Source organism: Microbulbifer maximicatervae (SeqCode) (assembly GCF_056231245.1).
In genome coordinates this window covers 2,786,698-2,844,368 of the sequence record NZ_CP174334.1, presented here as the reverse complement: position 1 = coordinate 2,844,368, position 57,671 = coordinate 2,786,698, and the positions used below count along the sequence as shown (strand labels likewise).

At 46.1% G+C, this 57,671-nt stretch carries 54 protein-coding genes and 2 pseudogenes (2 of these 56 only partly in view); 44 read left to right on the top strand and 12 right to left on the bottom strand.

Annotated elements, in window-relative coordinates:
• The 9 genes in view from ACJJIS_RS12280 to ACJJIS_RS12240 are tightly spaced (at most 19 nt apart) and all read left to right on the top strand, a layout consistent with a single transcriptional unit that may run on beyond the window.
• Positions 1-798: the 3' portion of an alpha/beta fold hydrolase gene (locus ACJJIS_RS12280; RefSeq protein ID WP_444959618.1), read on the top strand. It extends 117 nt beyond the left edge of the window; 798 of the gene's 915 nt are visible here — the last part of the coding sequence; its start codon lies beyond the left edge, outside the window; the stop codon is at positions 796-798.
• Complete coding sequence (locus tag ACJJIS_RS12275; RefSeq protein ID WP_475708226.1) at positions 795-1,925, top strand: hypothetical protein; 1,131 nt, start codon at positions 795-797, stop codon at positions 1,923-1,925. The genes ACJJIS_RS12280 and ACJJIS_RS12275 overlap by 4 nt, the downstream gene beginning before the upstream one ends.
• 2 nt (positions 1,926-1,927) lie before the next feature.
• A complete protein-coding gene (locus tag ACJJIS_RS12270; RefSeq protein WP_282933202.1) occupies positions 1,928-2,182 on the top strand; it encodes an acyl carrier protein in 255 nt (84 codons plus the stop codon).
• A gap of 19 nt (positions 2,183-2,201) precedes the next feature.
• Positions 2,202-2,936, top strand: a complete 735-nt coding sequence (locus tag ACJJIS_RS12265; protein ID WP_108732868.1) for a tetratricopeptide repeat protein — start codon at positions 2,202-2,204, stop codon at positions 2,934-2,936.
• Positions 2,936-3,640 (top strand): ABC transporter ATP-binding protein, encoded by a 705-nt coding sequence (locus ACJJIS_RS12260; RefSeq protein WP_475708225.1) that lies wholly within the window; start codon positions 2,936-2,938, stop codon positions 3,638-3,640. The genes ACJJIS_RS12265 and ACJJIS_RS12260 overlap by 1 nt, the downstream gene beginning before the upstream one ends.
• Complete coding sequence (locus ACJJIS_RS12255; protein WP_475708224.1) at positions 3,637-4,356, top strand: hypothetical protein; 720 nt, start codon at positions 3,637-3,639, stop codon at positions 4,354-4,356. The genes ACJJIS_RS12260 and ACJJIS_RS12255 overlap by 4 nt, the downstream gene beginning before the upstream one ends.
• A 2-nt stretch (positions 4,357-4,358) precedes the next feature.
• On the top strand, positions 4,359-5,588 hold the full coding sequence (locus ACJJIS_RS12250; protein WP_444932922.1) for an ABC transporter permease: 1,230 nt from the start codon (positions 4,359-4,361) through the stop codon (positions 5,586-5,588).
• A 12-nt stretch (positions 5,589-5,600) separates the two neighbouring features.
• On the top strand, positions 5,601-6,353 hold the full coding sequence (locus ACJJIS_RS12245) for an outer membrane lipoprotein-sorting protein (RefSeq protein WP_444905588.1): 753 nt from the start codon (positions 5,601-5,603) through the stop codon (positions 6,351-6,353).
• A 12-nt stretch (positions 6,354-6,365) separates the two neighbouring features.
• Positions 6,366-7,709, top strand: coding sequence for a hypothetical protein (locus ACJJIS_RS12240; protein WP_475708223.1), 1,344 nt, complete (start codon positions 6,366-6,368; stop codon positions 7,707-7,709).
• On the opposite strand, the gene ACJJIS_RS12235 is transcribed toward ACJJIS_RS12240, so the two are convergent.
• Positions 7,706-9,970, bottom strand: coding sequence for a tetratricopeptide repeat protein (locus ACJJIS_RS12235; protein WP_475708222.1), 2,265 nt, complete (start codon positions 9,968-9,970; stop codon positions 7,706-7,708). The genes ACJJIS_RS12240 and ACJJIS_RS12235 overlap by 4 nt on opposite strands.
• A 106-nt stretch (positions 9,971-10,076) precedes the next feature.
• Between ACJJIS_RS12235 and ACJJIS_RS12230 the strand changes: the two genes are divergently transcribed.
• Genes ACJJIS_RS12230 through ACJJIS_RS12220 form a run of 3 tightly spaced genes read left to right on the top strand, consistent with a single transcriptional unit; the run spans position 10,077 to position 13,100 of the window.
• Complete coding sequence (locus ACJJIS_RS12230) at positions 10,077-11,126, top strand: HAD family hydrolase (protein ID WP_475708221.1); 1,050 nt, start codon at positions 10,077-10,079, stop codon at positions 11,124-11,126.
• 42 nt (positions 11,127-11,168) lie between these two features.
• On the top strand, positions 11,169-12,731 hold the full coding sequence (locus tag ACJJIS_RS12225) for an arylsulfatase (protein WP_475708220.1): 1,563 nt from the start codon (positions 11,169-11,171) through the stop codon (positions 12,729-12,731).
• A 42-nt stretch (positions 12,732-12,773) separates the two neighbouring features.
• The gene (locus ACJJIS_RS12220) at positions 12,774-13,100 is read left to right on the top strand and encodes a VOC family protein (RefSeq protein WP_444905583.1); all 327 of its coding nucleotides are present in this window, start codon (positions 12,774-12,776) and stop codon (positions 13,098-13,100) included.
• A gap of 17 nt (positions 13,101-13,117) precedes the next feature.
• On the opposite strand, the gene ACJJIS_RS12215 is transcribed toward ACJJIS_RS12220, so the two are convergent.
• Positions 13,118-14,053 carry an integron integrase gene (locus tag ACJJIS_RS12215; RefSeq protein WP_475710355.1) on the bottom strand — a complete coding sequence of 312 codons (936 nt, stop codon included), beginning with the start codon at positions 14,051-14,053 and terminating at the stop codon, positions 13,118-13,120.
• 428 nt (positions 14,054-14,481) lie between these two features.
• On the opposite strand from ACJJIS_RS12215, the gene ACJJIS_RS12210 reads away from it, so the two are divergent.
• From ACJJIS_RS12210 to ACJJIS_RS12185, 6 genes are all read left to right on the top strand, one after another.
• Entirely contained in the window at positions 14,482-14,886 is a 405-nt protein-coding gene (locus tag ACJJIS_RS12210) for a hypothetical protein (protein ID WP_475708219.1), read from the top strand.
• Positions 14,887-15,422: 536 nt separating this feature from the next.
• Complete coding sequence (gene ltrA / locus ACJJIS_RS12205) at positions 15,423-16,604, top strand: group II intron reverse transcriptase/maturase (RefSeq protein ID WP_475708218.1); 1,182 nt, start codon at positions 15,423-15,425, stop codon at positions 16,602-16,604.
• 149 nt (positions 16,605-16,753) lie between these two features.
• Positions 16,754-16,981 (top strand): hypothetical protein, encoded by a 228-nt coding sequence (locus ACJJIS_RS12200; RefSeq protein ID WP_475708217.1) that lies wholly within the window; start codon positions 16,754-16,756, stop codon positions 16,979-16,981.
• 122 nt (positions 16,982-17,103) lie between these two features.
• Positions 17,104-17,577 carry a hypothetical protein gene (locus ACJJIS_RS12195; protein ID WP_475708216.1) on the top strand — a complete coding sequence of 158 codons (474 nt, stop codon included), beginning with the start codon at positions 17,104-17,106 and terminating at the stop codon, positions 17,575-17,577.
• A 109-nt stretch (positions 17,578-17,686) separates the two neighbouring features.
• Positions 17,687-17,920, top strand: coding sequence for a hypothetical protein (locus tag ACJJIS_RS12190; protein WP_444892212.1), 234 nt, complete (start codon positions 17,687-17,689; stop codon positions 17,918-17,920).
• Positions 17,907-18,386 carry a hypothetical protein gene (locus tag ACJJIS_RS12185; RefSeq protein WP_475708215.1) on the top strand — a complete coding sequence of 160 codons (480 nt, stop codon included), beginning with the start codon at positions 17,907-17,909 and terminating at the stop codon, positions 18,384-18,386. Before ACJJIS_RS12190 ends, ACJJIS_RS12185 begins: the two co-directional genes overlap by 14 nt.
• A gap of 49 nt (positions 18,387-18,435) precedes the next feature.
• Here the strand turns inward: ACJJIS_RS12185 and ACJJIS_RS12180 are convergent.
• Positions 18,436-19,376: pseudogene (locus ACJJIS_RS12180) on the bottom strand (IS110 family RNA-guided transposase).
• A 324-nt stretch (positions 19,377-19,700) separates the two neighbouring features.
• Here ACJJIS_RS12180 and ACJJIS_RS12175 point away from each other — a divergent pair.
• The 20 genes and pseudogenes from ACJJIS_RS12175 to ACJJIS_RS12080 all read left to right on the top strand — a co-directional run bounded on the left by ACJJIS_RS12175 (position 19,701) and on the right by ACJJIS_RS12080 (position 36,661).
• Positions 19,701-19,931 carry a hypothetical protein gene (locus tag ACJJIS_RS12175; protein ID WP_475708214.1) on the top strand — a complete coding sequence of 77 codons (231 nt, stop codon included), beginning with the start codon at positions 19,701-19,703 and terminating at the stop codon, positions 19,929-19,931.
• A 519-nt stretch (positions 19,932-20,450) separates the two neighbouring features.
• A complete protein-coding gene (locus tag ACJJIS_RS12170) occupies positions 20,451-20,729 on the top strand; it encodes a hypothetical protein (protein WP_475708213.1) in 279 nt (92 codons plus the stop codon).
• A 110-nt stretch (positions 20,730-20,839) separates the two neighbouring features.
• Entirely contained in the window at positions 20,840-21,352 is a 513-nt protein-coding gene (locus tag ACJJIS_RS12165; RefSeq protein WP_475708212.1) for a hypothetical protein, read from the top strand.
• 119 nt (positions 21,353-21,471) lie between these two features.
• Complete coding sequence (locus tag ACJJIS_RS12160) at positions 21,472-21,795, top strand: hypothetical protein (protein WP_444930257.1); 324 nt, start codon at positions 21,472-21,474, stop codon at positions 21,793-21,795.
• Positions 21,796-21,884: 89 nt separating this feature from the next.
• A complete protein-coding gene (locus ACJJIS_RS12155) occupies positions 21,885-22,295 on the top strand; it encodes a hypothetical protein (protein ID WP_475708211.1) in 411 nt (136 codons plus the stop codon).
• A gap of 97 nt (positions 22,296-22,392) precedes the next feature.
• Positions 22,393-22,704 carry a transthyretin-like family protein gene (locus ACJJIS_RS12150; RefSeq protein ID WP_444932880.1) on the top strand — a complete coding sequence of 104 codons (312 nt, stop codon included), beginning with the start codon at positions 22,393-22,395 and terminating at the stop codon, positions 22,702-22,704.
• 160 nt (positions 22,705-22,864) lie between these two features.
• Positions 22,865-24,229 carry an IS4 family transposase gene (locus tag ACJJIS_RS12145; protein ID WP_475708210.1) on the top strand — a complete coding sequence of 455 codons (1,365 nt, stop codon included), beginning with the start codon at positions 22,865-22,867 and terminating at the stop codon, positions 24,227-24,229.
• A 40-nt stretch (positions 24,230-24,269) separates the two neighbouring features.
• Positions 24,270-24,701: a hypothetical protein gene (locus ACJJIS_RS12140; protein WP_475708209.1), complete on the top strand. Its 432-nt coding sequence runs from the start codon at positions 24,270-24,272 to the stop codon at positions 24,699-24,701.
• A 534-nt stretch (positions 24,702-25,235) separates the two neighbouring features.
• The gene (locus tag ACJJIS_RS12135) at positions 25,236-25,544 is read left to right on the top strand and encodes a transposase (protein WP_475708208.1); all 309 of its coding nucleotides are present in this window, start codon (positions 25,236-25,238) and stop codon (positions 25,542-25,544) included.
• Between the two features lie 8 nt (positions 25,545-25,552).
• Positions 25,553-26,398 carry an IS3 family transposase gene (locus tag ACJJIS_RS12130; RefSeq protein WP_475708207.1) on the top strand — a complete coding sequence of 282 codons (846 nt, stop codon included), beginning with the start codon at positions 25,553-25,555 and terminating at the stop codon, positions 26,396-26,398.
• Between the two features lie 68 nt (positions 26,399-26,466).
• On the top strand, positions 26,467-26,997 hold the full coding sequence (locus ACJJIS_RS12125) for a DUF6714 family protein (protein WP_475708206.1): 531 nt from the start codon (positions 26,467-26,469) through the stop codon (positions 26,995-26,997).
• 99 nt (positions 26,998-27,096) lie between these two features.
• A complete protein-coding gene (locus tag ACJJIS_RS12120; protein WP_475708205.1) occupies positions 27,097-27,483 on the top strand; it encodes a hypothetical protein in 387 nt (128 codons plus the stop codon).
• Positions 27,467-27,712 (top strand): hypothetical protein, encoded by a 246-nt coding sequence (locus ACJJIS_RS12115; RefSeq protein WP_475708204.1) that lies wholly within the window; start codon positions 27,467-27,469, stop codon positions 27,710-27,712. The genes ACJJIS_RS12120 and ACJJIS_RS12115 overlap by 17 nt, the downstream gene beginning before the upstream one ends.
• 76 nt (positions 27,713-27,788) lie before the next feature.
• Positions 27,789-28,076, top strand: coding sequence for a transposase (locus ACJJIS_RS12110; protein ID WP_475708203.1), 288 nt, complete (start codon positions 27,789-27,791; stop codon positions 28,074-28,076).
• A gap of 24 nt (positions 28,077-28,100) precedes the next feature.
• Positions 28,101-28,205: pseudogene (locus tag ACJJIS_RS12105) on the top strand (IS4 family transposase); the annotation flags it as partial.
• Positions 28,206-28,456: 251 nt separating this feature from the next.
• Positions 28,457-29,107, top strand: a complete 651-nt coding sequence (locus ACJJIS_RS12100) for an ABC transporter ATP-binding protein (protein ID WP_475708202.1) — start codon at positions 28,457-28,459, stop codon at positions 29,105-29,107.
• Positions 29,101-31,572, top strand: coding sequence for an ABC transporter permease (locus ACJJIS_RS12095; protein ID WP_475708201.1), 2,472 nt, complete (start codon positions 29,101-29,103; stop codon positions 31,570-31,572). Before ACJJIS_RS12100 ends, ACJJIS_RS12095 begins: the two co-directional genes overlap by 7 nt.
• A gap of 390 nt (positions 31,573-31,962) precedes the next feature.
• Positions 31,963-32,121 (top strand): hypothetical protein, encoded by a 159-nt coding sequence (locus ACJJIS_RS12090; RefSeq protein WP_444932948.1) that lies wholly within the window; start codon positions 31,963-31,965, stop codon positions 32,119-32,121.
• Positions 32,122-33,265: 1,144 nt separating this feature from the next.
• On the top strand, positions 33,266-34,765 hold the full coding sequence (locus ACJJIS_RS12085) for a vanadium-dependent haloperoxidase (RefSeq protein WP_475708200.1): 1,500 nt from the start codon (positions 33,266-33,268) through the stop codon (positions 34,763-34,765).
• Positions 34,766-35,263: 498 nt separating this feature from the next.
• Entirely contained in the window at positions 35,264-36,661 is a 1,398-nt protein-coding gene (locus ACJJIS_RS12080; RefSeq protein WP_444932950.1) for a tryptophanase, read from the top strand.
• A 104-nt stretch (positions 36,662-36,765) separates the two neighbouring features.
• Here ACJJIS_RS12080 and ACJJIS_RS12075 read toward each other — a convergent pair whose 3' ends face one another.
• Positions 36,766-38,505, bottom strand: a complete 1,740-nt coding sequence (locus ACJJIS_RS12075) for a WD40/YVTN/BNR-like repeat-containing protein (RefSeq protein WP_475708199.1) — start codon at positions 38,503-38,505, stop codon at positions 36,766-36,768.
• A 110-nt stretch (positions 38,506-38,615) separates the two neighbouring features.
• On the opposite strand from ACJJIS_RS12075, the gene ACJJIS_RS12070 reads away from it, so the two are divergent.
• Entirely contained in the window at positions 38,616-39,278 is a 663-nt protein-coding gene (locus ACJJIS_RS12070; RefSeq protein ID WP_444905558.1) for a hypothetical protein, read from the top strand.
• Positions 39,275-41,245 (top strand): alpha/beta hydrolase family protein, encoded by a 1,971-nt coding sequence (locus tag ACJJIS_RS12065; protein ID WP_475708198.1) that lies wholly within the window; start codon positions 39,275-39,277, stop codon positions 41,243-41,245. Before ACJJIS_RS12070 ends, ACJJIS_RS12065 begins: the two co-directional genes overlap by 4 nt.
• Before the next feature lie 68 nt (positions 41,246-41,313).
• Here ACJJIS_RS12065 and ACJJIS_RS12060 read toward each other — a convergent pair whose 3' ends face one another.
• Together ACJJIS_RS12060 and ACJJIS_RS12055 are read right to left on the bottom strand one after the other, a co-directional pair.
• Positions 41,314-42,090 (bottom strand): LytR/AlgR family response regulator transcription factor, encoded by a 777-nt coding sequence (locus tag ACJJIS_RS12060; protein WP_444905556.1) that lies wholly within the window; start codon positions 42,088-42,090, stop codon positions 41,314-41,316.
• A gap of 7 nt (positions 42,091-42,097) precedes the next feature.
• Positions 42,098-43,123 carry a sensor histidine kinase gene (locus tag ACJJIS_RS12055; protein ID WP_475708197.1) on the bottom strand — a complete coding sequence of 342 codons (1,026 nt, stop codon included), beginning with the start codon at positions 43,121-43,123 and terminating at the stop codon, positions 42,098-42,100.
• A gap of 394 nt (positions 43,124-43,517) precedes the next feature.
• Between ACJJIS_RS12055 and ACJJIS_RS12050 the strand changes: the two genes are divergently transcribed.
• On the top strand, positions 43,518-45,335 hold the full coding sequence (locus tag ACJJIS_RS12050) for a haloalkane dehalogenase (protein WP_475708196.1): 1,818 nt from the start codon (positions 43,518-43,520) through the stop codon (positions 45,333-45,335).
• Positions 45,336-45,685: 350 nt separating this feature from the next.
• Positions 45,686-47,455: a DUF885 domain-containing protein gene (locus tag ACJJIS_RS12045; RefSeq protein ID WP_475708195.1), complete on the top strand. Its 1,770-nt coding sequence runs from the start codon at positions 45,686-45,688 to the stop codon at positions 47,453-47,455.
• Positions 47,456-48,038: 583 nt separating this feature from the next.
• Here the strand turns inward: ACJJIS_RS12045 and ACJJIS_RS12040 are convergent.
• The 6 genes from ACJJIS_RS12040 to ACJJIS_RS12015 form a co-directional block, all read right to left on the bottom strand.
• Positions 48,039-49,202 (bottom strand): acyl-CoA dehydrogenase family protein, encoded by a 1,164-nt coding sequence (locus ACJJIS_RS12040; RefSeq protein ID WP_444935660.1) that lies wholly within the window; start codon positions 49,200-49,202, stop codon positions 48,039-48,041.
• Positions 49,203-49,213: 11 nt separating this feature from the next.
• Positions 49,214-51,238 (bottom strand): acetyl/propionyl/methylcrotonyl-CoA carboxylase subunit alpha, encoded by a 2,025-nt coding sequence (locus tag ACJJIS_RS12035; protein WP_475708194.1) that lies wholly within the window; start codon positions 51,236-51,238, stop codon positions 49,214-49,216.
• Positions 51,238-52,041, bottom strand: coding sequence for an enoyl-CoA hydratase/isomerase family protein (locus ACJJIS_RS12030; protein WP_282933179.1), 804 nt, complete (start codon positions 52,039-52,041; stop codon positions 51,238-51,240). The genes ACJJIS_RS12035 and ACJJIS_RS12030 overlap by 1 nt, the downstream gene beginning before the upstream one ends.
• A 9-nt stretch (positions 52,042-52,050) precedes the next feature.
• Positions 52,051-53,217, bottom strand: a complete 1,167-nt coding sequence (locus tag ACJJIS_RS12025) for an acyl-CoA dehydrogenase family protein (protein WP_475708193.1) — start codon at positions 53,215-53,217, stop codon at positions 52,051-52,053.
• An 81-nt stretch (positions 53,218-53,298) separates the two neighbouring features.
• Entirely contained in the window at positions 53,299-54,906 is a 1,608-nt protein-coding gene (locus ACJJIS_RS12020) for an acyl-CoA carboxylase subunit beta (RefSeq protein WP_475708192.1), read from the bottom strand.
• Complete coding sequence (locus tag ACJJIS_RS12015) at positions 54,906-55,799, bottom strand: SDR family oxidoreductase (RefSeq protein ID WP_444894137.1); 894 nt, start codon at positions 55,797-55,799, stop codon at positions 54,906-54,908. The genes ACJJIS_RS12020 and ACJJIS_RS12015 overlap by 1 nt, the downstream gene beginning before the upstream one ends.
• A gap of 202 nt (positions 55,800-56,001) precedes the next feature.
• Between ACJJIS_RS12015 and ACJJIS_RS12010 the strand changes: the two genes are divergently transcribed.
• Together ACJJIS_RS12010 and ACJJIS_RS12005 are read left to right on the top strand one after the other, a co-directional pair.
• Positions 56,002-56,646 carry a TetR/AcrR family transcriptional regulator gene (locus ACJJIS_RS12010; protein WP_413665477.1) on the top strand — a complete coding sequence of 215 codons (645 nt, stop codon included), beginning with the start codon at positions 56,002-56,004 and terminating at the stop codon, positions 56,644-56,646.
• 183 nt (positions 56,647-56,829) lie between these two features.
• Positions 56,830-57,671, top strand: the beginning of a protein-coding gene (locus ACJJIS_RS12005) for a hypothetical protein (RefSeq protein WP_475708191.1). 1,702 nt of this gene lie beyond the right edge of the window; only the first 842 of its 2,544 coding nucleotides appear in the window; the start codon lies at positions 56,830-56,832; the stop codon falls past the right edge of the window.

Genomic DNA, 57,671 nt, shown 5'->3' with positions numbered 1-57,671 from the left:
TGGTATTTAATGTTTGGGCGGATGGTACACCGAAACGGTATTAGTGTGTGTCTGCCGGACTGGCGAGGCCATGGTAAGAGTGAAGGTGTTCCGGGGGATCTCGATTATTCCGACCAATTGCAAGACGATCTTGCCGATCTATTAAAACACCTCAAAAAAAGAGGGGCTAAGGCCTTTGTTCTTGGAGGGCACAGCGCGGGATCATTGGTTGCACTTAAATATCTGCACCTATATGGCAGTAAAGATATTGCAGGCTTTTTTGCGATAGCACCGCCTCTGACTCAGTCAGAGGAAACAAGAAAGTACGATATTCCCGCATCTGGCTTTGAGTATTACATTCGTTACGGAAGGAAGCGTCACTATACGCGGCCTAGGGCATCGGCTGGTGATCAGAATCTGCCAAAAATAAAAATGCTGAAATATTGGCTGGCACTTTTGTTCCCCCCATTGAGGAAGTTATCAGTGCTGAGCTTTCCCCCGGTGGGATCAGCAGCAGGGAATCAGGGGCGAGTTTTGGACTGTACGTTTAACTTGCTCAGCGCCTATAACGTAAAGAGATACGCAGATCTCTTTGCAAGTTTAAATGTACCCTGCCACTTTTTTGTTGGAGAGAAGGACGAAGTACTTGATACCCACGTGCTCCACTCCGTTTTGAGCTGGTATCTCTCTCCCAATATTAGGGCTGGACTCACCGAGCTGCCCAGAGCTACTCATATGTCAGCTATTTCTGCTTCGGCGAAGCCTATTTCCAGCTGGTTGACAACTTTGGTGCGGCAACCTGAGGGGGCTGTTGCATGAGACCTAGCAAAGGCAAAACTCCCCTGATGAGAGAAAAAATGTTGCCCGTCGGTGGAGAGGTTTCACTGAGTTCATTTTTAAATGATGCCGATTGGGGGGCAGGGCATGGCGAAAATTGGACATCTTTAGGAACTATAAAGAGAAGTGATAAAAACACTTTTCACTTGCAAGTTGGCAAGGCATTTCGATTTCCCCTTTATTATTACCTGAAGGACGATCGTCTATTTGTTGGTCAGGATTTATCACTGTTTCCTGCTGTTGGTGCCGATACGGTAGATTGCCACTACTTAATTGAAATTGAGTATTTTGGTTTCTCCATAGAAAGAAAGAGCCTTTTGCAGAATGTTAAAATGCTCTTTCCAGAAGATGATGTTGTTATATCAGCCAGAGAACTGATTTGGCTCTCAGCTGAACATCATCAATCTGGGTCATTTGATGCCGCTCTGGTAACTCCTGAAGAAGCTACCGATAAACTCTACAACAGTTTACCTGAAGTAACCTCTAAGCTTTTCTCGCCTGTTGATACCACTTTTTATGCTCATATTGCCAATCGTTTGGCGGAGTCAAGCGGCACCAAATTAAAAGTGGGTAGACAAAGCCTGCCTTTAACGGTTGGCTATAAGGAGAAGCGGGCAAAGATCTTTAATAAGGCTCATAAAAATAGAGTCGTAGAAGGGATCGATCTACAAAGTTACACCGTCATGGTGCAGGGAGAGTTGGATCGAGCCTGGCAGGACTCAGAATCAAGTCTCGATAGGGAACATTATACCTTCCAAACTTTCTATCTGCCTTTTGCCCAGTTTTTACTCAATATACTGGCAATGAATACCAGCAAGATGGTGGAGATTGTTGAAGGTTCGGGAGATGAGGGGGTAATTCCCCCGGCACTTTCAATAAGTGATAAACCTATCTGTAATATTTACGAATCTTTTCAGCGGGTGTTTTTTTATGGACACCATTGGCTTGCAAAAGTCTGGTTCTATATACCGCCCATGATCAGTTCTGCTGCCATAAAACAGCAGCAAAAATACTCAGAACGAGAGCAGCATGTTTGTGTTTTTACTTTAACATTGGACTACTTGCTGCGATTTAATAACTTAAAAATAGGAAATGTTACTGGAGAGTAATTATGTCTACAGCAGTTGTAGAGAACAAGGTACAAGAGCTTTGTGAGCAAATAGCTCTTATGCTGAATGTTGATGCTGTCGATGCAGATACACCCATTGCAGAACTCGGGGTGGATTCCCTGAATATTGTCGAGGTGATTCTAATTTGCGAGCAGTTATACCCGGGGGTGATGAGCCCTGAAAATCTTGTTTTCGACGAACACACCACCCTAAGGGAAATGGATGGTCAACTACTTGAAAACTCGGAAGAAGTCTAGCGTACTTCGGGAGCAGTCAATGTTTAAAAAAGTACTTACCATTCTTATCAGTAGTTTTTTTATTGGAAATGTTGTTGCCTGGTTTTCAGGTGCTGCTCCCATCGAGTTTGGCAAGATTGCCTATTCAGAAGGCGAGATGGAGCAGGTGGAGTTTCTCCAGCAGGAGATTGGTGAAAATAGTACAGATCCCGACTTGATGTTGGAGCTTGGGCAGTTATTTAGTCACCATAACGAGCTTGAAAAGGCTGCACACTTGCTGGAAGCCGCGTATCAACAGCGTCCAGACGATATGCTGATACGTGCAGCGTATTACTCCAATGAGGGCAAGCGCGCAGGTGCAATGTTTGATCCTGCAATGGGTCTTTACAAGCTCTATCGTCTGCGGCATGCGATGGATGAGGTGGATCAAGCGGGTCTCAGTGCCGATTCAGACTTTAATGTACGCCTGATACGGCTGATTACTTTTTCTTATGTAGGAGAGGTAAGCGGCCACTTTGAGCGGGTGTTCGAAGATGAAGCCTGGTTTAAGAATCTGATGGATTCAGATCCCGATCTATTGCCGGCTGCTATGCAGCAGGTGGTGTATTTGTCTTTGGCTAATGCCTACTGGGTGAAAGCTGGAGAGGGCACTGAGGATTTGGCAGTGGCCATGGATTACTACCAAAAAGCAATAGCAATGGCTCCTTGTCCTGCCACGATGCAAACCTCTTGTGAGCAACTGGGGCAAATGGCAGTCACCCTGGGTAAAAGTTAATGTTGGTTGAGCTAAAGCGTGTTTCAAAGCGCTATCGATTGGGCGATCTCTGGGTCGATGCCTTGCGGGATATAGATCTTGCTATCGATCGAGGTGAGTTTCTGGCTGTGAAAGGGCCCAGCGGTAGTGGTAAGAGCACATTATTGAACCTTCTATCCGCATTGGATCAGTGTGATTCCGGATCAGTTCATATTGATGGCGTTAATCTTGGGAGTTTGGGAGAGCATCAGCGCTCCCTGTTCCGAGGTCGTCATATTGGGATTGTTTTCCAGTCTTTTAACCTAATTCCCGTGCTTACAGCACTTGAGAATGTGATGTACCCGCTGACACTGAGGGGGGCTAACAATGCCAGGCAACTAGCATTAGACGCTCTGGAAGCAGTAGGGCTTGCCAAGTTGGTTAATCAGCGCCCTACCCAGCTTTCGGGGGGGCAGATGCAGCGAGTGGCGATTGCCAGGGCAATTGTCAGTAAGCCGGATCTGGTGCTTGCGGACGAACCCACAGCTAATCTGGATTCGCGCACGTCGGAGAGCATTATGAGCCTTATGAAGCAGCTCAACCGGGAGCAGGGTGTCACTTTTATCGTAGCCACCCATGATGATTATGTAACCAGCTTGGCATCTCGTGTTATCGCGGTACGAGATGGTCATTTGGTAGAGGATACAGCTTCGCCTCAAGGTATTGTTCAGGAGGCTTTTGCATGACAGCAATCATAAAAATGTTGCTGGCTAGGGGCCCGCTAACTAGAGCGGCTTTGGCTATTTCAGTTGCATTCTTAATTTCTGCACCAGCTTTGGCTGAAGACTTCGTCTTTCCAACTCCGATTCCATTCACCAATAGTGAAAGGGAAGCGCTGTTTGCTGCTGTCAGTGGAGAAACGACCAGTGAACAGAGAAAGCAGGCCTACTTGGCTCAGCTTGCGCGCCTTACGTCGATGGAAGATGCAGAGTTGCAGGATGTTGAGGAGTTAGAGGCTCTGATGCAGTCACTGGTGGAGAGTCTCCCGGATGACCCCGAACTCAATGCTGCATTGGGATCGACAACTTCCTTTAAATCCAGCTTCTACCTTGATCGATTGGCAAAACTATCGCTGTTCTCCAGACGAGGTAATCGCATGATGGATCGGGCTGTTAAACAATCTCCATTCAATCTGGGCGCCCGCCTTCAGCGGGGAATCAGCTGTGCCAATATGCCGGCCTTTCTAAAAAGAGCGCGCTACGCTGTTGAAGACCTGGAGCTGGTTAGGGAACAGGTGGGCAATCGGTTCGGTAAAGAATTTCTTGGCTTTGTAGAGTTCTACCTTGCCCAGGCTTACGAGCGCAATAAACAGCCCGATGATGCCCGGGTTCTTTGGGGAAAGGTGGCCGAGTCGGATACCGACTGGTCCGCTAAAGCCAAGCTGGCGCTTCGGAGTATTTAGTCATGGGCTTGGGTTGGAAAGTTGCACTGCTGAATATTATGCGTAACGGGCGCCGCAGCCTGATTACCTTGGCTGCGATCGTTTTCGGTTGTACCAGCCTGATTATTTTTGGCGGTTTTGTACAGTCGATGTATGAGGGGATGCGGGAGAGTATGATCCGCTCGCAGCTTGGTCATATACAAATCTATGCCAAAGGCTACAACCAGTTTGGCAAAGCGGAACCGGAAAAATACCTGATTGCTGATGGGGACCTTCAAAAGATTTCCGAGCTGGTAGAAAACGAAACCGATACACTGGTGGTAGCACCACGCCTTAATTTCAATGGCCTGCTTAGTGATGGCAAGCAATCGATAGCCATCACTGGAATTGGTATCGATGCGGAGAAAGAAGTGATGCTTTCCTCTGCAATTCAGATTGTTCAAGGGGACGATCTATTTCCAGAGGATATTTCTGCTGCCCACCTTGGAGAAGGCTTGTTCAATGCTCTGGATGTTCAGATTGGGGACTACTTGACCCTGTTGGCAAGCACCCAGGATGGGGCAATCAATGCTGTCGATGTACAGGTGATGGGGGTAATCACAACCGGTGTTAAGGAACTGGATGATCGCTTGCTCAGGGTGAATTTGCCTCTGGCCCAGGAATTACTCTATACGTCAGATATTACACGGCTAGTGGTTTTATTGGAGGAGACCGAACTTACATCTACCTCAATTGCGACTCTGGCCAGTGTCTTTGAGCAGAACAATTTGAACCTAGAAATAAAAAGCTGGGAAGAACTGGCGGGTTATTATCATCAGGTTGTTGGCCTGTTTAACGGAGTTTTTGGTTTTATTACCGTCATTGTGTTGGTAATCGTCGCGTTGAGTATTTCCAATACCATGTTGATGGCAGTAATGGAGCGCACCCGTGAGCTGGGTACTATTCGGGCCATGGGCGGCACTCCTCGCCAGGTTGTAAACCTGATTTTACTGGAATCGGTATTTCTCGGTTTAATCGGAAGTTTGCTGGGGCTACTGATTGGTGCACTGGCAGCCAAGGGAATTACCTATGCTGAATGGATGATGCCCCGGCCACCGGGCAGCACCCAGGACTATCCTATCCGTGTGTTTGTCGTGCCGGATATCTTATTGAAAACATTCCTGTTGGGTTTTTGTATTTCACTTGTTTCCAGCCTTTATCCAGCGATAAAAGCATCCCGGCTGCCGGTAGTAAAAGCACTTAGGTTTACTTGATTTGGGTCTTCTATGTATAAGTTGAATTCTTTTTATGGGTGGGTGTTGGCGATAGCCTGCTTGTTGTTTAGCTACTCAAGTTATGCATCGGTTTCGGCTGAGTCACTGGTTAATAAGCTGGATGATTTTCGCGGGTTCAGGGATCAGGGCTTTAGCTTTGATATCACCAATATCAGCTATAAAAAGGACAAGGAGCCCCGCACCAATAAGCTCAGTGTCAAAGTGTTTAATGAGCAATCACTGATCCAGTTTTTGGCACCCGCCCGGGAAAAGGGCAGGGCAATGCTAAAAGAGAGCGCCAATATGTGGCTCTATATTCCCGGCACGCGCAGGGTTATCCGGATTGCACCCTCACAGCGATTAATTGGTGAGACCAGTAACGGTGATGTAGTGGGGGCAAATTTCTCCAGGGATTACACCGCAGAGCTGCAAGGGCAGGAAACTGTTGATGGGGAAGATTACTGGGTGCTGTATTTATCGGCAAAATCCTCTGGCGTTGCCTATGACAAAGTAAAAATATGGATGGCACAGGCTGAGGGAAACCTGCCTTTAAAGGGGGAGTTTTATACCCGCTCCGGGCGCCTCCTTAAAACAGCGCACTATAAAGAGTTCAAGCAGTTTGAAGGCGAGCTGAAACTGCATAAATTACTCTTGGTGGATGCACTCATTGACGAGAGTTATACCTGGATGAAATTCGATGACTATCGTCTTGAGAGCCTGGACCCGGCAATTTTCCAAAAAGGCTCCCTTGGCAGGCTGAATTGAGGTGAGTCGGTAATGGTTATCAGAATCAGGAAAATTCTCCCATTTATACTCCTTTCTCTCGCTTTTGCTGAAAAAGTTGCCAGTGCCGAAGACTATCAGGACCCTTTCGAGACCAACTCGGAACTTTTCGATGAAGTGAGCACTGAGGAAGGGGTTTCTCGAGTTGTTTGGGATATTGATGCTTCGCTACTGGGGTATCACCAGCAGAATGAAGTTCAGGATGACCTCTATTTCGATCCGGGTCTGTTTGTCTTTGATGAACAAGAGTCTTTGCTTGCTCTGGATCTCAGTGGCCAGTTCTCCCTGGGAGCACACTTCTCAGTTTACTCGCGGTTTGCGGCGATAGAGCACTATCGGTCTAATGAGGCTGGAACATCTGAAAAAGAGACAGAATCCCATCTGCTAGAGGGGTATTTCTCTTCTTACACTGACAACCGAAGGTTTGGTATTAACGTCGGTCGGATAAAACCTCAGTGGAGCAACGGTTACAACTGGTCTCCAGCAAATCTTTTAAAAGCCACATTTGATCGCCCCAATCTGGATGCCGATGAGCTTACCCAGCAACTGGGCTGGGATATGGCCCATCTTGATTTCCGCTATGGTCGCTGGAACACCGGCATTTATATGGCTCAGGTTGAGGATGAGCTGGATGGTCACTTTGACACTAGCGTAAATGACCATGAGTTTCAGTACGCACTCGTGGTGAATCGTGAAGGTGACTTGGATACCCGCTTGGTATTACATCAGATAGAGGGGGAGGCAACCAATGTCGCTCTCGGGTTGAGTACCTTGGCTGGAGACAGTGCCACACTCAGGTTGGAGGGGGCTTGGGAACATCAGCGGGAGTTACCGCAGCCGGGCGAACTCTCCTATTTTCCAGCAGAGGACGATGGTTATTTGAAGCTGGTGCTTGGTACTCAGCTCAGCTTCAACCAGGGATGGGATGTTACTGCGGAGTATCTGTATAACCAGCATGGATTCGATGATGACGAGTGGGATTTGGTTCAAACGCAGGTAGATAGTGCAAAGAACGGATTGAACAGCGCGCGGGTTTATGAGGCGATTGCTTTTCTTTCCGATAGTTTTCACCTTTTATCTACCGGACAACTACGGCAGGAGTATTTGTTCTTGATGTGGGGTAACACCCGGCTGGATAAGAAGTTTCAATATCGCCAGAGTGTGCAATACAACCTGGATGACAAGAGCCAGTACCACAACCTGGAATTGATTCAGAACTGGACTGAGCATTTTAGTACTCGACTGCAAGCCCAGTTTTTCAGGGGCTGTGAGTCCTGTGAATTTGGTCTGCTGCCAACTGAAAGGCTTCTTAGGTTAAGTCTCTATTATGATTTTTAGCGTTTGCTGGCTAAAAGTGCTTCATATTTTTGTGCGATTTCCCGCTTGCCGGATTCCCTGCTAATAGAAATTAATGCCCGCAAAATATCCAGGTCCTGCGGAAACTGGTGATAGCCGTCTTCTAGAATATCCAGGGCGAGTTCGCTGTTGCCTTCCGAGTGAACGGCTATGGCATATACGTAGAGATAGCGGCTCTGGGTTTGCTCATTCTCAGCTGCCGCCTTTAGAAAACCCATTGCCTCCTGGTGGCGGTTCTGACGAACCAGGGAAAGTCCTAAGGCATGCTGGATTACGGCGATATCCTCACTCTTCGATAGTGCTCCTCTGAGTAATAATTCCGCGTCGGTTTCACGTCCACTTGCCCGGTAAAGGTCGGCCAAGTTGATATAGGCGGGTGTGTAGTAGGAGGCCTTGGTTATTGCCCGGCGATAGAAGGCTTCCGCTTGTTGCGTGTTTCCTCTCCGGAAATGGAGGTTGCCCAGGTTTACCAGGGATTCCGGCCGGTCGCTGTTGAATAATTCTGAGGTGGTATAGGTTTTAAGGGCCTTTGAGTATTGCTGCTGTACTTGCGCGGGCATAGTCCCGTTCTGAGCATCGGTAACGCCATTGGCAGCCAGCGACCTGGTCACGGCCATTTTACTGAAAAGCAGCGGTACACCGATCATCAGTCGCAATTGCTCCGGTAGTTTATCCAGAGACTGCGCAAGGGCCAGGTTTAATAATGGTTCTTCGCTCTGGGCAATTTGTTGGAGTAACTGAGCGGAATTTATCGTCAGGTAGCGCGATAACAAACGGATTGCGCTGGCCCGAACAATCTCCGGTTGACTGTCGTCCTGAATAAGGTTCATTAACATCTTATCGGCCTCGCTATCCCCGCGCATAGCTGCGTGCAATGTCTGCCCGTAGTGAGGGGGAGGTGAGCCGTATTTGTCTTCCAATATCTTCGCCGCCCACTGGCTCGATTTATCTTGATGGCAGCTGTTGCAAGTATTGGGGGTGCCCAGCGCCTCGGAAAGGTCAGGCCGGGGAATGCGGAAACTGTGATCCCGGCGTCCATCCACCTGCATGAAATTTTTCTTCGGCATATGGCAGTTTGTGCAGCGGGCACCGGGGCTTTGAGTTGGGTGCAGATGGTGGTCAGTACGGGCAAATCGCTCCGGCATATGGCACTGGGCACAAACTGCATCACCAGCTGCTCTCAGTTGTAGGCTGTGGGGGTTATGACAGTGGCTACAGGTAACACCTGCTGCGTACATTTTGCTTTGCAGAAACGATCCGTACACAAATACCTCGCCATCGGCCTGGCCATCTGCGTGGTAGAGAGGCTCTTGCAGAAGTGTGAGGTTGAAATGATCCAGTAATTCGCTGTTAGCCTTCGCTCCCGGTAAATGGGTACTCCGCCGAGAATGGCACTGGGCGCAAGTTGTTATTTCACGCTGGATGGCTGCCGATGGCGCAAGCTTGGCAATCCCCGTTTGCAGATCCATTCCCCGGAGCTGTTGGGTTGGGTCAATAAGATGGGGATCAAGCCCTTTATTCGGCAATGTCTCATTCTGTGTTTTTGCCCACTGAATGTGCCTTGATCCCGGGCCATGACAGGATTCGCAACCGACACTGATCTCTGACCAGGATGTCTGGTAGCTATCGGTTTGTAGGTTATAGGCCTTTTGCAGATTGGTGGAATGGCAGTCGGAACACATAAAGTTCCAATTCTGGTTTATGCCGGTCCAGTGCAGGGGGTGTTGATGGTCTATCGCTTGATCGGGATAGAGATGGAACCAGCGCTGGCCACCGACAGATTTATCCCGGCTGTCCCAAGCGATATTCAGTGCCTGAAGACGTCCGCCTCCCAAATCAATCAAGTATTGCTGTAAAGGGTGGACACCAAATGTATAGTCAAGGGGATAGTCCTGAAGGTCTCCATTGGGCCCATCAGTGCGTACGTAATAGCGCCCTTCCTTTTGATAGAAGTGAGATTTCTGCCCCTGATATTCAAATGCCACCCCGGAGAAATCACCTAGAACGCTGTCGCTATTGGCGGCCTGCATTGCTAGCTGGTGGTGGGAACCTTGCCAGGCACCGGCCTCATCTTTGTGGCACAGGGCGCATTGCGCGGAGCCCACGAAAGTGGCTTCTGAGCTAATTGCTTCGTCCGGGCGCTTGAGAGGTTGGGTATCAACCGGCTCTTCGTTACCACAGGCCACCAGTACGAGACAGATAAGGCTGATTTGGAGGAGGCTAGTGCCAGCTATATTTATCACGGTTTTTTTATTGTGATGAGTTCTTATCTTAGGGAGTTATTCAGAGGCCCCCTAGGCCAAAAGATTAGTTCATGTGCCGTAAATGTCATTTTGTGAGAGGGGCAGAATGCTGGATTGGAAATTTAGGGTTGCCCTGAGCCGAGGGTGTCTGCTGCTGGTTTTGGCAATCAGCTTACCGGCACTCAGTTCTCCCTTGCCATCCTGGCAAGATGGCGTTAAAGCCCAAATTATGGCCTTTGTTGACAAGGTTACCCGTAAGGGCAGCGCCGACTTTATACCTGTCGGTGAACGTATCGCGGTATTTGATAATGATGGCACCCTCTGGTCCGAGAAGCCCGTGTATTTCCAGCTACTCTATGCCGCCGATGAAGTTAAAAGGCTAGCGCCCCAACACCCAGAGTGGAAAACCCAAGAGCCCTTCGCTTCGATCCTAAAGGGCGATTTATCAAACCTGTTGGGGCAAGGCAGGGAAGGTTTGGAAGTAATGCTTACTGCGACTCATGCGGAATTGAGTACGGATGCCTTTCAGCGCTTTGTTGCCCAATGGCTCAAGAGCGCTAAGAACCCGGAAACTGGCAAACACTACAGTGCGATGGTGTTTCAGCCCATGCTGGAGTTGCTGGATTACTTAAGGGCAAATGGTTTTAAAACCTACATCGTTTCGGGGGGCGGCACTGATTTTATCCGAGTGTTTTCCCAGGAGTTATATGGAATCCCCCCAGAGCAGGTTATCGGCAGTCGCCTAAAGTCGCGCTATGAAAATGGGGGTGGGCATCCCTATATCGTGAAATTAGATGAACTGGCCTTCCTCACCGACAAACAGGGGAAACCTATCGCAATCAATGACGTGATTGGCCGGAGGCCAGTTTTTGCCGCAGGCAATTCCGATGGTGATTTACAAATGCTGGAATGGACCACCGCCGCTAAGGGGCCGCGTTTTGCCATGCTGATTCATCATACCGATGCCAAAAGAGAATGGGCATACGATAAGAACTCCTCAGTGGGGCGCCTGGACAAAGCGCTACAAGCCGCTAAGGCAAATGGCTGGTTAGTGGTAGATATGGCTAAGGACTGGCGGACGGTGTTTCCGCCAGAAGAGAAGGATCAATCAAGCCAGGGGCCGGTGATTCCTCAAGTTCCCGCCTACCAGGACTAGTCTTAAAGCGGTGTATTGAGCCTGCCAATATTGAGGTGTGTAATGCTCCTGATCTCCCGATCCCGTCTCCGACAGTTCCTTTTGGTTGTACTGGCTGCTGTATCCCTTTCCCCTGGTAGCCTCTTCGCGCAGACCAAACCCAATATTTTGGTGATCTGGGGAGATGATATTGGCATCTGGAATATCAGCTTCAACAGTCGCGGCATGATGGGCTACACCACGCCCAACATTGATCGGCTGGCGGTAGAAGGGCTCTCTTTTACCGATTACTACGGCCAGCAATCGTGCACAGCAGGCCGCGCAGCGTTTTTAGCGGGTAATGTCCCAGTGCGCACCGGCATGACTAAAGTAGGGCTTCCTGGTGCCAAAGAGGGTTGGCAGAAGAGTGATGCCACTATCGCCACAGTAATGAAAAGCCTGGGTTATGCCACCGGCCAGTTTGGTAAAAACCACCAAGGGGATAGGGACGAACACCTGCCCATCAACCATGGTTTTGATGAATTTTTTGGCAATCTCTATCACTTGAATGCGGAGGAAGAGCCTGAGAACCGGGACTATCCCAAAGACCCTGAATTCCGTAAGAAGTTTGGCCCCAGAGGAGTGATTAAAGCCAAGGCCGGCGGACCAATCGAAGATACCGGCCCCCTCACCAAGAAGCGGATGGAAACCATCGATGATGAAACCCTTGCAGCTGCTATCGACTTTATCGAACGTGCACACGCGGCTAAGACTCCATTCTTTGTCTGGTGGAACGCAACCCGGATGCATTTTCGCACCCATGTTAGAGAGGAGCACACAAACCTTGCGGGCCCCAACAGCAATGAGTATATGGATGGCATGGTAGAGCATGACATTCTGGTAGGAAAGCTGCTAAGTGTGCTCGATCGCCTGGATATCACCGACAATACCATCGTGTTTTATTCCACAGACAACGGCCCCCACTTCAATACTTGGCCAGATGCTGCAACTACGCCATTTCGCAGTGAGAAAAACTCCAATTGGGAAGGAGCTTATAGGGTGCCAGCCTTTGTACGCTGGCCGGGCAAATTTCCAGCGGGCACTACACTGACAGGTATTGTCTCCCATGAAGACTGGCTGCCGACTCTCGCTGCGGCCGGGGGGAACCCGAATATCAAGGAGCAGCTCAAGGAAGGGATCGAGCTCAATGGACGCGAGTACAGAAATTATGTTGATGGCTACAACATGATGGATTACTTCACCGGCAAAGCAAAACTTTCGCCAAGAAAAGAATTCATCTACGTAAATGATGACGGCCAAATTGTAGCTATGCGCTACGAACCCTGGAAGGCTATTTTCCTGGAAAATCGCGGGCGGGGTTTTGAAGTCTGGCGAGAGCCCTTTACTGAATTACGAGTGCCACTGCTGTTCAATTTGAGGCAAGATCCTTTCGAAAAAGCCCAACACAACTCGAACACCTATAACGACTGGTTTATAGACAGGGCTTTTGTCTTGGTTCCCATGCAGCAACTCGCATCAAAATTTTTGCAAACTATGAAAGAATACCCACCCAGCCAGGTACCCGGATCTTTTAATTTGGATAAAGTACAGAAGCAGCTGGAAGCTGGGGCTAGTGGTAGTAATTAAAAAATATAGATATCAACACAAGTATCAATAAAGGTAGGGCCCATGGATAAAATTCATATAGCACTGTCGACTAATCAGATAGAAGAGTCAGTTGCCGACTACAGTAGAAGGTTAAATACTGCTCCCTGCGTGCATGTGCCCAATGAATATGCTTTATGGCGAACTGCCACTGTTAACTTATCGATTCGCCATGATCCAAATTGTGAAAGCGGAACGCTTAGGCATCTAGGGTGGGAATCAGATGGTGCCGATACATTTACCGCAGAAACTGACATTAATGGCATTACCTGGGAACACTTTAATGCTGAGCTTCAGGCAGATGAAATCAACAAGGCTTGGCCCAAAGCCAGCTACCACCCAAAGACATAGCTGCCGGGGGACCGAAATCAGTCAAGAGGGCTGGTAACACCACGCTCATGTACGCCTATAACATGGGTGTAAATCATGGTTGTACTGATATCGCTGTGGCCAAGCAGTTCCTGAATATTGCGTATATCAGTACCAGCACGTAAGAGGTTGGTAGCAAAAGAGTGGCGAAATGTGTGGCAACTCGCCTTCTTACGAATATTGAGGGCTGAAACGGCCTTGGAAACCGCCCGTCTTACTTGTTGCTCACCAATATGGTGCCGTCGCATCATATCGCTGCGAGGGTCTTGCGATAGAAATCGAGCAGGGAACACATATTGCCAAGCGGCACTTGTAGCCGCGTGTGGGTACTTTTTTGACAGTGCGAAAGGTAAATAGACATACCCATAGCCTTCTGCCAAATCCTGCTGATGTAGAGAGAGCGCATGTGCAATCTGCACCTTGAGGGGCTTAATCAGAGACCGAGGCAGCAGTGTTCTTCGCCACTTCTCCCCCTTGGATTCCCGTACTATCAAGCATTGATCACTAAAATCAATGTCCTGCACCCTGAGCCGCACAGCTTCCATAACTCTAAGGCCTGAGCCATACATTAATGAAGCGGCAAGCTTATATGGGCCACTAAGGTACTCTAATACTGAAGTTGCCTCTTCATGGCTAAAGGTAACAGGCAACCGCTTAGGCCGATGGCTTTGTTCGAACTGTAGTTGCCCTAACTCAATATCCAGAAACTGCTTATAGAGAAAGACAACCGCATTCAAAGCCGTTCTCTGAGTGTTTGCTGATACATTGCGATTAGCGGCAAGGTGACTTAACCACTGATCTATTTCAGACTTTCCAAGGTCCTGCGGATGTTGCATCCCATGAAAGCGTATAAAGTCCTTCACCCAGAAACAGTATGTCTTCTCTGTTTTGTATGCCAAATATCGAGACCGAATAAACGTCCTAAAGCGGTCCATAAAGAGGGATGGCCGCTTGGGAAGCGGAATAGGGATGTCGTCCATCTCCACAGCCTCAATGCTGTATGGATTAACAGTTTACTGAACATTTGGCTGGGAGTCAGCAGGATTTTCGATCAGTTTGACTGTTATTTTTGGCCTAGGTCCGGAATGTTTGAAAACCTATTTTATTTCAATGGGTTAGGGAGCTCGTATAAAATGGGGATAGTAGTCAAAGTGATCGTTTTTCCATTTGGTACAATGGTTCTGAATCATGAATAATATATTGATTTTACTTGGGTTTTGTGTATTTTTTCGTTAGATTGATTCCAGGATAGTAATCAGGATAATAGTGATCAGAATGATTACTATATAAATGTTAAATTTCTATGAGCCATATTCACATTAATCACAGAGCTCTCTTGAAGTCGGTGCTAATTTCAGCAATTGTGAGCACCGTTGTAATGGCTTTTTTTTCAGGCTATGGAAAAACGATTACACCTGATGGTGTTGTTACTCATTATTACAATTTCAGTTCCGTATTTTTATGGATGCCAATATTGTTTATGGTAATGGCGCCAACCATCGTGATAGTTGCTTACCTGCTGGGTATTGCCCTAATCAAGAGCCGACTATTTTCATTGCCAGTTGTGGTTATTGCTGGGGCTGTGGGTGGTGGCCTGGTTATATCTATGCTGTCGGGGAAATGGCTAATGTTCTCAATAGTTGGTTTGTATTACATTGCGTCAGGTATAGTTTCAGCAGTTACCTGCTATTACCTGTACAAAGAATTTAACAAGGCGGTCAATTCGCAGGCTTCGCCTGCTGGGACGCCAAAAAACGGCGCCCATTAGCGCGGCGTGTGTGCCAGGCATGGCATTTAACTAGAGAGGTGAAAGTCCTCTTACCAGGTATTCGTGGAGCCGAAGGTTAGCGAAAGGGCAAGGTTAATATCGCGAGGTATTAGCTGGAGGAAGCTCAACGCAAATTCACGGGGTGATGAACAAGAACTGGATATGAGGTGTGACGTAGGTGGAGCCAGTGGGCACGTGACCATAAAGCTCTCCATCCACAATTGGCCTACGTTTTATAAATCCAGCATCTACGTGAAGAAAGTTAAATGTCTTACCCTGGGAGGTCTATGGGTTGTTAATGGAATAACTGAAAACTGAGAGATTGGTTTTGACCGACCCATAGAAGTCAGCAGAGGGCATAGTAGGTAGATTTCGTGCTACTGAAGGCCTGAACAATTCTGGACAGTATTATTAATGCAGAGCTTGATGACTGCATCTGACAAGTAACTTAGTTGCCAGAAAAAAAAATATTTTTTTCTGGATGAACATCAAACTGGAAACTTAATCATACATTGTCCAATTTCCCATCTCTTTTAATGCAGCGAATTCTAGATAGGAATAATCTGTTTCGAGCATTACAACAAGTTTCTCGTAACCAGGGTGCGCCAGGTCTCGATGGTATGACGGTAAAACAGTTGCCGGAACATCTTAAGCAGACCTGGATTGCTACCCGACAAAAGGTGTTAAGTAGTAGCTATCGTCCTCAACCGGTGAAACGCGTCTTTATACCAAAAGGCAATGGAGGCCTGCGTCCATTGGGTATACCCACTGTGCAAGATAGGTTGATCCAACAAGCTATCGCACAGATACTCAGTGAGCAATGGGAGCCGAAGTTTCATGCTCTTAGTTTTGGTTTTAGACCAAATCGATCGGCACACCAGGCGATTAGACAGGTCCAAAACTTTGTCCGGCAAGGAAAGCGCTGGACGATCGATATGGACTTGAAATCCTTCTTTGATGAAGTGAATCATGACAAGCTCATGCTAACACTGAAGCAAAGCGGAATACCGGCTGATGTGCTGGGGTTGATAAACCGATACCTAAAAGCGCCAACGGTAGTCGATGGCAAGGTAATAGCTACAATAAAAGGCGTCCCGCAAGGTGGGCCGTTATCTCCGCTTCTAGCGAATATTGTGCTTAATGAACTGGACTGGGAGCTGCACAAGCGGCAACTCAGTTTTGTACGATATGCCGATGATTTTCAAATACTGGTGGGAAGTCGTCGGTCTGCAGAGCGGATAAAAGTAAGCCTTACGCACTTCATCAAATGTAAGCTGAAGCTCACAGTAAATACTGAGAAGAGTGCAGAGGATCACTTCTGGAAGCGGAGCTTTCTAGGATTTAGATTGCTGAAGAAGGATGCCCGGATAAAGGTATCAGAATCATCGATTAATAAATTGAAGGCAAAGATCAGAATGGTCACCCGCCGAACACGAGGCCGCAAGTTTACTCAGATCATAGAAGAGTTAAAGAAGTCCCTGCTTGGTTGGAAAGCGTACTTTGACATCAGTGAAGTACTGAGCCCTCTGAAAGATCTGGACAAGTGGATAAGGCGGAAGTTGCGATGTTATTTATGGAAGCAATGGGGACGTAGTGGTTACCGCAGATTAAGAAGGCTGGGCGTTGATCGTTTTTTTAGCGTGGAACACGGCCAAATCAGCGCATGGACCATGGAGGCTAAGCAAAAGTCCTGCCCTTTACAGAGCATTGCCAAATAGATACTTTAGGAACTTGGGGCTGCCGGAATTGGCAGATAGGAAGGGGAATAGAATTGAACCGCCATGGTACGTGACCCGTATGCCTGGTGGTGTGGGAGGAGGGGCATCGTGAGGTGCCTCCCTATCCCGATTATGTGTAAATAGAGATTATGAGCAAAAAAGTAAAAATCACGCTCACGGAAGATGAAGCATGGGTTCTGTTTGAGCTGACTCGTAGATTTAGTGATTCAGACAAGCTTATGATTGAGGACCAGGCAGAAGAAAGAGCGTTATGGAACTTGTGTTGCGTATTTGAGAAAACATTGCATCAAGATTCTGATCTTGAGTATCGAGACTTCATTCAACAATGCAGGAATAAACTCAGAGATGGAACTTAAAATACACATAACAAGAGCCGGCACGATCAAAAATGCTGTGCATTTTTTGGACCTCCGGTGCTTTGGACCTCCGGTGCTTTGGACCTCCGGCCCGTGCGGCTAGGCGTTATGCATAGGAAGACATGACATACCAAGGATACAAATCTCGGGAAGAAGTTTATAAAATGGTGAAAGATTCGTTTCCATTCCAGAGTAAACCCGAGGGCAATAGACTAACGAATCAAGGAGCAGAAGATTGTATCTGTAGGTATATTGTTGAGCATATGGAGCGCTACTCTGAAGCTGAAATTCCTATGGATGGTATTCGATATCTCCACTCCGAATTACCAAATCTGTCTGCTCGTGGTATGAATTGGCTTTTGCCCAACTTGCTAAGAAAGGCCGTAATTTGCACCAATCGTTTTGATACGATTACGGATACAATAATCTACGATCTTGAGCTTGCCGCTGAAGGAGAGAAGCAAGCAAGGTCACGGTATTCGTGGTTGTCTGCTGTTCAGCGCCAATGCCTAGAAAGTACCCTGGAGTATCTATCCGAAGTGCATGGTCACGCTATATCAAAGGCAATCTCAGCACTTAGTCCAACAAATGCATAACAAGTCAATGAACTACGCGCCTTCGGCGCCCGACAGCTTACACTCCGCTTCGCTGCGTTCCAGCTGCGGGTTATTGAGACGTTATAGCTCCTTAAATGGATAATGCGGAATGTACGAGCTGTTTAATATTTCCAATATCGAAGCCCTGGGTATATTGCTATGGTTTTGTGTTGTATTAGCTCTTAGCTATATGCTAGCTATCAAAAAAACCTTAAAGGTTAAACGAGCGGTTGTAGTTGGTGGATTTATGGCATTATTACCTCCTCTGGCAATTATATATTTGGTCTCGCTGCTACTTAGAAAAAGCCTTTCTGTATCAGAGAGATTAGATGAGACGTTATAACAAAACGCTGAAAATTCGCCCCCAAAAAACGTGGGCTGGACCTCCGGCAAAAAAATTCCTCCGGCCTTTTAGCTTTGCGTTAAGCATACAAACCATGAAGAGAATTCTACTAATATTTACAATGCTCTACTCGGCTTCGGTCCTCTCAAATGACTTTGATAGTCGGCTATCTCAGGCAATGAAAGCGGCTGAAACCGAGCCAGGAAAGAGCTATGAAAAGGTTGTACGCGAAAGTACATGGGACATTGACTCATCTTGTTTCCATGAGTCTGCAAAGGTTCGCTCCACACCGGGTTATTATCAATTGGTTGCCACCATTAACAATCAAGGTGTTGCAAACGATGTGGCGGTAAAACCAGAGCACCATTATTCAAATTGCGTGGCTAAATGGTTCTCTGAAAATACGTTTGCTAAACCCCCAAAAGACAATTGGCCGGTTTTTCTAAATGTTAACATTCAGCCGTAGTTACAAAGTGCAAATGCTTAACAAGTGACTATGGTTGCTCGTCAAGTTTTTAAGCCATACTTTCATCCCAGTAGGTGTTATTTTTCACCATCGTATTCAGAATCGTAATCTGCTTTCTCATGCAAGCAATTAGAGCGACCTTTTTAGGTTTGCCAGCGTCGACTAATCGCTTATACATCGGCTTTAATTTGGGATGATGTTGTATGGCAGACATAATGGAAACAAATAGAACCGACGTACACGATGCCTTCCACCCCGAATATATCTCTTTCCCTGGAAGCTGCCGCTATCACGGTTCATCGGGGCGATACCGACAATTGCAGCGATTTCTTTACGGTTCAATTTTCCTAGCTCGGGAAGTTCACTCATTAACGTATAAGCCAATACATTTCCGACCCCTTTAGCACTCAACAATAGGTCGCGCCTTTGCCGCCACTCAGACACACTGTTAACCAGTTTATCCAGTTGCTTGTCGATACCTTGTAGCTCTTTTTTGATGGTGTTTAGAATGGTCTGTATAGGTTTGTGTACTGATTTCGGCATTCTCTGAAGCCGATTCTTTTGCATTGTGCTCATCTCTAAACACTGACTTCTTACCGCCAGTAAGTCACTGATCTCCCTAAGCTTTTCTGGTTTTAGTGCCGACAGCCTTGGATTCATGGCCTCACCAAAATGTGCAATATCCATTGCATCTAGCTTGTCGATTTTGGCGAGACGCCCTGCGGATTTAGCGAAGCTTCTTATCTGAGAAGGATTGCAAACAACAATAGGTAATCCTGCTTTGTCGGCGGCGCAAACAAACTCTAACTCGAGTCTTCCCGTAGACTCTATTAATACTCTTTGAGGTTTAAGAGGTTGAAGTTGTTTAATGGCATCCTTAATGCCACTTTTATCATTGGCAACACTAAAAAACTGGCCAGTAGGTCTCACATAAATATCGAGTTGTTTACTGCTGGTATCGATACCGACATTGATCTCTTGAGGTTCCATAAGATAAGCTATCTCCGCCTTGCTATTTGGGCTCGAGGCCCACATGACTATCCGAGTTATGCCTAGTGAGTGCTTATCACGTTCATACTTGTTATCGGTCTTTTACGAACCGGCCAGGCAGCGAACTGTGATAAACAAGGCCTTCGGTGGCCGCCGAAGGTGGGTCTCAATTTACCCGTTAACGAAAAGGATTTTCAACATCAGAATCAGGCAAGAACAACCATACAAGCCAGGCACAGCCGCCCACTTCGTGGGCTGGACCTCCGCACTGCATGCTCCGGCCTGTGCTGGCGGCGTTATATTGTATTTTAGGTGGTGCTCAATTTGGTTATTTTGATATCTATTGCTTTTTTAGTGATTCCATTTCTCAGTATTTTTTTATGGCTTGTTCTAGAAATTAATAACTCCAAAAGAATCTATAGGGTTGCACTTGGAGCTTTATCAATTATCTCTGTTGCGTACTTTTCAGTCAGTGTAAAGAAAAAAGAAATTGTCGCGCTTCAAAAGCAGCAAGAAATGCTGGTTGAGAAACGAAAGCGGGCTGATGAGAAGTAGCTGATTTTTGAAATTGAGCCGGTGTGATTATGATCTCTGTACAATGCTTGAGCTTTATACTGCAAATTCGCTGCACTTTCGTGGAGTGTCATTAAGCAAGGGGATTCGGTTGGGAAAGTATGATATTTTCCCTGTAGATTTATCGGGGAGTGGCCAGCCAAAGGTGGCTCGCAGAGAGTATGTAGGTCGTTCAGTACTCGCCAGCTATAACCAGCCCAGGCAAGACGCCTAGCCGATGGCTGGGCTGGACAGCCTACGCTCCGCTTCGGCTGCCCCTGCTGGCAACGTTCAGGCTGTAGAAAAACTAATTTATGTCTTTGCTTTCTTAGATGCGATCAAATATTAACCATAAATGGTGATTCTACGTGAATTCTGATCTAGCTTTCACTGATGAGTAGGCTATTTTTCACGTAGAAGCACAATACGAAAAGAGGGCTGAGTTTTTCTACACCCTCGTTATGAGTCATAAATGAAGCAACTAAAACTACTATCTATTAGCGGCTCGGCATGTGCATTATTTTGCGCAGTCGCGTCACTAGTTTCTACTTCGGTGATTGGAATCGCTTATTGGTCGTTAGTGCTCTCGGGTTGTTCATTGGTTTTCTGGCAGCTCCTGAAATTGACCCCAAAGCTTTTAAAAAGGCGTGGCTGGTTCAGTTGGTTTGTGGCGCCATTGCTGGTGTGCTAGCTGGCTTAGTTTTTAGCTTAGCGGCCAATGATCTCATTTATACTGCAATTATCGGTGGCTTCATCGGATGGTCAGCTAATCTGTGGGTGAAACATGTTACATTGCCATAAAATAACTCATAACAAACTGCTCAATGATCAGCCAAGGAAACCTTGGCTTGGACAGCCACTGCTGCGCAGCGCCTGCCCATTAGCAGGGCGTTAATTGCCGGAGGTGACTCATGGAGCGGTTTACTAACTCAATAAGAAAAAATTTAGAAACAGAGAATTGGTATGGGGCTTTGTTTATGGCTCTAACTATGCCTGATATCTGTGGAAAAATAACATATCCAGAAATAGAACACTCTGGCCCTAGATATAAAGAGTGGTTTAATGCCAACCTATCCCAGATAAATAAATCTAATATTATGGGGAAAGAAGTTGTGTTCTTAACAGCTTCTGATTGCTGGGCATTAAGATGCTCTCTACTTCATGCTGGCACAGACGACATAACCGAACAGAGAGCTCAAGAAGTACTAGAAAAGTTTGAATTCACTACTTTGGGAATGCACCGAATTCACATTAATAATATTCTCACTCTAAACATAAAGGCATTTTGCAATGAAGTTATCCAGGCTGTTGAAGCTTGGTATGAACCCATTGCGGAAACACTTGAAGTAAAAGAAAAAATTGCAAGAATTATTAGCATAAAAACTGAGCCATTCTCACCAATACCAGGAATACAGTTTGAGTAAAACAATTAACAAGTTTGGCAATGCGACCACTAAAAGCGTGGCTTCGCCACAACGCGGCACATTCCAAAAGCGTTAAGTGTATGAGTATGAGGATAGCTTCAATAGTGGCGTTCTTGTTGATGTCTCAGGGGGTTAGTGCTGAGGTATCAGATAAAATTCCATCTTTTGTTGGAATGTGGGTGCAAGCTGTAGTTTTTGGTATGGTCTTTTTGTTTGCCTCATTCAAAAAGCCGTGGTGTGTATTATTGGGTTTGCTGTTTTCATTGTTCTTGGCATCCGGGTTCTATGACATGGCAAATGACAAGTTTATGTATTTGGCTGTTATTAAAGAGCAGGGAGAGCTTTATTTTCTCAATGGCTATGCTTCCTCTTTTACGGTCGGGGTTCTAGCACTCTTGGGCTTAATAATTAATCGGAGCGTTAATGCAAGGAAAAACACTTAACAAAGGTAGGCAAGGTCGCGCTTCGCGCTTGACCTCGTCGCTATCGCTTCTAGGCACTTGCTACCGGCGTTAATTTTCTAAGAGTAGCCATGCCTTACAAGAGTATTATTAGGTCTGTTGTAGTGATTTTTTTAGTCGTTGCTGCTTACTATGTTGGCGAGCATCGGGGGTTCAATCGGGGTGTAGAAATTTCTGCAGTTTTTTCTTCATCGGGAAGGTCAGTAGATGAAGCAAATATGATTGCTCTTCTTCTCGGATATGCGAGGCGGGGGGAAGAAGAAAAAATGTATGAATGGGGCGAAAAGTTCATTGTTCAGAACATGGATACATACAACAGTGTTCAGAGTGTGCTCGCTACAGAGTCTGCGGCAATAAAAGATACAAAGCTCTATGATGTGCTTGATGTAATGGTCAACTCATACCCACACAGTACAACGGAAGATTATATAGAAACATACATTAAGGCGGGCAAGAACTCCTCGGCCAGCCCCGAAAATTAACCAGGCCAGTCAAGCTCGCCCACCCCTTCGGGGTTAGGCTGGACAGCCTATGCTCCGCTTCGGCTGCCCTTGCTGGAAATGTTAAGTGCATGAGAGAATGAAGACATCAGTAGCAATTGTTTTACTTACATTAATTTTGAATGGTTGCGCTACACCGCAAACCTATACCGGAACGGTAACTGATTGCCAAGATAATCCGATTGCTAGAGCAGAAGTAGAAGCATGGGAAAACGAATGGATTCCTTTTCAATTGCCTGGCAAACTTGGAGAAACCAAAACGGATGAAAATGGAACTTTCACATTAAACACAGAAAAAGGGGCGAGCTTCTTCGTTTATTCTGGTAGCAAACTAGTATTTACAAGCCACCCTGGGAAATCGGAGACCAAGTGTGCCAAAAATAGCACTTAACAAATCGTGGCAGCAAGGGCGCCCCGGGACGGCTTACACTTCGTTCCAGTCGCCCCTGCACTCTGCGCTAAGTTTTATACACAAGTTTTTTCAGTTTTATTATATAAATCAATAAGTTACAGTTTAGCCCAGTAAGAACTACAGATTTGGCTGGATAATTATGCAGGACTGGGTCATGGACGAAGTAAAAAATCAGGTTATGGGTGATACACGCTTGAATAAACGCTTGTCTAATATTCTTAGTAATTTAAGCTCCGACCCAAAGAATAGCATTCCTTGTGCAAACAAAACTTGGGCAGAAACGTTTGCGGCTTATCGCTTTATCGAAAATGATAAAGTCAATTTTGACTCTATTATGAGCGGCCATAAATCGGCAACTCTTGAGAGAATCAAGGCGCAGCCTGTTGTTCTTATCCCACAAGATACTACTTTTCTAAATTTTGCCACTGACCTAGAAAGTAAAGAGATGGGAACACTTAGGCGTAAAGAGACCAACCAACAACTCTTGCACACCTCCATCGCGATAACACCATCCAGAATTAATTTGGGTGTTGTTGAAGGTAGTATGTGGCAGCGAGATAAAGAATCTAGTGCTAATTCTCGCTATACCAAGTCGATACAAGATAAAGAGAGTCGACGCTGGCTAGACCATTATGAATCAGCTTGTGAGATACAAGAGCGCTGCCCTGAAACCACGATTGTGAGCATCGCGGATAGAGAGGGGGATATTCATGAGTGGTTTCAATTAGCTGAAGATCAAAATGAACAGCGGCGTGCAAGCTATATTGTTCGAGCCAAGGCTAACCGTAGTTTAGAGATCGAAGGAGAAGATACGACTTTACTTTGGGACTATATGACCAAGCAGAAGTCCATCGGGAAATACTCAGTAGGTATCCCCAAAAGGAGTGGACGGCCAGAAAGGGAAGCTAAGGTCAGTGTATCCATTGCAGAAGTAAGATTGCAGGGAAAAGGAAAATCAAAACGACCTCTTTCTCTCTACGCAGTCTTTGCTAAGGAATTAAGCCCACCAGAAGGGGAAAAAGGTATTGAATGGATGCTGCTGACCGATCTTGCAGTTGAGGACTTTAAGCAAGCGAGGATCATTATTGAGTGGTATCGAAGTCGATGGGAAATTGAAACCTATTTTCGAGTGGTGAAAGGCGGATGCCAGATAGAAAGTAATCGCTTTAGAACTGAGCAGCGCATGTTGAACTGTATTGCAATCTATATGATTATTGGGTGGCGTCTACACTCCATGACAACACGGGCACGAACGCTTCCTGATACGTCGTGTACGAAATTCTACTCTGAAAAAGAGTGGCGTATGATATGGATAATGCAAGCTAAAACCTCCCCACCCAATGAAGCTCCAAGTATGAGAGATATAACTCGTATGTTGGCAGGACTTGGAGGCTTTCTGGGGCGGAGCGGCGATGGTGAGCCTGGAGTTAAAACCGTTTGGCAGGGGTACACAAAGCTTCTCCATTATATGGAGGCAGCGGAGGCTTTAAATGGACTTAAATGATGTGTATAAAACACAGACTCTGCGTTATATGTGAGCAAACATGAATAATAGGTTAGGAACGATTATTGTAGTGGCTTTGGCATTGTTGCTTTCAGCTTGCCGTGCAGGGTACAAAGATATCAGTAGCGAGCCAGAGTATTCTCAATATATTGGCAAGCAATATAAACTAATATCCGATATGGACTATTCCGGGGTTAACTTGTCACGAGGCTATAGCGATGAAATTCATGTTTATATTATTTCATCACGAGATCCTGGCTGGAGTGGTCCAGAGGTAGTAACAAGAGAAACACTGCCTACTGGCTCTGTTGTCATAATATCAAAAGTAGAGGAATGCACAAACTGTTTAACTTTTGGCGCTCCACTCAGGCGTGCACAAGTTGAAATTAAAGGAGTCCCATCTATTAATCTACCAATACAGTTAGACTTTGATCAAATACTATCTGGAAAGCACCTTGAACGAGTTCAATGAAAACATAACCAGTCAAGGTAGCAAGGGTTACTTCGCGCACCGGGATGCACAATCCGCTACGTAGTTTGACGCCCCTGCTTGAAACGTTATTGTGGCGGTCAGTTTTATTGATTTTTCGTGGTAACTAATAGCTTAGTACGGCTAAATAGCAGCCAATATCGAGCAATTTTTACTGGTTGCTATTTAAACAGTTTCGCTCCTAGAGTGTTCGCTCAGGTGCTGTAAAAAGGGGCAGTCCGCTGCAATTTCGCGGATTGCCAGTAAGATAGGAATTGGTTGGGAAAAGTGCGGTATTCTTCCCTCGTAAATATTGGGCAGCGGCCAGCCAAACTATGGCTGGCAAAGTGCTAGTAGTCGGTCCCGAGCGCGCCAGCCATAACCAGGCTAGGCAAGCTCGCCCAATCCCTTCGGGGTTGGGCTGGACAGCCTACGCGCTGCTTCGGCTGCCCTTGCTAGCGGCGTTAACTACAAGACTTACCCACGTTTAGTAGACACCCTGTATAGTTAGGTTTAGGCCTAACACGGAGGTGTATCATGGGTAAGAAAAGAACTCAGGCGTATACGGAGGAGTTCCGTAGAGAAGCAGTTAAGAGAGCGGAAAAGCCTGGAGCAACAACGGCTTCTGTAGCACGAGAGCTAGGTGTCAGTGCACAGCAGATCTACAACTGGCGTCGCCAATTTAATCGACTGTCTGATAAGCAGTTCAATAGTTTAGAGGGTGTCGACTACTCCAAACAGGAAAGCGCTGAAGTTCGCAAGCTCAAGAAGGAACTGCATGAAGCTCGTCAGGAGGTTGAGTTCCTAAAAAAGGCAGCTGCGTACTTTGCGAACCACCAAGAGTAAAGTACGCATTGATACAAGAGCATGTAGGGTCATTCCCGATTAGCTTGATGTGTCGGTGTTTAGAAGTCTCAAGATCGGGTTATTATCGATGGCGGGGGCGACTGCCATCTGCTCGCACGATTAGAAGGATACGAACAATCGAGAAAATCCGAGAGACGTTTTTTGAGTTTAAAGGTCGTTATGGCGCGCCTAGAATTGCTTGCGAGCTTCAAGAGTTAGGTGAGCCATGCTCGCGGAACTACGTCGCTAAGCTTATGCAGCAGGAGCATATTAAAGCGAGAAACGGCAAAGGCTTTCGATATAGTCAGCCCGTAGAGGGGAGCATTAACGTCTCCGCCAACTTACTTAAGCGTTGCTTTGATGTGGATCGACCAAATTGCCGCTGGACCAGTGACATTACGTATATCTGGGTTCTGGAGAGGTGGCTATACCTCGCGGTAGTTATGGATCTGTACTCTCGACGTATTGTAGGTTGGGCATTTGACTCGCAGATGACCGATGAATTGACACGTCGAGCATTGAAAATGGCCCTAGAGCGACGACCAATAAAGCCTGGACTGCTAGTTCACTCTGACAGGGGTGTGCAATATCGATCGCAGAAATACCAGGATCTCTTGTCCGAAAGCAAGTGCAAGCCGAGCATGAGTCGCCAGGCTAACTGTTGGGATAATGCGGCAATGGAATCATTCTTTAGCAGGCTAAAAGTCGAGCTGGTCTATGCCAGAACATTCGAAAGCGAAGAGCAAGCAAAATCTGAGGTGTTTGAATACATTGAGATTTTCTACAATAGGGTTCGTAGGCACTCTGCATTGGGCTATGTAAGTCCAGCAGAGTATGAGCGAAAATACGTATAGTTAGAGTGTCTACTTTTTGTGGGCAAGACCACTACCCAAGCACCCCACCATCTTTAGATCAATGAATTATGATAGATCGTGAAAAATTGAAAGAAGAAATACGAAATGCATTTGGAGATGTAGAGTTTCCTCGGCATTGTGGTATTAGGGCGGCAGAACTAATAGATGGGTGGATTGATGATAAAGAATTATTAGCCAATGAAACAAAAGCGAGAGATTTCTGTGGGCATTGGTGGGATGTGCCCGAAGAGCATATAAGTGGACAAAGTTTAGGGTTTAACTACCTAGATGCTGAAGGGGTAGAGTTTTATCTTCCGGCATTTATGGTTCTGGCCATTAATAAGCCGATATATAAAAACTTGTATACATTAGCATATGAGCTTGTTCCAACTGAGGAAATAGAGCTGGATGGTAAAGGATTGTATAAATACTATTGTCTGAAGTATTCTAAAATTATTGGATTAAAAAGAGATATTACAATTAAATTCATGCAGTACTTAGTAGTGGCTCTGCGTGAATGCACTCCCGATGTTCCTGGCTGGGATGGAAGAGAGGTGGAAAAGGCTTTATCGCACGAGTTTTGGAGAGCCAGTAGTTAACAAGGTGTTCAAGTTCGCTCCGGTTGCAAAAGGCGCAACCTCCACGGGACAAGCTACACTACGTTTCGCTTGCTCCTTAACACAGCATTAACTGTACTTATGGATCAGGATATAAAGTCACAATTGAGAATAATCTTTAGAAAATCGGAAGAGGTTTTTGGTGCAGAAAATTCGCTAGGCACCCCAGACTTACTCCCTTTTTGTAACTCTATTTTAGAGCTTTACAAAGCTGCTAGTGATATGCACATGGAGTTTGAGGAAGCATTTATTGAAGACTTTGATATCCACAAAGAGTGTACTTGGGAGTTAGCCCAGGTTTGCATGTATCATTTACGGCTGCCAAAGTATAAGACACATTTAGAAAAGCGCTTGAAAGAGGCCCGTAGTGCCCCTGACTGGAGGGCGATTCCTGTTATCGAACACATCTTGAATGCGTATGAAGATCCTTGGAAGGATAAAGAGATGTTTTATGATACAAACAGTTAACAAGGCTATCAAAAAACGGTCACTTTGTGGCCTGATTGTTCGAGCCAAGGCTAATCGTAGTTTAGAGATCGAAGGAGAAAATACGACTTTACTTTGGGACTATTTGTTCAAACAGAAGTCCATCGGAAAATACTCAGTCGGTATCTCCAAAAGAAATGGAGAGCCAGAAAGGGGAGCTAAGGTCAGTGTATCCATCGCAGAAGTAAGATTAGCGGGAAAAGGAAAATAAAAACGACCTCTTTCTATCTACGCAGTTTTTGCTAAGGAAATTAAGCCCACCAGAAGGCAAAAAAGATATTGAATGGATGCTGCTGACCGACCTTGCAGTTGAGGACTTTAAGCAAGCGAGGATCATCATTGAGTGGTATCGAAGTCGATGGGAAATTGAAACCTATTTTAGAGTGGTGAAAGGCGGATGCCAGATAGAACGTAGTCGCTTTAGAACCGAGCAGCGAATGCTGAACTGTATAGCAATCTATATGATTATCGGGTGGCGTCTACAATCCATGACAACACGAGCACGAACGCTTCCTGATACATCGTGTACGAAAGTCCACTCTGAAAAAGAGTGGCGTATGATATGGATAATGTAAGCTAAAACCTCCCCACCAAATGAAACTTCAAGTATGAGAGATATAACTCGTATGTTGGCAGGACTTGGAGGCTTTCTGAGGCGGAGCGGCGATGGTGAGCCTGGAGTTAAAACCGTTTGGCAGGAGTAAACTAAGCTTCTCCATTATATGGAGGCAGCGGAGGCTTTAAATGGACTTGAATGATGTGTATAAAACACAGGCACGGCGCTATCAAAAATATAAAGTCTCCTTATTAGTACTCTGACCAGTTAGTAACTTATTTCTACTGATTTCACCTTCATTTCACCTTTCCTTCTTTAAAGTGCTACTCAACCAGTTATTTAAAGAAATTAACTATGTCGAGTAGCATTCACTTAAAGCAAATTGACCATTATTTTACCTTGGATAAACAACAGGTCAGCCTGTTTGAGGGTTTAAATGTTGAACTGCACAGTGGCCATTCTTACGCCATTGTGGGTCCCTCTGGAGTAGGCAAATCAAGCTTATTACTGTTAATGGCGGGCCTTGAGCGTCCGGTTTCTGGCGAAGTGCAATTTCAGAAAAACGGTGAGCCACAATTATTAAAGAACCTGCGTCAAAACTCAGGTTTTATTTTTCAGCAGTTTCATTTGTTACCCGAACTTGATGCCTTAAACAACGTCGCACTGCCTTTAAAACTAAAAGGTGACAAGCACGCATTATCCACAGCTGAATTATGGCTCGATAAGGTAGGGTTATCTGAGCGAATGTATCATAAACCACAGCAACTGAGTGGTGGTGAGCAACAACGGGTGGCCATTGCCCGTGCTTTTGTAATGCAGCCGCAATTTATTTTTGCCGATGAGCCTACGGGCAACCTAGATGAGAATACCGCGCAGCATGTCGCGCAATTGATGTTTGATTTCTGTCAGCAAAACGGCGTAGGGCTGGTACTGGTCACTCACTCGATGGAATTAGCGCAGCAGGCCGATACCTTACTGCAATTGAGCCGAGGCAAATTAGCGGTCAAGGCGCGCAACAAAGCTGCGGTTATGGCGGGCCCATTATGCTGATTTTATTAGTGTGGCAGTTATTCCGCCAGCAATATCACCAAGCGGATGTGCGCTTAATTCGCTGGACCCAAGCAACTTTGATGTTTTTCATTTTAACGCTCAGCTTAACCAGCAGTTCTATTCAAACTTATTTAGCCAATAATTTGCAGCAAATGCTCGGTAGCGATTTGGTGATTTCTCAGAATCAAGCACTAACCGATGCACAACTAAGCAAGTTGCACCAGTATGCGCGGCAGTTGAGTGTGAGCCAGCTGGTGAATGTAACCTTGACCAATGATCACCATTGGCAAGCGGTTCAATTAAAAGCAGTGGATGATCTTTATCCAGTGCAAGGCACAGTGCAAGTGGCATTTGAGGCGGATGGACAAGGACAACCCCTGAGCCATGGGCCTAAATCCGGTGAAATCTGGGTCGATAGCCGATTGTTTGCTTCGCTGCAGCTCACCCTTGGCCAATCCTTAGACATCGGACACGGACAATTGAAGCTCACAGGTTTGGTGCAACACGAACCCGACCGTCTGCTCGAAGGCCATTCCGTAGCGATGCGTGCATTGGTGCACCTGGATGATCTTTCACTGATACAAGCAGACAATGCCCGCTTTCGCTATTTACTTACGGGGGATGAAAGCGAACTGAACACCCTCAAACAGTGGGCCACTACTGAGCTAGTGACTGCACAGTTTTATGATAAATACAGTGGCCATCCGCTGGCGATGTTTTGGCAACGGGTTGAGAATTTTGTGGGTTTAGCATCGGTACTGTTGTTTTTGATGGCTGCCATTGCTATCGACCAAGCCGGTCGACGTCAGTTGTTATCCCAGCACCGCTTTGCTGCGGTGTGTTTAGCCATGGGCAGCAATAAACCCCAAGTGTTTGCTTTATCATTTGGTCAATGGCTACTAACAGTCATTGCAGGTCTAATTCCGGCAACCGCCTTGGCATGGGGGGCGGAATACCTAATTTTGCAGCAAATGCAGATACAGTTTACGGACCTATCCGCCACCCGGGTATGGACGGATTTATTCAACAGTTACATGCTGTTATTAGCCCTATTGGCGATTTTCCAAATTCCCAATTGGCTAGTGATGGCCAAAGTAACCCCGGCGCAGTTGATTCGCCAAATGGCGAGTCCGAATCACCTATTGCCACGATATGGATTTGCGTTAATCGGTGTGGCTGTGGTGGCCTTTGTTTACTCCGATAACGGTCTGCTCACGGCCATGACTCTATCCGCTATGGCGGCCACCTTGATGTTGATGGTGGTATTGACTTGGTTGGTATTGAGGTTGGGCTATACGGTGACGAGCCGTACAACGGGCATCATGGCTTTTGGTTTTTATATGATGAAACAGCGTTTGCTCAGCAAATCCATTCAAATTCTGGGTGTTGGCATGTGTGCCACTTTGTTGCTGTTCACCTTAAGTTTGATGAAGGACATTGGTCAAACCATGGAAGGCTATACCCGCGAGCACGATGGTAATCTGATGATCACCCAGGCCAATGAACAACAGGTGCAAGACATACGCCAATGGAGTGCGCAAACTGGCAGTGAGATTCGCCAATTAAAGCCATTTTGGTACGGGCAGTTAAGTCATATCAATGGTCAGTCCTTGGTGGAATTAACCACCGGCCCCAGCGAAAGTTTGGCTAGCTTACAGAAGCCTATCCGCTTGCATTTCAGTATTAAGCAAGCAAACAACAACCAAACCGTGATTGGCCAACGCTGGCAAGATCGGGATGCTGACTGGCAACAAGTATCGGTGGAGCAAGAAGTTATGACTGATATGGGGTTGAAGCTCGGCGACCAATTGCGGTTTGAAGTTGCGGGGCAATCTTTGAACTTTGAAATCAAAGCTAGTCATAAATATGTACCAGGCAAAGGTTCCATCACCTTTTGGTTTAATGTGCCGCAAAGCACCATGAACCAGCTTCAAATATCGCCTCTTTATATGGGTAGCCTTGAGCTTGTTGACACTGCTTGGGTGCAGTTGGCAGAGCTTTGGCTGCGTCATCCAACTTTGCGGTTAATATCGGTGCGCGAATTAACGCAACGCTTTGATGATACTTTGTCGATGGTCATTAAGTTGGTATCTGGATTTAGTTTGATGATTATTGTGCTGGCACTGTTGGTGATCAGTGCATCGGTCAAAGGCTATGAAGCTGATGAGTGTAAAAAGAATGCCTTACTGATCAGCTTTGGTCAATCACGCCTTGCGTGCTGTAAACTAAGCCTGTTTGAGTGGTTGCTGACTTCTTTAATTGCTAGCGTGGGTGCCATTTTAGGTACTTACCTTATGGCTCAATTGATTTATCAGTCTCAATTTGGCATCAATTATAAGCCTGATTGGTTATGGATCATCGCTACTTTACTCGTCAGTGCATTGGTGGTGTGCAGCGCTGGTATGATAGCCAATCGCAGCAGTTTAAAGTTTTCCGTTGGAACCTTGTTAAGGAACACAGGGTGAATAACATTTCAATTTAGTTGGTGGAAGACCAACAGGATTTGGCCATTAATGTCACAGAATATTTTGAGCCAAAAGGTCCGTCGGTAGATTGTGCGAACTGTCTCAGGGGATGACATGAACTTTGATCATCCGGGGGGCAGCATGGTCTTCTGAACAATACAGGCGAAGATATAGAGTTGCTTAACGATGGAGGTTGCATATTAATGGTATGTAAATTGTAAAAATGTGTGTTGCGATACCTATAAAGAGTGCTCCATGCCTCTGGGCGCACTGTGTTCGGCATAGTGTGCATCGCCGTTTACGGTGATATTAGTGAGTAAAAAATGTGAAGATAATTATCGCTATAGTTAAATCTGCACATGATTTTAGTATTTACTAAGAAAATTATTCATGAAAAAGAGCCTTGATCAGCTAATAGATAATAGAGAAGACTGGCGAACAATAGCATTTGCTTTTTACTCCCTGGTTCACAATGACCCAAGTGATTGGGATAAGCTTTCAGACGAATTGAAAAATAGTGAAATAGGCAATATTGTCAGAAATATATAGATACTAAAGATGCTCAGTACCTAATGGGGGCAGGTAAGATGCTTGCAGGTAAAAATTGGTACACAGCTCTTGGAAGAGCATTTTAAATGTTTGTTATTTTAAGTTGGTATAAAAGTTGTGGTGTGTCAAAAAGATGTTAAGTATTGCAAATTAGAGTGAAATTATTTTTCCTAGATTTAACGCTGCTCGCACTCGAAAGATAATATTTCTTGATAAAGCTGAATCCAATCCACTGTTGGTTGGCTTATTTCTGGAAATTGCAATAAGCGATTATTCCAGAGCCTTTCAGATGTGTATGCAGTTTATGGCTTCGTTTAACAGTACATTGTGCTGCCAGGGATGGCACTAAAGTATGAGGCTGTCGTTCATAAAGCTCTTCTCGCTAATTATCTTTACTCCCTTTGAGGGGATGGTTTGTTGTTCAGATCGACTCAGTGTGTTTTTTCAAGAAATGTCAGGTAAGTGCCTGTAATTTCCTAGTGAATACAATTCTAGTAGAATAAAATCAAATAGCTGGTGCTGTTATATATGGCAATGATGGCAGTTCCACGCTATCCGTATTTGGGTTAAGTGGGCTTTAATTATTTGGGGCTCATAAAATAAGACAAATAAATCCGATATCAGCAGAAAGTGTAATTTAGGTAATTGAATGGAAATGTGTTGGATTTATAGTATTAAGTACTGCCGCATTAGTACTTTTATCACTATCTGTGTTGGGCTGGCTCGTGTTTATAGGAAATATATGCTGGGATGACGCCCCTTTTAATCCAAAAAATATTCGCTAAGGTGTAACTTTTTTGACTTTGCAGTTTGTTAAAAGAAAAAATGGATTGTTGTCTTTTTAAAAGGGCTTGCCAATAATTTGAATCTCAAAAAATTACTGTTTCTGTGAGCTGGTATCTTTACAAGTAATTACTTTGCAAGTAATTTCATTAGCTTGCCTTAATTGTTGGTTTTGAATTTTAGATTCTGATAATACAAGTGCTGTCGGCACTAAAAGAATGTCAGGAATTATGGTCATTTACAATTGAAATGGGGGAGAGAACAGTCTGTTTTAAAGTGTTTTTAGGTGTTTATCATTAGAAAGTGATCGGTAGTTAGAATGCTACATTGGTCACATGGATATAGCAAAAAGGAAAATCCAATGCTAAAAGATGTAACTTATAAAAAAGCTTTAAAAAGTATTATAGGATTAGTATTTGTGTCAGCAAGCTGGCAAGCGCAGGCCATCAGTTGTCCTCAGTTAGAGGACGTTTCATTGCCTCCAAAATGTAGCTCTGAAGAGCTAGGAACTTGTAATGTTGCGGTACAAAATATAATCCCAGCTGCAGCCTGTGCAATCTTCGAAGTGTCTCCGGCTGCAAATGATGCGACGTTGGTACTCCGTTTTACAACGCTAATCACTAACTCCTGGTTTGATGCAACAGCACCTTATCATCCGACAGCAAAGGGCGTTTACTCAGATATTAGTCGAATGACAGAGCCGACAGATAATACTGAGTTAAATATTGCATTGACCTATGCTTCCCACAAAGTACTAAGTGGTTTATTTCCCCATTTGGTATCTGAATGGGATGATATGCTAATTGAGCTAGGGTTAGATCCTGAAAATATTTCAGAAGATACGACGACACCAATTGGTATAGGAAATTATGCTGGCAGAAAAGTTCTGGAAGGACGTGTCAATGATGGGATGAATCAGTTAGGTAATGAAGGTAACCAGCTTTATCATCGCTTGCCTTATGCCGATTATACCGACTTTAAACCTGCTAATTCTGCCTACAAGCTGCGTTTTCCATCAAAATGGCAGCCGGCAGTTTTAATGGAGCGACCAGGCGTATTTCGGGTTCAGCAGTTCGTAACTCCTCAAATTGCATTGACTACGCCCTACAGCTACGAATCTCCTGATGAGTTCACTTCGCCGATACCAATTAAATCCAAAATTTGGAACTACCCCAGTTACGTAGCGCAAGTAAATGATGTATTGGCGACATCAGCGAATTTAACTGATGAGCAGAAGATGAAAGCTGAGTTATTTGATATGAAGATATTCAGCTTAGGCTTCGCTGCCGTTTTTGCATCTGAATCTCAAGCTTTATCCCTGATGGATTTCATACACTATGACTTCCTGACTAATATGGCAGCTTTTGATACTGCTATTGCTATCTGGAAGGAAAAGCGTCGCCATAACTCAGTAAGACCTTTTTCTGCTGTTCGATATATTTATAAGGATGAACCTGTAACGGCTTGGGGTGGTGCTGGAAAGGGAACCGTGGATGATTTACCCGCCAGTCAGTGGACTAGCTATCTGCCTGTAGCTGATCATCCCGAGTACCCCTCCGCATCAGCTAGCTTTTGTGCTGCGCATGCCGAGACAAGCCGCTTGTTTTTACCTCAAGGCGATACTTTGGGATATTCTGTAACTGCTCTGTCTGGCAGCTCTCAGATTGAACCTGGTGTAACACCACAAACTGACTTGAATCTATATTTCCCTACCTGGACTTCATTTGAAGAGGACTGTGGTAATAGTCGTGTATGGGGAGGTGTACACTTTGAGCCTTCAGTACCTGCAGGGCAGGCGATAGGTCATCAAGTGGCACATCGTGCTTTTCAGTTTTACCTCTCAAAATTAGAAGGTAACTAAGAGAGATGACGTGGGGCAGAAGAATCACTAATTGATAAGCTCGGATCCAATTAGTATCTTCTGCCTCATTTATAAGTTAGATGTTTCTATTCTGGGACCTCTGTTCATCTATGTTTAAAATGTGAGCTAAGTTGTCATTAGATAATCTTTTATCTCGATACTTGGGAAATCTAGAGTGGCTTTCGATCACAAGAAATGTGAACCTAAGAACCCGATAATAAGTTCACTCAAGTGACTGAAAAGGCCATATAGATAATGCAGCCTATTGTACCATAAGTTAAGAAGTGAAATACTTGACAATGATTTTTGACAGAGGAGCCTGAATCTCAGTAGGGAACAATATCCCGTTGATGTATTTCTGCAGTTTTTAGATGTTTTACAGGGCTTAACTTTAATTAAAATATAATTCGGTCCTGTTTCTCTTATGCTAATTACTTTACTTATAATAATTGGATTGTTATTGCCTGCAGTATGGCAGGTATTGTTAGGATAATTGTGATGAAGCGAATCCCTGAACCCTTCCGTATAAAAATGGTTGAGCCGATCAAGATGACAACCTATAAAGATAGGGAGGTTGCACTCAATAAGGCTGGATTAAATCCGTTTTTACTGCGCAGTGATGATGTCTATATTGACCTATTGACAGATTCAGGTACTGGTGCAATGAGTGATAATCAATGGGCGGGTTTGATGCTTGGTGATGAGTCCTATGCCGGTAGCCGAAACTACTACAATTTGTGCAATGCAGTAGAGCATTTTTTCGGGTATAAATTGGTTGTTCCTACACATCAGGGGCGTGGAGCAGAACAAATTTTGTTTCCTGCGCTGATTGAGCGTATGCGTCAAGTGCGTGGAGGGACGGAGCCTGTATTTATTTCAAATTATCATTTTGATACTACTGCAGGGCATATAGAGTTAAATGGCGGAAAAGCAATTAATGTGGTGGATAAACGTGCTTTTGATACCACGACAGCATACGACTGGAAAGGTAACTTTGATTTACAACGCCTGGTTGCCACTATTGAGGAGCACGGAAGCCACAATGTCTGTGCGATTATAACTACTGTGACCTGTAACAGTTCTGGTGGTCAGCCTGTGTCCATGAAAAATATGCAGGCAGTTTATGAAATTGCTACTAAGTATGATATCCCAGTGGTAATTGATTCGGCTCGATATTGCGAGAATGCTTACTTTATAAAGCAAAGGGAAGAGGGGTATCAAGAGAAATCGATTTTAGAAATTATTCGCGAGATGTATCAATATGGGGACATGTTGACAATGTCCGCAAAAAAAGACCCTATGGTAAATATTGGTGGCCTTTGCTGTATTCGAAACAATGAGGAACTGTTTCAAGCCGTACAAACCCGCTGCGTCCCTATGGAGGGTTTTGTGACCTACGGAGGGATGGCTGGTCGCGATATGGAAGCGCTGGCCCGGGGGCTCTATGAGGCTGCCGATGAGAGCTATTTGAGCTACCGAATTGGCCAAGTGGCCTATCTGGGAGAGCGATTGAGATCTGCTGGAGTACCCATTCAATATCCCACAGGTGGGCATGCAGTTTTTGTAGATGCATCGAAGATTCTTCCCCATATTCCATCAGAGCAGTTTCCGGCACAGGTGTTAACCAATGCGCTGTATCTAGAAGCGGGAATCAGGGCTGTGGAAATTGGCTCTTTACTTCTTGGGCGGGACCCGGATACCGGTGAACAAAAGAAAGCAGATCTAGAATTAATGCGGCTTACTATTCCACGTAGAGTCTATACAAATGATCATATGGATTATGTAGCAGATGCGATTATCGAACTTTGCTCGCGGGCCAATGAATTGCGGGGGCTAGCTTTCGAGTATGAGCCACAAGTTCTACGACATTTTACTGCCAGATTTACAGAGATTTGAGCTATAATTAACTATTTTTTCTATTATAGTAAAACCATTCTTTAGTATATTTTACAACTAAAATAAGGTGGATACATTGGATGTTTGTATCCACCTTATTTTTTCTAGAAATTATCTTGCTGCCTTACCTGGTTCCAGCTGGCCCCTAAGTCGGTCGACTCGTAGAAATCACCATTGGCACCATCGCAGGAAACTAATAAACGATCGGCAACCAGAGGAACTATAGAGGTGCAGTAATCTGTAGGTGGTTTATTGTCTGTAGATATCCAGCTTTTTCCGCCATCCGTTGTTGTTAAGATTCTGTTTTCTGTTTCACGATCCCTACCAGAAAAGTTACTTTGTGAAAAACCAACAATCGCAACGGCTTCATTGTCAGTTGAGAACCAGGGAACGGATCGAAATGTGAAATTTCTATTTATACAGCGATTTCTGGAAGATTTACTTTCTTTACATTCTTTAATGTACGTAGTTATTTTATCCTGGTTGCCATTTTTATCAATTTTGTAATAGGTTGGCTTTCCTGTCCAGGACCAGAAGCCAGCTTCCTCGACACCTAACTGAACTGCGCCTGCGTCAATAATTGCATTTAGGTCAAAATCATCTACTGTTTTTTCGATCATCCAACTTTCAGGATCATAGATGAAGATTTCGCTATTGATTGGCGAAAATATAATACTTCCATACGTTGATTGCTCACGGACAGTTATGTAATTCTGGCCGTTGAATTCAAAAATAGTTGTATTGTATATATGTTGGTCACTCTTGGTGTGGGCTTTCATTTCCCCTATTTTTACTTCCGCAATATGCTTCCATCCTTGACCTGATCTTGAGGAGTATTGATTCAAAAGTTTCCACTTTACTTGTGAATTTGCTACTACTCCCCTATAAATATTCACTTCAAAGTCGCGAGTAACTAGAAGTTCTATCTCTCCTGTATCTAGAAGTTTCAGGTTTTCAATGTGAGTATTATGCTCCAATGATATGTCTAGCCAGTCCCCTTTAGCAGAGCGCCAGAATAGGGCGCCTTCACTCCCCCCGACTACTAGATCACCATGATTGTTTTGTGCGATAGCCGTTAATTCATGATTGGTGTCAACAGCATCAAGCTCCCAGTCCCCGTCGGGAGTACGTTTCATAAACACGCCGACCTTTCCAAGAAAGTAGATGGAATTATCAGGAGAAATATACTCTTCGCTGTATGTCAGGGGGTTCTGTGCAATGGATATATAAGCTGACTCTCGCTCTTCATCATTTTCATCGATATGCCACCCGTTGATTGATTGAGGATCGTATTTTATGAATGGAAAGTGCTTTGCAATTACCTCTCCTTCTTTTGATTCAGGCGCGCGAATCAAAAGGTCAAGGTATCTATCACCTTGTGGCTTTGGATAATAGATCAAAGTACCAAGATCAGTGACCTCACCCTGCGTAACTGAAAAGGTCCCCAGCTTCTCATCTGCACTTACGAAACGGCTGTACCATCCATTACCGTTTGAATAGAACGCCCGAATGCTACTAATAGAGTAATTCCCTGGTTTGACAGAAGAGGCAAATACCGTTGTACCATTTAGCTTTGGTCGATCCGCAAGGAGACGTTCCGGTTTTATGGATTTAGACTCGTTCAAGTTTTCCGGGTTAATTGTGAGTTGATTAAACGGCAGGGCAACTCCAGAGGCGTTAATGATTCGAGCGACAACAATTCCATCTTGTTCGCTAATAGGGGCGTCTTCTTTCAATGTTGGTAGCATATTAACTTGCCCCGCACAACCTTGTAGAAATAATAAACAGACCGCTAAAAGAAGTGGGCAAGACTTAACGTACCTGAGAGGGTTCATCCCTGACATATTATTCTCCATAATTTGGACCAAAGCTTGCCAATTGTATTGCATTTGGCTCTGAGATAGTATTCAAAACGTTGTCACTTATTTATAAATAAACATATGGAAGTGTTATTTTGACACTAAATTTAAGAAGCGTGATGCCGATAGGCTATCAGGCAAGTGGAGTTAATACTCTTCTTAAAGGCATAATATTTGCGGCAATCCTTGTGTCTGAATCAGTAATTGCTCGGGCGCTGTCATTGGTACCCTATGATAGTCCGCCTGAGTTAGAGGGCGGGCGTGGGTATGTTTTGGTAAAGCTCGATGTAGGAGGTACTGCGCCCTCAATAGAGTTTGCTAAGATGTACGCTAATGGAAATAAATACCTGCTGAGTGGGCAAAAATATAAACTGCGAAAGAAAGGTCGTTATAAAGTCAGCCTCAAGGATAAGTCCGAAGGCTTTTACCTGATGACAGTCCCTGCTGGCCTGTACCAAATTACCCAAATAAATGCACCTTACTTCAATCTTCCCTACAAACTAGATACTGCTAAGCGGCGCACATGGCGTTTTCATGTGGAAGCTGGAAAAACAAATTATATTGGCAGCTTGTTTATAGGTAAGCAAAGAAAGTCAGATACGGTAGAGGTCTATTTCAAAAATCGAATAGCAACAGATTTAGATGGAGTTCAAGAAGCCTTAAATTCATTAACTGAGTTGTATCCTCTGGTATCTGGTGCGGGAGTGCAAGATGAATTCTTGCAAAGTTGGTTAAGTCCTCTGGAGATAAATCAATGATTGTTTTTTTTCGAGGGGCTTTATTGGTTTTGTTATGCATTCTGGTGAAAATTGGTCCAGTAGTAGCAATGCCAGCAGAAAGCTACTTTAAATCGGTTGATACTATAACAGCACAGGTTAGTCCAGATGGAAGGTTGGTAGCGTCCATTAAGCAGAGTGACGCTAGTCAAAAGTTAGATATTTGGAGTCGTAAAGATGGATCTAGTCATACCCTAATTGATCTCGAAACATTGACTTCCAGGGATGCATCAATTCAATTTATCCGTTGGGTTGGCCCAAAGTATCTTGTTGCCCAGTTTAAGGAAGTCAAGAAGGGTGTTAAAAATTTACTAGATACCAAGCCAGCTTATCGACTATTAGTGCTTGATGTATCAGGCTCCGAAGGCCAGCCTCCAGAAATATTTGAGGTAAAAACGCCGGGTTGGTTGGTCCATGCGTTGCCAAACAGGCCGGGCCATTTTCTGTATGCAAAAAGTGGGATTTACTCCAAGGTATACAGTATTGACGTATCTAAGCTTAACCGATTTAAACAGAAAGCAAGTAAACTTTTACGAAAAGATGGAGGCCAGTTTACAGTTCAGAATGAAGTGGCGTCGGTTGAAGGGTATGCGATACGCTGGTTTTTTGATCCATCAGGCCAGCCAAAGTCCGTTTTGTTTTTCAATGACAGCAAGCTTCATCTGAGTAAAGTTGTTGATGGAAACTCTACCGCCCCAATAAAGAGTTGGTCTGAAGAAGAGTTGGAAGAGGAGCCCGCTCCCGGAGCAGAGCATGGAGTCCTTATTCCGGTGTCTATAAGTTCAGAGCCTGGAACTTACTTTTGTTTAGATACTAATTCGGAGAAAGATCGGGTAGTTTACCGCTGCAATTTCACTAGTGGAGAACAGAGCATAGCTTATCGATCTGATAGCTACGATATTATCGATCTGGTAATAGAGCAATCGACAGGGGAGTTGATTGGTGTAAAAGTCGTTCATAATGGACGGTTAGAATATCAATATATTGATGAGGATAGACAAGAAAAAAATGGCATGGCGAGTCTACTAAAAACAACAGTAGGAAGAAGCCTCGATAGTACTATAGAACTTTACTATAGTGAGAGCCACGGCCAGCCAGGACGTTATTTCATTAGCAGGAAAAACCAGAAAATTGACCAGCTAGTGGCCTCAAAATTTCCACATTTAAATGATCAGCTTGAGAGTCGCCAATACCACGAGCAGGTTAAAGTGGAGGGATTGGATATTCCCTATATATTGACCATGCCAAAAGGTAACGGGCCATTCCCTCTTATAGTTATGCCACATGGTGGTCCTCTTGGCGTTTTTGACCATCAGTATTTTGACTACTATACACAGTTCTTTGTGGCGAATAATTATGCCGTTTTAAGGGTGAATTATCGAGGGTCGAGTGGTTATTCAACTGAGCTGGAGGAAGCGGGTGTTCACCAGTGGGGTAACTTAATGCTTGAAGATATATTTCAAGCAACAAAGGTGGTAAGTGACCGAAGCGATATTTTGTCTTCGGAAATTTGTTCTGTTGGAATGAGTTATGGTGGATATGCTGCACTAATGATGGCTATCAAACACCAGCAATTGTTCCGCTGTGCAGTCAGTGTGGCCGGTGTCACAGATGTTAACCTCTACCTGAACTCACCCTATGCAACTGAGGCTCAAAGTAAGTGGATGCAGGAGAATGTTGGAGATACTGTTAAAGACTATGGCAAACTGAAGGACATTTCACCGGTATATCTGGCACAAAACCTTCAAAGGCCTGTATTTATTATTCATGGTGAGAAGGATGAAACTGTTGATGTTGAACATATGTACCGCATGAATATGATGTTAAGTAAGTTTGATAAGGACTATGAGTGGAAACTATATCCAGATATGGCTCATGGCCCTACTGATAGTGAGCACCATAGAGCTATTTTTGGGTCGATCATCAGTTTCCTTAAAAAGAACATGTAGGTTTCTGGGATTATGGAGGCTCGGAGTAATTTCATAGCAGTATTTGTGGGATTACTTAGAGCCATCTATTACCCAATTAGAGAGCTAGCTGAGACTTTAATACTCTCCTTTAAGATGGAAAGAAAACTGCGAGATACTGGGATAAGTGTATCTGTTCCGGAAAGTCGGACAAAATGGCGTCGTGACTGTAACTTTAATTCAAGGATTCTATGGCTGTTAATGATGTAGCTTCGATGTAATCGGTAAAAAGTTTCCTTAGGTAGCTGCTCACTGAAACTGTCAAGTGTCATATCTGAAATAATGGTATTTGTATTGTGGGATTTAACTCCTGTCTCGGTAAGGTGGATGCGACGATAACGACCGATACTGTCGATATAGTTAATTTGGTCATATTCAAATATCTTCATTTGATTGTAATCACTCAAAACCAATCGGTTTCCGCTTGTCGAAGACGTCTGTTGCCCTAAGGCATACATCTCTTGCCGTAATATCTTGCGAATGCTTTTCTTTATTAATTCTGGATGAGCAGGCTTTGTCAAATAGTCGATTGCATTTGTGTCGAACGCACGCAGGGCATAGTGCTGATAGGCTGTTAGAAAGACAAGTTGATAGTTTATATGTTGAGTTGCATTGGCCACATCAAAGCCATTCACCTCTGGCATTTCAATATCAAGGAAAACGATATCAGGGCTTTTGGTTACGATCTGCTTTATTGCTGACTTTCCATCAGTTACTTGCGCCACAACTTTCAATTCATCGAAGGTGTTAATTACTTCTATTAGATTGGATCTTGCTGCAGGTTCATCATCGACAATAATTACTTTTTTAGTATTCATTTTCGCCATTTTCAATCTACGGGGTTATGGATGAATTTACTTGTGGGAAGCGAATTTTCAAACTTGCTCCTTCACCGCTTGAATTTAACTTGAGGGCGTGGTTGTCACTGAAGTTGACTCTTAATGTTTGAGTTAGAATACGTAATCCTTCACCATAGGTAATGTTCTTGTCATCAAAGCATGCCCCTGTATCCTGAACTTCCACTTCTATGTAGCTATTATTTAGTTCGACATTTACACTCACATGACCACTTTTAGCGTAGGGTGCAATACCGTACTTTATGGCATTTTCCACAGCTGGCATTAGTAGTAATGACGGTATATTCATTCCATTCAAATTTTGTGGGCAGTCAATATCAAAGGTGAATCGATCCTCAAAGCGCTTTTGCTGCAGCAAGAGGTATAACTCGATTAATCTTAGTTCTTCCTCAATAGTTATCCATTGGGTTTTGGTTAAGTTGATTGTGTCGCGCAATAAATCGGAAAGGCTGTAAATGAGCTCTTTAGCTTTTGATGGGTGCTGAATGACTTCTGATGCAATCAAATTTAGGGTGTTAAATAGAAAGTGAGGATTAGATTGCATTTTAAGTATTTGTAGCTCTGCCTGTTGTGCATGAAGCTGCGAGCGATAGAAGAAACTTTGCTGTTGAAATATATATATGGCAAAAATATAAACTGTGGATTCAAGTAGTATTATCGCCAATGGTAATATTTTAATATCAGGTACTTTAAAAGTTAATGGGGGTTCTACGACCGGTGCAATGCTTATAAATAGAAAAATGACTACAATTGGTCTAAGTAAGTAGGTATGTTTTTCTTTTAATAATCGTAGAGGGCTGTTGGGAAGATTTTCAATAAAAATGAAAAGAAGGTGACAAAAAATAAATGTTCCCCATATTTTAGCTGTAGCCAACAGGAGGAGGTGGGGGGTTAGTGACTCAAGTGAATAAAGTGTAGCAGAGACGATAAAGATATTCACCCATGGCCAAATTAGAAGAAATATCCATGCTTGGATCTTATTTATTTTGCGAAATTCAAACAAGGTTCCTTGCCTATATTGCATTCAATATCGATTTTATATATCAGAATATCAACAGTGAATGATATAGGTAATCTTATATGAAAGAAACTTGCCATTTGCTCCATTGAGCTTGAAATATGCACCGTTCATACAAAACATTCTCGATTGCAAGCAAATTTTTAAGTATCTAAGCATAAGTTTATGTATCTCAGGTTCTTAAATTGGCGGAGGTTAGTCATGTGCTTTTTTATTGAGTTTTCCCTGTTTAATTAATGATAAAACTTCCAACAGTTCTGGTCGTGCGGAGATTTTCACCATCCGCACAATTCTGTTATAGGTGGATGATCTGATGGTGATATGAATATCCTCTCCAGTTAAAGGAATTTATATTTAATGTAAAAGGAAGGTTTATATTATGAATTATTCTTTTGTCTCTATATCTATAACTCCCCAATATATCTCTCTATTCCGGTGCCTGTTCGGTATCTGCTTTTTGGGTTCCCTATTGGTTGCTTGTGACTCGGATGACTCTGAAGATGTCTCAGGGACAGAGATTCCCTTAGTTACAGGTCCAAATAGCGATGCTTGTAAATTGTCTGAAAGTGAAATATATGCAACCGCTACGGGTTTGGAATATATTGTTACTCCCGATGCCTGTTTTGACTCCCTTTCAGGATATGAATTTGAGCCAAGTTACGTAGAAATTGACGGCTTAAATATGCATTACGTGGATGTTGGGCCTGATAATGGCGAAGTTATATTGTTACTACATGGCCAACCCAGCTGGTCCTATTTATACCGAAAAATGATCCCGATCCTTGCTGATGCCGGTTACCGAGTGATTGCACCAGATAATATTGGAATGGGAAGGTCAGACAAGCCGATCGACGTCACAGTTCATCAATATGAACAACATGTTGCTTGGACTAAGGCGTTTATTGATAAGTTAAATTTAACTGATATTAATCTATTTGTACAAGATTGGGGAAGTGTTATTGGTCTTCGTATTGCAGGTGATATGCCACAAGTTATCGGAAGGCTAGTTGTCGCGAATGGTGACCTTCCGGTGATTCCATTGGGGGGAAATCCTTATATATACCCGACTTTTGAGATTGATGAATCACTGGGTGATGCAGAAACATTCTTTACTTCAAAATCGACTGACAGGGTGGAGGGATTCCAACAATGGATTAACTATGCTTCTAGTGTACCGGAATTAATTGCTGGAGATGTGGTACAAACATTGACTATTAACCTGCTAAGTGATGAGGAAGTACTTGCGTATAACGCCCCCTACCCAAATATTGAGTATAAAGCGGCAATACGAGCATTTCCTGCGATGATGGTAGGCATTGAAATGCAGAATTTTTCTGCCTGGAAAACACTTGGAGCTTTTCACAACCCATTTATGTTTAATGCCGGTGAGTATGATATCAACTTGGGGAGTATTGAAACGCAACAGAAGTGGGTGGAGCATGTACCAGGTTCGGATGATGGTGATCATAGGCGCTTTGCTGCAGGCCACTTTATTCAAGACGATGTAGGCGAGGAATTGGCCATACACTTTTTAGATTTCTTGCGAAATACTACGGTTGAGGAACCATTGCAAGCTGGCGGTCCACTCTTTAATTTTCGCTACTGTGAGATATTACTGTCTTATCTAGACGGAGCTGAGGAGTCAACAGAGATTTGGGGTACCCCGGGTGTTAATTTTTGTCCCCAAAATCAGTGGGATGCTATCAACTTCAGCGATATAGAAATTGAGTATGGTGCGCTTTTTGCAATTCCTAACGGGCCGCGTTTTTTTGTGGTGGATGAAATTTTAGGTGGCGATATTGTCTCACCTAGTCCGGATGATGAACACCGTTTTTTCGGTGACTTAGAAATGCGCTTATTGACTACCATGAATTATAGTTCTGATCTCGGAGAGAGTGTTTCCTATATTCCTGGACAAGTACTAAGGAATAATACTTGGTTGTTTTATGAAGGCCGTCGTGTTTATGAGCTAACTGATATCAGTGGGCAGGTGTATATTATGCAATCATTTAGTCGTATTGAGGTCTCTGATCTTCAGTTTGACGATTTAAAAGACCTGGGAAGTCGCCTCAATCTGCCAGAAGGCTGGACATTTAGAAGTCGCATTCTAAGTGAGCCATTAGAAGTCTCCGCCATCGATGGTATTGCTGAGGTGGTACAAGACGACTTAGGTAATAGCTACCAGTTAGTGCCGTAATATAAATGAAGTAACATTCATCGGTGTTATAAGGAATTACTGTTCTTTAAGAAGCCCATTTTTATTAAAGTGGGCTTCTTATGCATCGCCATACCCTTCAAGTGCATAGGTTAATGGAGGCTTAGGTGGTCTCTATGTCAAGTTGCTAGCGCTTGTTACTTGTGACTCTGCCAATTAAACGAGTTTCACGCTCTATCCCTGGGATTTATCTATAAATATCCTCGCTTCGCCGATATTCCGCATTTGAGGTGTTGAAACTCATTTTGTTACAGTGCCTACTATAAAATAGGAAATTGAAGTTTTCTTTATAGAAACCTTTTTAATGAGTTTTATGTTGCGGTCTTATAAGAATGATTAATGTAAAAAGAGCGGGTTTAGGTGTATTGGTAGTTTCATCGGTCCTAATGGGGTGCTCAGTTACTGATAACCAAACTGATGTGGCCGGTAGGGAAGCTATTGACAACTCGGCGCTACTCCATGATCTAGCGGATCAATATGCTGAAGCTTATTTAGAAAACTTCCAGCCGTACGCTTACTTCTCAGATATGGAGCTGGACAGGCACAACCTTTTTTTAAGTAACTCCCCCAGTAACGCTGCCTCTCTAGCGGCATCTGAGGACAGAATACTCAATAAATTGGCAGAGATAGATCTTAATGGTCTAAAAAGTGATCAAGAGAAGGTATTCTACTTCAAACTAAAAGAGCGATTAGAGTCCAATGTTGGCCTAAGGGTGTGTAAGACTGAACTCTGGTCTGTTGATCATATGTTTGGGCCTCATATCATTCTTGGCTTTTTGACCGAGGTTCAGCCGGTTGAAACAGCCCAAGAAAAGGCAGATGCGATTGAACGTTGGCTTGACGCGGCTCGTTACTATGAGCAAGAAATAGCCAATCTCCGCCGGGGGTTAGAGCAAGGTTACTCCGCACCTCAGAGTGTGGTTAAGCGAGTCATTCAGCAAGTTGATGGCTTGACCCAAGTACCTATCGATGAGCACCCGTTCTTGGGGTTAGCGAAGAAAGCTGGGGACCCTGAGTTTGAAGCTGCATTTAAACAGGTGCTTTCAGATTACGTTATCCCCTCAATGGAGAATTACAAGAATTTTCTAGAGTCTGCCTATTTACCTGAAGCCAGAGCGGAGCTTGGTATCCATGCGATTCCTAATGGCCGTAAATGTTATATGGCTCAGTATCGTTCTTATACGACTTTGCAGAGAACACCTGAAGAAGTTTTTGAGTTGGGTTTAAGGGCTGTCAACTCAAACAAGAGCGAAGTGGTTCGCTTAGGCAAGGAGTTCTATCAAGTAGATTCCTATTCTGAGGCAGTGGCAAGGGCCAGTGAGGATAAAACTCAGAAATTTAATAGCGCTGATGAAATGCATCAGTTTTATGAGCGCCTGGTAGATAAGTCTAGAGATTTAACCGTTGACTTCTTCCATGAAATGCCTTTGATCGAAATGGAAGTAAAAGCTATCCCTGAGCATGAACAGGGATCAGGTCGCAGCGCACACTATATTCCGGGCACCAAGGAGCGCAAGGCGAGATTTGGATATGATCCGACAACTTACAAGGATGAGTCTTACGCTTCTGCAGAGAAGGTTACTATCCACGAAGGGTACCCGGGCCATCATATGCAAATTGCTCTCGTACAAGAGCAAGAAAAGTTTCACAAAATAGAAGATGCTTTGTCTAACTCTGCTTTTGCTGAAGGTTGGGGTAGGTACTCTGAACATCTAGCGGAGGAAGCGGGAATGTATCAGTATGGGTCAACCAAGATCCTAAGGAGAGCATGGCCTGCGCGAGGTATGGTAGCGGACACCGCAATGCATGTACTCGATTGGAGTGATGAAAAGGTTGCGGAGTTTTTGCAGGATTCTGGCGCTTCATTTGCAAAAGGCCCGAGGACTCTGATGGACCGAATGGCGGTTATGCCTGCGCAGCTTACTTCTTATGATTCTGGTGCCCTCGAGATTTTCGCCTTGCGAGAACTGATGCAAAATGAACTTGGTGAAGACTTCGATATTAAGGACTTCCATGAAATCATTCTGAGAAATGGCAATGTTCCTATGGCCGTACTAAGTGAGCAGGTAAGGGATTTCATTCAGGATAAGAAGCAAGGGTAGCTGCGTTTAAGTCTGATCTCGGGCTCGTGTTATTGCGAGCCTGAGCTACACAGTTGGGTGCCAATTAATTTTTGACTAAGTGTCAGCGCTATATAAGTTGGGTTCCCGAATTGGGCTATGTTTAATTTTTTTACTATAGTGGTTTTTTCCTTCCCAGTTACGATTTTAATCAGTCACCTAAAGTTATCTGATCTGATTAAGTACCAATTTGAGAGGTACCATGAAAAATGGCTTAGGGATGGAAGTCCGATGGCTTTGTTTTTCAAACCGAGGGGCTCTTCCTCTTATGCCTTTCATGCTGTATGTAACAGGTTGGCTCGAGGGGAGAGGCCGGGTTGGATCTTTGGTGATCCTTATGCAGAAATACTCTTTGGGAAAGTGAATTTTTGGGATGAATTTTCTAAATATCACACAATTCTCTTCGCTATCTCTATATTTTTATTCCTCTGGTAGTTGTTAAGATGGTTATAAAGTGGGTAGTTAATTGTTCTCTTAAGAAGTTGCTGCTGCCTGAGTCAAAGTAACTACCCCAAATAAAGCTTCGTAATTATTAATATGATGTTTTTAGGAGGCCTTACACTTACTAAATCCCCATTTGCCTGGACGCCAGATCCCGCATAATTTCTTCAGATCCGCCACCAATCGCATTCACCCGCACTTCACGATATATACGCTCAACACGGCTGCCGCGCATATAGCCTGCGCCGCCCAATACCTGCATAGCCTCCCGAGCGCAGAACTCAAGAGTTTCTGTGGCTTGGACTTTGAGTAGTGCGATATCCGCTACTTTGAGCTGATGTTGTTGCTCTGCCCAGGCACAGAGGTCCAGATAGGCTTGGGTGGCATTGATACGTTGAAGCATCTGGGCAAATTTGTGTCGAATCACTTGGTGATTGGCGAGACGCTTTCCGAAAGTCTGGCGCTCCTGGGCCCACTCAATGGCGTCCTGCAAACAGACCCGGCTGAACTCTACACAGGAAGCGGCAATGCCCAGGCGCTCGCGATTGAAGTTGTGCACTATGGGCAAGAAACCTTGGTTCTCACCGCCAATTAGATTACTCGCGGGCACGCGCACCTGATCAAAAAAGATACTGGCCGTATCAGAACACCACCAGCCCTGCTTTTTATCGAGAAGCTGCCGGCTAACGCCTTCGGCATCCGCAGGGATTAAGAGCAGGGAGATACCGCCGAAGCCTTCCTCGCCAGTGCGCACCGCAGTAGTAAACCAGTTAGCGCGCATACCGCCGGTGATATAGGTCTTTTCGCCGGTAACGATATAGTCATCCCCATCACGCTCTGCGCGGCACTGAAGATTGGCTACATCGGAGCCTGCGCCTGGCTCGGTAACAGCCAGGGAAATATGCTTTTCGCCACGTAATACCGAGGGAATAACCTGATCTTTTAGGGCCTCACTGCCATAGTGCAGTAATGGGGGCAGGGCAATGCCGTGGACCATTAGGCTGGCGTAGAGACCACCAGCGCCGGGGCGGGCTAACTCCTCTGCGGCAACAATCATATGGAAGACATCGGTTTCGATGCCGCCGTAGTTTTCCGGATAACTCATCTGCAGAAGGCCAACTTCTGCGGCTTTTTTCCAAAGCTCGGCGGGTAGCTGGCCGTCTTCGTCCCATTCAGTAATGTAGGGAGTAATCTCGCGGTCGACAAAGCGGCGCAACTGGGTGCGCCATTCCTGATGGCCTTCGTCATAGAAGGGGCTTGCCATACGGGAGGCATCAATATCGTACATGCTGATCTCCTTTAGGAAGTAGCGTCGCTGGGGATTTTGGCGGTTTCCGTGGGAGCGGCTTCGATCTGAACTAACAGCTGGCCACCGCGTACCTGGTCTCCTTCACAGGCGCCCAGTTTAATTACGGTACCGTCGCGGTCTGCGCGCAGGGCGTGCTCCATTTTCATAGCTTCCATTAAGGCGATAGTGTCTCCCCGCTGAACTCTTTGATTGGGCTCAACCAATACCTGCACCAGGCAACCGTCCATAGGGGCCGTGATGCGGCCACTGCCTTCATTAAGGCTCGATTTGGCCGGGGCGTGGGTGATATCGACAAAATGAAATTGCCTGCCGTCTAACAGGAGATGCAGATTGCTTTGGTTGGCTAGGAACAGTCTCTTTTGGCTAACGCCATCCAGCAGGAGTTCAGCACTATAAACTCCACTTTCTTTTTTTGATTTCTCAAAATGGACCCACTGAATCAGGAACTGCTGGTCGCCTACTGAGATTTGATAAGAATTATCTACTAACGCCAGCAGCTCACAGTTTAGGGTTTGTCCTGCAATTTCCAGTCGGTAGTTGATCGGCACGCTGTTGTCACCACTGCGCCAGTCACTGCGGCCGCTACGCCGATCCTGAGGGTTGGCTTGGTGCAAGTGATTAAGTAATGTGGCTTGGGCTGCGATTACTGCTGGAACTGGTTCTGCGGATGTCAGCGTGCTCTTTTGGTCGAGAAAGCTGGTATCGGCATCGCCAGCGATAAACTGTGATTCGGCCAGGATCTTCTGCAGGAAATGGATATTGTTTTTGGGGCCGATAAATTCCAGCCGGGTTAGGGCCTGAGTTAGCTTGCGCCGAGCTTCTTCTCGATCCTGCCCCCAAGCAATTAATTTGCCGAGCATGGGGTCGTAAAATGGCGTAATTTCGCAACCATTTTTCAAAGCGTGGTCGATACGGATTCCTTGCCCCTTTGGCGCTACCCAGTGGAGTACTTTTCCGGCCTGGGGCAGGAATTGTTGTTCCGGGTCTTCGGCATACAGGCGGACTTCAATGGCGTGCCCCTGCTGGGAGACTTGCTGCTGGGAAACGCATAGGGCTTCGCCGCGTGCTACTGCCAGTTGCCAAGCTACCAGGTCAAAACCGGTTACCATTTCTGTTACCGGGTGCTCTACTTGCAACCGGGTGTTCATTTCCAGGAAATAGAATTCGCCGTTGGGGCAGAGTAGAAACTCTACGGTGCCCGCGCCTAGATAACCGCAGGCTCGCGCGGCGTCGACAGCTGCTTGCCCCATTCTTTCCCGCAGTTGGGTGTCGACCGCTGGGGAAGGGCACTCTTCGACCACTTTTTGATGGCGTCGCTGTACGGAGCAATCCCGCTCCCCCAGGTGAATACAGTTGCCATGACGATCCGCAAATACCTGGATTTCGATATGGCGAGCGTTGACCAGTGCCTTTTCCAGAATTAACTCGTCGCTGCCGAATGCACTCATGGATTCACTGCGGGCGGCGCGCAACTGGGAGGCCAGCTCGTTGTCTCCGTGAGCCAGGCGCATGCCGCGCCCACCACCGCCTGCGGCAGCTTTGATCATTAACGGGAAGCCAATGCGCCGCGCCTCGGCGACCAGGGTGTCGTCGTCCTGGGCACCCTGGAAGCCGGGAATACAGGGTACGCCGGCAGCGGCAACAAACTCCTTGGCTTTGCGTTTGTTGCCCATCAATTCTATGACTTCGGCACTCGGGCCAACAAAACTCAGTCCATTCTCTTCGCAAGCGCTGGCAAATTCCGCATTCTCAGCGAGAAAGCCGTAGCCAGGGTGGACGGCAGTGGCTCCGGATTTTTTAGCTGCGGCGAGAATTTTTTGGATATCCAGATAGGACTCTGCCGAAGTCTGCCCGCCAATGGCTACGGCGATATCGGCAGTCTGTGCGTGAAGTGCATCGCAGTCCGCATCGCTGTAGACGGCGACTGTGCGATAGCCTTCCGCCCGAGCAGTTCGCATAATTCGCAGTGCGATCTCGCCTCGATTGGCGATTAACAGGGTCTCTGTTGTCGACATCAGTGCTGCCACTCCGGTGATCGTTTTTCCAGAAATGCACGGGCGCCTTCCCGCCCTTCATGGCCTTGAATTGCACGGGAAAACTGCTGCGCAGCGCCGTCGAGCAGTTGGCCCAGGGCAGTCTCATCGCTCACCCGTGCAGCATCCAGCAAGATCTGCTTGGTCGTTGCCAGGGCGCCGGGAGCGCAGGCATTGATCGCGCCCAAGTGTTCCTGCAGCGCGCCTTCGAGGGCTTCGGAATTATCGAGCAACTGGTGGATTAACCCAATTTCCAAGGCCTGCTGTGCATTGACTTTTGCTCCGCTCAGGGCCAGGCGTCGGGCCTGGGAGAGGCCGACCCGTGCCACGACAAAGGGAGCAATTTGTGCAGGCGGTAAACCCAGGCGGGTTTCCGGAAGGGCAAAGCGGCAACTGCGATCGGCGATAGCAATATCGGCACTGCAAGCGAGCCCGAAACCACCGCCCATTACGGCACCTTCCAGTACGGCAATGACTATTAAAGGGGTGCGATTAAAGCGTTCCATCAGTTCACCGAAACGACGGTTTAGGTGAAAAAATACATCACTATTTCCATCGCTCGCGCCCTGCTGAGCATTGAGCATATCGGCAATATCGCCACCGGCGCAGAAGTTGTGTTCTGCACCCCGCAGTACCAACGCTCGCACCTGCGGATCTTCTTCCGCTTCTGCGAGTTTTTGCAGAAGCTCATCTACCATTTGCAAACTGATGGCGTTGCGCTGTTGCGGGCGATTTAGCGTGAGATGGCGGGCGATGCCGATGGTTTCATCAATAATTGTCTCCATGGCCTGACCTCACGCGGTGGGTTTGCGTTTGCTGGGCAGTATGCCCATCAGCTTACAGATAATGCCGAGCATTACTTCATCTGCACCGCCGCCGATAGCGGTGAGACGGCTATCCCGGTATGCGCGGTTGATGACAGTCTCCTCGATATAGCCCATGCCACCCCAGAACTGCAGGCACTGATCGGGAATAGAGCGGGACAGGCGACCAGCCTTGAGCTTGGCCATTGAAGCAAGGGTAGTGACATCTTGACCTGCCACATAAGCTTCCACCGCGCGCCAGGTTAGAGAGCGCAGGCATTCCACTTCGGTCTGCATTTCTGCGAGGGCAAAGTGGATAGTTTGATTGTCGATCAATGGTGCTTTAAAGGCATGGCGTTCGCGCACATAGTCGATGGTGCTGGTTACACAGTGCTCCAGGCCTTTTAAGTTCAGCGCGGCGCCGGCGAGGCGTTCTTCCTGGAACTGAAGCATCTGCAATAGGAATCCGGCACCTTCATCGCCGATACGGAAATGCTTGGGCACCCTTACATTGTCAAAAAAGATGGGAGCGGTTTCCGATGAGCGCATGCCCAGTTTGTCGAGTTTTTCGCCGATGCGTACCCCTGGCGTTTTTGCCGGAATAATGATCAGGGATTTGTTGCTGTGGGCTTTGCCCTCACTGGTATTCACCAGGGTGCAGAAAAAGTCTGCGCAGGGGGCGTTGGTGATCCACATCTTGCTGCCGTTGATCACATAGTCGTCGCCATCGTTTTTGGCAGTGGTTTTAATTGAAGCAACATCGGAACCGGCGCCGGGTTCGGATACGGCGATTGCGCCGATCATCTCGCCACTCACAGCGGGAATCAGGAACTGCTCTTTCAGATCCTGGCTGCCAAAATTAGCCAGAGCCGGGGTGCACATGGAGGTTTGCACTGAAATTGACAGGGGTACGCCGCCACAGTGGGCGCTGCCCAGCTCTTCCAGGAAAACGGTTTCGTAACTGAAGTCGAGGCCCAGACCACCGAAGTCCGTGGACTTGCTGATGCCCAGCAGGCCCAGGTTGGCCAGTTGTTGGAAAATTTCGTGGATAGGAAAGCGGCCGGCCTTTTCCCATTCCGCCACATTGGGATTGATTTCCTGCTGTACAAAGTTTTGTACAGTGCGCTGCAGTTCCCGGTGTTGATCGCTAAATATCATTATTGTTTTCCCTGCCTTGAAGTGTGAACCCGGTGATTGTGTTAATGGGCAACCGCATTTCCTTGTTGCCCCGGTTTTTCGTTAGAACCTAGCTACGCCAAAGGTATTTTTATTGAGTTTTCTCTGCTCGGCCTCATTGCAAATTTCTAGCAACATGCCTAAAAGTTTGCGTGTATCGCGGGGATCGATAATGCCGTCATCCCAGAGGCGTGCACTGCAGGCGAGAGCATCGGAATTGCCATGCATAAATGCGCTGGTGTCATTTTCCAATTTGTCCAATACAGTCTCATCCACATTGCCACTGCGTTGCATTTTTTGCTCGGTGACGATGCGCATTACCTTGCCGGCCTGGGCTGCGCCCATAACTGCGGTGCGGGAATTGGGCCAGGCAAAAATAAAGCGGGGATCGAATCCGCGACCGCACATGGCGTAGTTGCCGGCCCCGTAGGAACCGCCCACGACAATACTGAGTTTTGGTACGCTGGCATTGGCCACGGCCTGAATCATTTTGGCCCCGTGCTTGATGATGCCGTTGCGCTCCACCTCGGTACCCACCATAAAGCCGGTGGTGTTATGTAAAAACAGCAGTGGAGTGCCACTCTGTTCGCACAACTGAATAAACTGCGCGGCCTTGTTGGCCCCCTTGGGGGTGATCGGGCCGTTATTCCCAATAATTCCTACAGGAAAGCCTTCAATACGAATATGGCCACATACGGTTTGTCGATCGAATTCCGGCTTGAAATCCAGCATGGCAGAGCCGTCGGCGATACGAGCGAGAATTTCGCGCACGTCGTAGGGCTTTTTGCTGTCTGCTGGAATCAGGCCGAGCAGGTCGTCGATAGGATGCAATGGGTCTCGGTAGTCTTTTTGTACTGAGCTTTTAATGGGTGAGGCTAGGGTGGCAATAATTTCCCTTGCTATGCGGATACCATCGGCGTCGTTCTCAGCTAAGTAATCGCCACTGCCGGATTCGGTACAGTGCATTTCCGCTCCGCCGAGGCTTTCCGCATCGGCAATTTCACCGGTGGCTGCTTTCAGTAGCGGCGGCCCAGCCAGATACATACCGGTTTGCCCGCGTACCATGACCACATAATCTGACAGGCCTGGCTGGTAAGCACCGCCGGCAGTAGCGCCGCCATGTACCACGGTTACTTGCGGAATACCGGCAGCGGACATTCGAGCCTGGTTAGCAAACCCCCGCCCGCCGGGAGCGAAAGTGTCGCTGGCATACATCAGGTTGGCACCACCACTTTGTGCCAGGGCGACAATCGGCAAATGATTCTCCAGAGCGATCCTCTGCATTCGCAGGGCTTTATCCATCCCGGCTGGTGAGATGGTGCCACCTTTTACGGCATAGTTATCCACCCGTACCATGCAACGTTGTCCGCTGACCTGGCCAATGCCACAAATGGCTCCACCACCCGCACCGGTACCATCCTGGTCGTCAAAAAGTTTATAGCCGGCAAGGGAGCACAACTCTACAAAAGGCGCGCCGGGGTCGAGCAATAAATTAAGGCGCTCCCTTGGCAGCAGCCAGCCCCTGTCACGATAGCGCGCAGCCTTACTTTTCTCTGCCTGTACCGGGCGTTGCTCAGCTTCACGAAAATGGTTGATCTGTTCCAGCATGGCAGCTTGGTTGTCATTGAACTCTGCCGAGCGGTTGTCGAGCTGGGAATCAATCGGCTGCATTAGAGCTTGCCCTCCGCTTCCAATTCTTCCACTACCTGCGGCCGACGTTTGCGATGGAATCCGTTGAAGCGCTTAGAGTTACGGGCCGCCTGTGGCTGCCAAAGGGGAGAGTGATGTTTGAGACTCGAGCCACCATCGATACGCAGCGTTTGTCCAGTGATATAGCTGGCGGCATCGGAAAGCAGGAAGCACACGGCCCCACTAATTTCCGCTTCCTCTCCCAATCGATAGAGGGGAATACTGTCTCGGAAGCCCGGTAATAGCTCGCGCAGGAATTTGGGGTCGTAAGTATCAAAGCCGCTGGAGAGAATATAGCCTGGCGCTACAGCATTAACTCGAACCCCAAAAGGTGCCCACTCTAAGGCGGAGGTTTCGGTAATATTTTCCATGCCTGCTCGAGCGGCACCGGAATGCCCCATCATTGGCATACCGCCGGCGTTATCTGCGGTGATATTTACGATACTGCCGCCGTGCTGTTTCATAGATTGAACAAAAACTTCTCGGGACATTAAAAAGCCACCGAGCAGGTTACTGCGTACAACAGCATCGAACCCTTTTGTGTTGATCTGCTCAAGGGGTGAGGGGAACTGGCCACCGGCATTGTTCACTAATCCGTGAATTTGGCCCCGGGCCTGGACTATTTGCCCCACTGTCTCCTGCACCCCTTCTTCATCGCGGATGTCCAGGCTGAATAAGCTGCACTCGCCAGCATCGTTGTTGATCTCGCCGGCAACCCTTTCCAGCTTGTCCAGTTTGCGCCCGATCAATACTACATGGGCGCCGAGGCTGGCCAATTCGTGGGCAATGCAGCGTCCAATACCGCTGCCGCCGCCGGTGACGATATAGGTTTGCTCGCTAAAGCTGCCGGAGCGCAGCTGGCTTTGATAGCGCATGAAAGTTTCCTTTTTTACGGCCTTACGGCTAATTCAGTTTTTATTGTTCTTGTCGGCGCTTGCGCCTGCGTGTGGGAAAACGCAGAATGGCTTAACGCTACCAAGCAAGCGCTTGGTATTCAATACTTGGCGCCTATTTGATTAAAAATTCTCAGGGCCGTTAAGATGTTTGACTCAAATTGACCAATATGGGGAGTGGTTCGTGATTGAAAGTGGGCAGGATTTTGTGAGAGTTCCCGAAGAGTTATCGCCGCAGCAGCTGGTAGGTGCTTTGGTGGCAGAGGGAGTGCTAACTGATCCTGAATCTGCCCGTGGACGTTTGCTGAATGCTGCAGCGCGGTTGTTTGAGCAAAAAGGGTTCGCCCGGACAACAGTGCGGGATCTCGCTGCGGAAGTGGGTATTTTGTCTGGCAGTATTTTTCATCATTTCTCCAGTAAGGAGCAGATTCTCTGTGAAGTAATGCGGGAGGTGACGATATTTGCCGGTGCGCGAATGCGAACCGCAGCGGAACAGAGTCGAACACCGCAAGAGAGGCTTCAGGCCTGTATTCAGTGTGAATTAGAGGCTATTCATGGATTGGCAGTACCGGGTTTTTCTATCCTGGTGGTGGAGTGGAGAAGCCTATCCGAAGAAAGTCAGCAGGAGGTTTTACGCCTAAGGGAGGAGTATGAGCAGATATGGCTGGACGCTATTGAGGCCGCCGAATGTCCCGGTGGTGATCCCGCTCTGGTAAGGCGTTTGCTGGTTGGTGCCTTGAGTCACACATACAGTTGGTATAAGCCGAGAGATAAGGGGTTGTCTATTCCAGATCTGGCGGCGCGTGTTCTAGCGATATTCACTCCCTGAATTCTTCCTAAATTGGCAAAGCGTGCCATAAAAACTGTGAACTTTGCCTTCTTTCCTGCCATTTTTGTTTTTGAACTGGCTTGGTGAGAACTGGTGCGCAACTGATTTTCTCTGAATCTTTTACTCTCCGCGCAAGATGTAATAAATGTGACAATTTGCGTCACTTGGTGACAGGAGAGGGAGATGGCGGGCCAGGATTTGTACCAGGTGGTTTCCACGGGAAGGACACTTCACGCCAAAGAACCGGGTCCGGTTATCCGGGATGTGGCGAAGTTGTTCTCTATCTCGGAGCCCCAGGCGCGCAGGCTGCTACTAAAAGGCTGGGTAATTAAAGATCGGTTGGTTTCTGACCAGGCGCTGGAGTTTCGCACCAGTCTGCAGAAAATTGGCCTGCGAGTGGAGGTTTGTCCGGCGGGACGATTTGATAACCGCGAGCTGATTGCAAAGATAAAAGTCGCCCAGCGGCGCAAGGCCCAGGTCAATGCTGCATCGGTGGATGCGCCGGATAAGTCGCGCGCTGGTACTGACCCTTTTGTTCCTGTTAGCCAGAAAACTCTCGAAGCAGACGAGCCCCAGAAAGTCGTTTCATCCACTCCTGCCGCAGGCAATCCAGTAATAAAGCCGGAAGGCTCCCGGGATTCGGTTGAGTGGTATTTATCTGATGCAGGCCGATTACAGGCTGACAGTGTCACCAGTCAGGGAAAGGCAGTTTGGGGAGTGGTCAAAGCAGTAATCGTGCCTTCAATATTCTGGTTGGTACTGTTCGCTTGTGTTTTCTCCAGTGGATATGCCCTATGGCAAATCCCTATGGCTGTTTGGCTGGGAGAACTTACTTGGGTGGGGGTGTCGCTGAGTATTTTAACCGTACTTCTCGCCCTGCTTGTTGGTCTGCTGTTTGTTTGGCCATTTTTCTGCTTATCCTCCCGTTTGCGAGATTCATCGGAGCCCCGTCAGCTGTTGCCCTCTGAAGGTAAGGAGGTCTTGAAGTTAATTAATTCATTGGTCGATAAGCTAGGGCTGCCAAA

Excerpts from the sequence above, each read along its gene's own strand:
- ACJJIS_RS12275 (WP_475708226.1), top strand. The coding sequence starts at position 795 with ATGAGACCTAGCAAAGGCAAAACTCCCCTGATGAGAGAAAAAATGTTG.
- ACJJIS_RS12270 (WP_282933202.1), top strand. The coding sequence starts at position 1,928 with ATGTCTACAGCAGTTGTAGAGAACAAGGTACAAGAGCTTTGTGAGCAA.
- ACJJIS_RS12265 (WP_108732868.1), top strand. The coding sequence starts at position 2,202 with ATGTTTAAAAAAGTACTTACCATTCTTATCAGTAGTTTTTTTATTGGA.
- ACJJIS_RS12260 (WP_475708225.1), top strand. The coding sequence starts at position 2,936 with ATGTTGGTTGAGCTAAAGCGTGTTTCAAAGCGCTATCGATTGGGCGAT.
- ACJJIS_RS12255 (WP_475708224.1), top strand. The coding sequence starts at position 3,637 with ATGACAGCAATCATAAAAATGTTGCTGGCTAGGGGCCCGCTAACTAGA.
- ACJJIS_RS12250 (WP_444932922.1), top strand. The coding sequence starts at position 4,359 with ATGGGCTTGGGTTGGAAAGTTGCACTGCTGAATATTATGCGTAACGGG.
- ACJJIS_RS12245 (WP_444905588.1), top strand. The coding sequence starts at position 5,601 with ATGTATAAGTTGAATTCTTTTTATGGGTGGGTGTTGGCGATAGCCTGC.
- ACJJIS_RS12240 (WP_475708223.1), top strand. The coding sequence starts at position 6,366 with ATGGTTATCAGAATCAGGAAAATTCTCCCATTTATACTCCTTTCTCTC.
- ACJJIS_RS12230 (WP_475708221.1), top strand. The coding sequence starts at position 10,077 with ATGCTGGATTGGAAATTTAGGGTTGCCCTGAGCCGAGGGTGTCTGCTG.
- ACJJIS_RS12225 (WP_475708220.1), top strand. The coding sequence starts at position 11,169 with ATGCTCCTGATCTCCCGATCCCGTCTCCGACAGTTCCTTTTGGTTGTA.
- ACJJIS_RS12220 (WP_444905583.1), top strand. The coding sequence starts at position 12,774 with ATGGATAAAATTCATATAGCACTGTCGACTAATCAGATAGAAGAGTCA.
- ACJJIS_RS12215 (WP_475710355.1), bottom strand. The coding sequence starts at position 14,053 with ATGGACCGCTTTAGGACGTTTATTCGGTCTCGATATTTGGCATACAAA.
- ltrA (WP_475708218.1), top strand. The coding sequence starts at position 15,423 with ATGCAGCGAATTCTAGATAGGAATAATCTGTTTCGAGCATTACAACAA.
- ACJJIS_RS12200 (WP_475708217.1), top strand. The coding sequence starts at position 16,754 with ATGAGCAAAAAAGTAAAAATCACGCTCACGGAAGATGAAGCATGGGTT.
- ACJJIS_RS12195 (WP_475708216.1), top strand. The coding sequence starts at position 17,104 with ATGACATACCAAGGATACAAATCTCGGGAAGAAGTTTATAAAATGGTG.
- ACJJIS_RS12190 (WP_444892212.1), top strand. The coding sequence starts at position 17,687 with ATGTACGAGCTGTTTAATATTTCCAATATCGAAGCCCTGGGTATATTG.
- ACJJIS_RS12185 (WP_475708215.1), top strand. The coding sequence starts at position 17,907 with ATGAGACGTTATAACAAAACGCTGAAAATTCGCCCCCAAAAAACGTGG.
- ACJJIS_RS12165 (WP_475708212.1), top strand. The coding sequence starts at position 20,840 with ATGGAGCGGTTTACTAACTCAATAAGAAAAAATTTAGAAACAGAGAAT.
- ACJJIS_RS12160 (WP_444930257.1), top strand. The coding sequence starts at position 21,472 with ATGTCTCAGGGGGTTAGTGCTGAGGTATCAGATAAAATTCCATCTTTT.
- ACJJIS_RS12155 (WP_475708211.1), top strand. The coding sequence starts at position 21,885 with ATGCCTTACAAGAGTATTATTAGGTCTGTTGTAGTGATTTTTTTAGTC.
- ACJJIS_RS12150 (WP_444932880.1), top strand. The coding sequence starts at position 22,393 with ATGAAGACATCAGTAGCAATTGTTTTACTTACATTAATTTTGAATGGT.
- ACJJIS_RS12145 (WP_475708210.1), top strand. The coding sequence starts at position 22,865 with ATGCAGGACTGGGTCATGGACGAAGTAAAAAATCAGGTTATGGGTGAT.
- ACJJIS_RS12140 (WP_475708209.1), top strand. The coding sequence starts at position 24,270 with ATGAATAATAGGTTAGGAACGATTATTGTAGTGGCTTTGGCATTGTTG.
- ACJJIS_RS12135 (WP_475708208.1), top strand. The coding sequence starts at position 25,236 with ATGGGTAAGAAAAGAACTCAGGCGTATACGGAGGAGTTCCGTAGAGAA.
- ACJJIS_RS12125 (WP_475708206.1), top strand. The coding sequence starts at position 26,467 with ATGATAGATCGTGAAAAATTGAAAGAAGAAATACGAAATGCATTTGGA.
- ACJJIS_RS12120 (WP_475708205.1), top strand. The coding sequence starts at position 27,097 with ATGGATCAGGATATAAAGTCACAATTGAGAATAATCTTTAGAAAATCG.
- ACJJIS_RS12115 (WP_475708204.1), top strand. The coding sequence starts at position 27,467 with ATGATACAAACAGTTAACAAGGCTATCAAAAAACGGTCACTTTGTGGC.
- ACJJIS_RS12110 (WP_475708203.1), top strand. The coding sequence starts at position 27,789 with ATGCTGCTGACCGACCTTGCAGTTGAGGACTTTAAGCAAGCGAGGATC.
- ACJJIS_RS12095 (WP_475708201.1), top strand. The coding sequence starts at position 29,101 with ATGCTGATTTTATTAGTGTGGCAGTTATTCCGCCAGCAATATCACCAA.
- ACJJIS_RS12090 (WP_444932948.1), top strand. The coding sequence starts at position 31,963 with ATGAAAAAGAGCCTTGATCAGCTAATAGATAATAGAGAAGACTGGCGA.
- ACJJIS_RS12085 (WP_475708200.1), top strand. The coding sequence starts at position 33,266 with ATGCTAAAAGATGTAACTTATAAAAAAGCTTTAAAAAGTATTATAGGA.
- ACJJIS_RS12080 (WP_444932950.1), top strand. The coding sequence starts at position 35,264 with ATGAAGCGAATCCCTGAACCCTTCCGTATAAAAATGGTTGAGCCGATC.
- ACJJIS_RS12075 (WP_475708199.1), bottom strand. The coding sequence starts at position 38,505 with ATGTCAGGGATGAACCCTCTCAGGTACGTTAAGTCTTGCCCACTTCTT.
- ACJJIS_RS12065 (WP_475708198.1), top strand. The coding sequence starts at position 39,275 with ATGATTGTTTTTTTTCGAGGGGCTTTATTGGTTTTGTTATGCATTCTG.
- ACJJIS_RS12060 (WP_444905556.1), bottom strand. The coding sequence starts at position 42,090 with ATGGCGAAAATGAATACTAAAAAAGTAATTATTGTCGATGATGAACCT.
- ACJJIS_RS12050 (WP_475708196.1), top strand. The coding sequence starts at position 43,518 with ATGAATTATTCTTTTGTCTCTATATCTATAACTCCCCAATATATCTCT.
- ACJJIS_RS12045 (WP_475708195.1), top strand. The coding sequence starts at position 45,686 with ATGATTAATGTAAAAAGAGCGGGTTTAGGTGTATTGGTAGTTTCATCG.
- ACJJIS_RS12040 (WP_444935660.1), bottom strand. The coding sequence starts at position 49,202 with ATGTACGATATTGATGCCTCCCGTATGGCAAGCCCCTTCTATGACGAA.
- ACJJIS_RS12035 (WP_475708194.1), bottom strand. The coding sequence starts at position 51,238 with ATGTCGACAACAGAGACCCTGTTAATCGCCAATCGAGGCGAGATCGCA.
- ACJJIS_RS12030 (WP_282933179.1), bottom strand. The coding sequence starts at position 52,041 with ATGGAGACAATTATTGATGAAACCATCGGCATCGCCCGCCATCTCACG.
- ACJJIS_RS12025 (WP_475708193.1), bottom strand. The coding sequence starts at position 53,217 with ATGATATTTAGCGATCAACACCGGGAACTGCAGCGCACTGTACAAAAC.
- ACJJIS_RS12020 (WP_475708192.1), bottom strand. The coding sequence starts at position 54,906 with ATGCAGCCGATTGATTCCCAGCTCGACAACCGCTCGGCAGAGTTCAAT.
- ACJJIS_RS12015 (WP_444894137.1), bottom strand. The coding sequence starts at position 55,799 with ATGCGCTATCAAAGCCAGCTGCGCTCCGGCAGCTTTAGCGAGCAAACC.